This is a genomic window from Streptomyces sp. TSRI0281 (assembly GCF_001905125.1).
GTDB lineage: Bacteria > Actinomycetota > Actinomycetes > Streptomycetales > Streptomycetaceae > Streptomyces.
In genome coordinates this window covers 67,041-124,711 of the sequence record NZ_LWLE01000015.1, presented here as the reverse complement: position 1 = coordinate 124,711, position 57,671 = coordinate 67,041, and the positions used below count along the sequence as shown (strand labels likewise).

Here is a 57,671-nt window from a genome sequence, read left to right as displayed (position 1 = left end):
GGTGCTGTGTGTGTCGCCGCGGATCTCCTCGGTCAGGGCCAGCACCTCATCGAGCCGGGCCCCTGCGGCTGCTGCCTCGGCCAACTCGGCGTCCGTGATCGGCTCGCCGTGCCACAGGAGTGTGACCCCGTGTTCGGGGCACCGGGCCATGTCATCGGTCTCGATGGGGAAGCCGTGGGCGCCGTCGGAGTGGTGGCACTTCACTCGGATCCCCTCCCCGTGCGGTCCGGGGTAGCGGCCTCGGTGTTCGGCCATTCCCGTTGGTCGCTGGGGGCACGCCAGTCATAGTGGGGACCGAGGTGGCCAGGGGGCTGGGTACACCGGGCGTATGTGCCGGGGCGCTCCGCCCAGCAGTACCCATACCCGATCGGCGCGCTCACCGGCGCACCTTCTTCCAGGTGCGCCCGAGCAGTATGACGGTCGCGCACGGCGCCCCCGCCCGGCAGGCATCGCACATCAGGGTGTGCCCGAGGTACGCCTGATACGCCCGCTCAGGGGGCTGGTGCGCGGTCCGCTGCCGCGTCGATGCCGTCACCGGGCCGCCCTCCGCCCCGAGCACGCCAGGGCGTCCACACACTCACGGGGGAACCACGCGTACGCGGCACCGGTGGCAGGGGTGACGCGCTGCTCGCCGAGGTCGACACCCAGGTCCGTGCCGAGCAGCGCCGCGCACCATACGCACGCCGCGCCGCGCTGCTGAGCATCGGAGAGAGGTTCAGGGCTGGGCAGCGGCATCTCTACGGGTGCAGGCACGAAAGCTCCCTGTGTTGCTAGAGGGGGGCTTCCAGCCATTTCGCTGCACAGCCCGCTGTCACACCTCGATGATGGGTGTGCACGCCAAGTAGGTAATAGGTCGTCGGATGGCCACGCGTGGCCACGTGGCGGCCATGGCTGGGAGCGCGAACGATGACACCCCACACTGGACTCATGGGCCGCAACGACGCGCTGCGCGCCGCCCGCCTCCGCCGCGGCTGGCGGACTGTCGAGGCCGCCGCAACCGCGGTCACCGAGCACGGGCAGCAGTTCCTGGACGACCGCCAGTTCACCGTGTCCGCGCGGACGTGGCGCCGGTGGGAAGGCGACCGCCCCGGGTGGCCGGCGGAAGAGACAGCGATCGTGCTGCACGACGCCCTTGGCCGCTGGCCCGAGGACCTGGGCTTCACTACCCCGCCGGGCTGGATCCGGCCCGAGCACCACGAAGAGGAACAGGTGAATCGCCGCACCTTTGCCTCCGTGACCGCCGCCGCACTCGTTGCCGGGCCGGTCGCACCGCAGCATGTCGACCCTGCTCTGGTCGACTACTTCCAGCAGCAACTGGAAGGGCACTACCGGGCCGACATGTTCCTCGGTCCCCATGACCTGATCGGTACGGTGTCCGCCCAGTACCAGCTGATCGACAAGCTGGTGCGGTCCGCGAAGGGAGAGACGCGCCGAAACCTGCTGCGCGCGGGTGCCGCCTATGCGGCGCTCGTCGGTTGGCTGTACCAAGACGCCGGCGATATGGATGGTGCGAGCTTCTGGCGCGGGATCACACAGGAGATCGCCATACGGTCCAGGGACCCGCACCTCATCGGATATTCGCTGGTGAACCAGGCGCAGGTCCGCACCGACCTGGGCGACGGACAAGCGGTCGTCGACCTGTGCGAGGCCGCCCTTGACGACGCCGACCGGCTGATGCCGAAGGTGCGGATCATGGCGATGCAGCAGCAGGCCCACGGGGCAAGCCTCGTCGGGGAGCGGCGGGCCGTCGACCAGCTGCTCGACCAGGCCGACCGGCTCCTGCCCCGCGTCGATGACGACCTGCCATGGGGCAACGCCTGCCGGCGGACTCCCGGATACCTGGAGGTGCAACGGGCCACCTGCTACGGGCGCCTCGGTCTCGGCGTGGAGGCCGGTTCACTTTGGGCGCAGGTGCTGGACGGGGTGCCGGAAACGGCCCGTCGGGACCGTGGGGTGTACTTGGCCCGGCAGGCGACAGCAGCGGCTGCCGCGCAGGAGCCGGACCAGGCGGTGGAGATCGCCCGGACGGCGGTGACGATCGCCGTTGAGACGCGATCGGCGCGGATGCGCAGGGAGTTGGTCACCCTGGAGCGGGCGATGCGGCCGTGGCAGGATGCACCGGTCGGCCGGGACCTGACGGAGGTTTTGGCACCCGTGACTGATAGGAGCTGATCGTGGCCAAGGACCCGCTCACGGATGAGGAAATCGCCGCGCGGCTGGCCGGACTGCCAGGGTGGGTGCGCGACGGGGACGAGATCACGCGCCGGTTCGGAATCCGCTACCACGGCGGCATCGCGATGATCGTGCATGTTGCCGACGTTGAGCGCCTGATCGGCCACCACGCGGACATCGATCTGCGGTGGGATCATGTCCGGTTCGGTATCACGACGCATGACGCCGGGCACCGTCTCACCGAGGCCGACTTCGACCTGGCGGCCCGGATCGATCAGATCGCCGCCGCACACGAGGCGCAGCCAATCAACGCCTGATCAGCGGCGTACGATCCGGCCCGTGGCGCATATCGAACTGAACGACGAACGATCGAGCTGGAGCGCGGCCTGGGCCGAGCAGCAGGAAGGCCACCTCACCGTGGCCACCGCGGCAGCCGTACGGCAGGCCATCACCTACCACGCACAAGCCACCGGGCAGGACAGATACAAGGTCGAGCAGGCGCTGAAGCGCGTGGTCCGGCATCCGGAGCCCCCAGCCGACGCCTGACCCCAGACGCACGAAACAGCCCCCTCCGCCCGAAGGGCGGGTTCTACTGATCCCCGCAACGCGGGGACGAGTTCTTCCCGCGCAGGCGGGGGTGGTCCGGTGGAGGGTCTCCCCCGCCCGCGGCACGTCGCGTTCTTCCCGCGCAGGCGGGGGTAGTCCGCCGGCAGGCAGCGGAGCTCCGGCGCGGGCCAGTTGATCAATCAACTCTGCGACCTGCGGTCGGGCTTGAGGATCGACGGCCAGACAGAGGCCAACAATGGTCCGAAGCGACGCCGGCACGGCCGAGACCCCGTCATCGGCGGCATTCGGACCAGATGACTCCCGCCCCGACGCCGCGAACACCAGTGCCGCACCGAGGGAGGAAACGTCGTCGGCCGGGGTTCCCTGCTGGGAATCACCCAGGCAGTCATGCACGGCCTCTCCTGCGCCAAAAGCACGTTGTCCGGCCGGAGGGCGCCGTGCGCCAGACCCACAGCGTGAACGGCAGCCAGTGCTTCCGCGATCCCCGCAGCCAGCACCCGTAGGGTCTCCTCAGGCAAGAGGCCGTGCGACGCCGCGGCCTGGCTGCGTGTCAGTCCAGCGGGTAGCGAGGTGGCCGCCCATGGCGCGGACCCCTCCGGGTCAGCGTCCACCACTTGGGCGACATGACTCCCTGCCACCATGCGCGCGCGGCCATTACCGCGGCCCGAACCGAGCCCGGAAGCCGGGATCACCGGCCAGGTCCGCGTGCACCACCTCGACCGCGACGGTCGCCCCCGCCGGCGACCGCCCTACGTACACCGAACCCGCCCCCCGTCCCTCCCGAGGCTGCCAAGCAACACATATGACCCGACCCGCTCCGGACCCCCGCGCCCGGACGTTCCAACGCTCTGCCCCCCGATCGGTCACACAAGGCAGCGAGTTTTGCCATTCACCTCCCGCTCCGTCGACGGCCATTCAAGCCACACATGACCCAACTCGATACTCTGGTAGACGGGTTCAGCCGGTGAGGGCAGCCGTAAAAGGTCAAGATCGTGAGACAGAGTGGGCCGATCCAGGACGTCGCGCGCGCAGTCGGCGAGGGCGAGCCGGCCCGAATGGACCCGATGATCGTGGTGACCGTCTCCCCTATGGCGGCGGCGCGGTGGGCGTAGGCGCTGATGTGGTCGAGCAGTTCGCCGCGGTGGCGGTACTGGGTGAACGTGGGCGAGCTGATGACGATCCGGCGGATTGTGTGGGTTTCGAGACGGTCGATGTAGTCCGTGAGCATGTCGAGGGGCGCGTGCCGACGGTCCGGCAGCAGGGGCTCTGCCCCCTCCGCAAGCAGGTGCTGATCGCCGAAGCCGAATAGGAACCGGACAGCCCACGCAAGTGGATCGACTGATTCACGGCCTCGAAGAAGATGCTCCACAAGCATCACTCCACCTACCGGGCAAAACTGTGGTGGGGACGAACGGAACAATCGTGGATGTGGCGGATCGGTGCCGTGGGTGCGGCGCCGCGGTGCGGGGCGGGGCCCACGCGCAACCGCGACGGGCCGTCCCGCCCCAAGCTGTCCCGGCGCGTGACCCGGCCGGGTCACCGGGCGTGCGGGCGGGCCGTGGGTGTGGGTAAGTGGCAGCGAGCCCCGCAGTCCCCACGTACCGCAGACGCCCTCACCCACCCTGACGTACCGCCGACGCCCTCACCCACCCTGGAGTGCGCGCATGCCCGACGCCGTCCCGGACCCGGTCGCGGTCCAGCCCGTAGTCGCCCCGCTCACGAGCGCCGCGCTGATTCTGGTCGGCACGATCGAACCGGGGGGCGAGGCCGCCGTACGCGGGGTGCTGCCGGACGTCGCGGCGGTCTCCCGCTCGATCGGCTTCCGCTACCCGCAGGCGGAGCTGGCCTGTGTGACGGCTTTCGGCTCCGCGGCCTGGGACCGGCTGTTCGCGGGGCCGCGTCCGGCGCGGCTGCACCCGTTCCAGGAACTGCGGGGCCCGCGCCACCACGCCCCGGCGACCCCGGGCGATGTGCTCTTCCACGTCCGGGCCGAGCGGATGGACATCTGCTACGAGTGGGCGCGACAGCTGCTCGAACGGCTCGACGGAGCGGTGCGGATCGTCGACGAGACCCAGGGCTTCCGCTATCTCGACCACCGGGACCTGCTCGGCTTCGTGGACGGCACCGAGAACCCGGTGGGTGACGACGCGCGGTCGGCCGCCCTGGTCGGCGACGACGATCCCGGTTTCGCGGGCGGCAGTTACGTCATCGTGCAGAAGTATCTGCACGACCTGACGGCCTGGAACGCGCTGCCCGTCCAGGAGCAGGAACGGGTCATCGGCCGCACCAAGTTCGACGACGTCGAACTGTCCGACGACGTGAAGCCCGCCGACTCCCATGTCGCCCTCAACACGATCACCGACCCGGACGGCACGGAGCGCGACATCCTGCGCGCGAACATGCCCTTCGGCAGCTTCGGGCAGGGCCAGTTCGGCACGTACTTCATCGGTTACGCGGCCGACCCCGACGTGACCGAGCGCATGCTCCGCAATATGTTCCTCGGCGATCCGCCCGGTACCCACGACCGCATTCTCGACTTCTCCACCGCGGTCACCGGCACGCTCTTCTACGCCCCCGGCGCCGATTTCCTCGACGCCCCGCCGCCCTCGCCCGCGCTTGCCGGGACCGCGGCCCAGCCGGAGCCGGCGACCGCGCCGGTACGGCGGGCCCCGGCCCCGGCGGTCCCGGACAACGGTTCGCTGCGCATCGGCAGCCTGCAAGAAAGCGCCCAGTGATGAACAACCTCCACCGCGAACTCGCGCCCGTCACGGAAGCCGCCTGGGACCAGATCGAAGAGGAGGCCCGGCGCACCTTCAGCCGTCATCTCGCGGGCCGCCGGGTGGTCGATGTCACCGACCCGGACGGGCCCGCGCTGGCCGCGATCGGCGACGGCCACCTCCGTGACATCGACCCGCCCACCCCCGACGTACTGGCACGGGCCCGCACCTCGATGCCGGTCATCGAGTGGAAGGTGCCGTTCACGGTGACCCGGGCGGCGGTGGACGATGTCGAGCGGGGCTCCGACGACAGTGACTGGCAGCCTGTCAAGGACGCGGCCCGCACCTGTGCGTTCGCCGAGGACATGGCCATCATCGACGGCTACCCGGCGGCCGGGATCACCGGCCTGCGGGACGGCTCCTCGCACGCCCCGCTGGCGCTGCCCGCCGATGCGCGGGACTACCCGGCGGCGGTCAGCCAGGCGCTGACGCGGCTGCGGCTCGCGGGGGTCGACGGACCGTACCGGCTGCTGCTCGGCGCCGACGCGTTCACCGAGGCCACCGAGACCTCCGACCACGGCTATCCGGTCGCCACCCATCTGGGACGCCTGCTGGACGACCAGATCCTGTGGGCGCCCGCCGTCACGGGCGGGGTACTGCTCTCCACGCGTGGTGGCGACTTCGAACTGCGGCTGGGCCAGGACCTGTCGATCGGTTACCAGGACCACGACACCACCAGCATCCGGCTCTACTTCCATCAGGCGTTCACCTTCCGGATGCTGACGCCGGAGGCCGCGGTCCCGCTCATCGCCTGAGCGGTCCGCGGCCCACGGGCCGGATCAGCGGCGGGGGCCGGTGGCCTTGACCGTCCAGCCGATCTCGTCGCCGCTCAGGGCCCGTACGGCGGGGTCGCGGATCGCGTCCGTACGGTCCACGAAGGTGACGGTCACCGTGTGGCGGCGGCCGTCGTGGCGTACGCCGAGCGCGAGGGGGGTGACGGTCGTACGTCCCCGGGCGGAGACCTTCTCCTTGCCGTCGACGTACCAGCGCAGGTCGGGCACGGCCAGGGCCTTGCCCGCCCCGGGCCGGCCGTGCCGGTCCGTGCCGCCGAGGCCCGCGGTGCTCACCGTGATCCGGTGGCCCGGCGCGAGGGTGCTGCCCGCCGCGCGGGTGCTGCTCAGCGCGCTGCCCGCGCGGTAGAAGCCCGCGATCATCGCCTCGCGGCCGGGCAGGTTGAACTCGGTGTTGCTCAGCTCGCGCATCAGGGAGCCGGCGGTGGGCCGGTAGATGCCCAGCGGATAGTACGAACTGCCCTCGAAGGTGCCGACCGTGCCGCCCGCCGGGTCGGTCTGTCCCAGCCAGCGGTACCACTTGGCGCGCTTCTCGGTGAGCTGCGCGGGGGTGTAGGTGGTGGAGTTGAGGTCGGCGGGCTCACCACCGGTCCAGGTGCCGTAGGAGTCGTAGGTGTACTCGTCGGCCAGGAGTCCGACGGAGTGGCCAATCTCGTGGGCGGCGATGAGGCTGGAGGAGGCGTTGTCGGAGGAGAGGGTGGAGACCCCGTTGAACGGGTAGCCCTCGGCGGTGAGTCCGGAGTAGCCGGCGCCGCCGTACTTGGTGGCGTTGGAGAGGACGACCACGAGGTCGGCGGCGGGGGCCTTGGCCGCGTACGACGCCACCTTGTCGATGTCGGCGCAGATCAGCCGCTCGATGCCGTCGCACCAGAAGCCGCTGCCGAGGGCCGTGTCCCGGACCACGTCCGCGGTCGGGTCGCCGCTGATGCCGGACTCCTTGGAGACGGCGTCGACGGTCCAGACGTTGAACAGGCCCTGATAGCTCTTGTACGGCTCGATGGCCGTGATGTCGGCCCACTTGGCGGTGGCGTCCGCGTGGAAGTCGCCCTGCTGGCCGGCCGTGTAGCCGTCGCCGACGATGACGACGTCGAGGCGGTCCTCGCTGGGCCCGGTCACCGCCTGCCGTCCGAGCGTGCCGTCCGCGCGCGCCTCGGCGGCGGTGAACGGCGTCGCGCCGCGGCGGGCCTTCGCGCTCCGGGCGGGCCCGTCGGACGGAACCTGCGTGGTGTGTCCGCTGCCGCCGGCCTGGGGGAAGTACTCGACCGTGAGGCCGCCCGGTCCGCCTCCGGAGTCCGGAGCGGCCACGGACGAATCCCCGGAGGAGATGGTGGCGGAGGCCGGGGACACGGCGGCGGCCAGCAGACCGGCGAGTGCCAGACCGGCCACGGCGCCCGCGGTGCGACGCCTGGCGAGGCGTATGTGCATGGACAACTCCTTCGAATCCGTGCGGCCTTCGGGCAGGCGCGCAGGGCGAGTGGGCACACCCGTGACATAACTCGGATGTTAAGTAGAATTAATGTTCGGTTTAACCTAAGGGCGGAAGCGCCGCGCAACAAGGTCCCCGGGCCTGCGGGTTGATACTCATGACCGGGCCGATGACCGTGTCCGGGGCGCAGGACGACGCGAAGAGGGTGACGCAGTGGCCGAACAGCACACGCCGGGGCGGGGGTCCGGGCGCGGTCCGTCCGACGATCCCGGAGCCGTCGGCCGACGCGTCCAGCGCCTGCGCGCGGAGCGCGGTCTCACCCAGCGGCAGCTGGCCGAGCCGTCCTACACCCCCGCGTACATCTCCACCCTGGAGGCGGGCCGGGTCCGGCCCTCGGAGGCGGCCGTACGCCATCTCGCCGAGCGGCTCGGAGTCAGTTACGAGGAGCTGGCCACGGGACGCCCCGCCGCCCTGGCCACCGGACTGCGCGAGCGGCTCGTCGAGGCCCAGCGCACCCTGGCCACCGGCGCGGCCGAGGACGCCGCCGCGTCCTACCGGGCGCTGCTCGCCGAGGCCGGGCGGCTGGGTCTCGACGGCGAACGCGCCACCGCGCTGCTGGGCCTGGGCCAGTGCGCCCTGGAGACCGGGGATCTGCCCGCCGCCCTGCGGCACTTCGAGGCGGCCGAGAAGCTGCTCGCCGACGCACCGCTCCCCCAGCGCGCCCCGGCCGTCCGCGGCCGAGCGGTCGCCCATCTGCTGGCGGGCGAACTGCGCTACGCCTGCTACCTGCTGGAGAGCGCCGTCGACGAGCTCAACGCCTCCGGGCTCCAGGACCCGAACGCCCTCCTTCTCCTCTACACGGCGTCGATCGCGCCCTACATGGACATGGGCGCGCACGCCCGAGCCGCGCAGGCCGGTGAACTGGCCCTGGCCCTGGCCCCTCGCGTCTCCGACCCGGAGCTGGTCGCCGGGCTGCACCGTCAGGTCGCCCGCACCCTGATCGCCGCGGGCCGTACGGCGGAGGCCGACGCCTCGCTCGCCAAGGCCGCCGAGATCTATCAGCAGCTCCAGATCCGCACCGAGATGGCGCACTGCCACTGGATGCGCGGCTATGTGCGTGCCCAGGACGGCGACCTGTCCGGCGCCGAGAGCGAACTGCGCGCCGCCCGCGACATGCTGGCGTCCAAACGGGCCGCCCTGTACACCGCGCAGGTCGAGGTGGAGCTGGCCGATGTGCTGCGCAGGCAGGGCAGATCACGCGAGGCCGAGGAGCTGCTGCGCCGGCTGCTCGGCGAACTGCACCCGGACCGGGGCTCGGTCCACGCGGGCGGCGCGCACCGGCTGCTCGGGCTGATCCGCGAGGCGAACGGGGAGCGGGAAGCGGCCGAGGAGCACTACGTCACCGCGCTCGCCCTGCTGGAGCGGGCGGGCGCGGCGGGAGACCTGGCGGACATCTGCCGTCTGCTGGGCGATCTGCTGCGCGGGGCGGGCCGTACGGAGGCGGCGATGGACGCGTACCGCACGGGGCTGGGCCACCGGGCGTCCCCCGGCAGCACCACGCTCGGCCCGGCGCCGGTGGTGCCGCGGCCTGCCCCGGGCGGGGCGGCACCGGAGACCGGCTGACGGCACGTCCGGCCGGCCCGCCGGCCGGGGCGGTGTCCCGGTCGCCGAGCACCACCTTCGCGGCCACGTCCGGCCGACGCCGACGGCCCCGCCGACTCCTGTCCGCCCCGCCCGCCCCGCTCGTATGCTCGGTGCCATGAACAGCGGACCGCCCCACGGCGTCCCGGCGTCCGGCGGCACGCTCCGGGAGATCCTGGCGTTCGACGACAGCGGGACGCTGCGGCTGCTGCTGGCACCCTCCGGGCAGGACATCGAGGTCCGGGGCGTCGCGTTCGGCGACGAGGAGGCGGACCGGTCCGCCGAGGCGCACATCGTCCTGGCGGTCGGGGCATCGGCGGCCCTGGCCGAGGCGGCGGAGCCGGTGCGCCGGGCGGCCCGGCAGGGCGCCTGTGCCGTGGTGCTGCGCGAGGCGGAGGGTGCGGCCACGGCACCGGAAGTGCTCGCCGCGGCCGAGGAGTCGGGGATCGCGCTGCTGGCCCGCGCGGTGTGGACGGACTGGACCGACACGGCGACGCTGCTGCGCTCCGCGCTCGCGTACGGCCGGGCCGGCCGGAACGACGGCGCGGTGGCTGACGACGGTCCGGCGGGCGGGCTGAGCGCGCTCGCCGCCTCCATCGCCGAGTCCACCGGCGGCTCGATCACCATCGAGGACACCCGGTTCCGGGTGCTGGCCCACTCCGCCACCCGGCCCGAGGCCGACGGCGTACGCCGGTCCACGATCCTGGGCGGCCGGGTTCCCGAGTGGCGCGTGGCCGAGCTGCGCCGCAGCGGGATTCTGCGGAACCTGTGGACCTCGCGGGACGTCATCCACCGCCCGGCCGACGGCGACAGCCCGGAGCGCCTGATCATCGCCGTGCGCAACGGCACCGAAGTGCTCGGTTCGATCTGGGCGGCCGCGGACGGCCGCCCGCTGTCCCCCCGGGCCGGGGAGGCGCTGCGCCGCGCCGCCGGGGCCGCCGCGCCCCACCTGGTACGGCACCGGCTGCGCGAGAGCGGTGCCCTACGCCGCCGGGACCACGCCCTGCGCGGACTTCTGTACGGCCGGGGGGACCGCCGTACCCATGCCTGGTCGCTGGGCCTGGCACCGGACGAGCCGTGTGCGGTGCTGGCCGTGGTGCCCGACCCCGGCGCCGGTTCACCGTCGCGGGCCGACCGCGCCCTGGACGTACTGGCCCTCCAGGCCGCCTCGTACCGTCGCACGGTGCTGGTCCTGCGCGAACGGGCCCGGCTGCTGGTCCTGCTGCCCGCCGACCGCGGGCAGGACCGGGAAGCGCTCGCGCTGGCCCGGGAGCTGGACCGGGTCGCGACGTCGTTGCCCGGCGGGGTTCCCGTCCGGGTCGGGGCCGGGTCCGTGGCCGCGTCCGCCACGGGCGCCGCCGGCTCGTGCGAGGAGGCCGTGCTCGTCGTACGGGTGCTGCGCGAACGGGAGCGGCGCGGCGCCGACGCGGTTCCGCTCCGGTACGCCGGAGCGTCGGGGGTGGGCACGGCCCTCGATGTCCTGCGCATGCTGGACGCCGTACGGCCCCTGTGGGACGCGGGCGGCGGGCCGGTGCACGATCTCGTGCGCGCCGATCTCGCGACCGGCGGCGAACTGGTCCGCTCGATCGCCGCCCACCTCGACGCCTCGGGCGATGTGACGAGGGCGGCGCACCGGCTCATGGTGCATCCCAACACCCTGCGGTACCGGCTGCGGCGCGTACGGGAGCGCTTCGGTGTCGATGTGGACGACCCGGACACCCGGCTGCTCCTCTCGCTGGCCGTGCGCCTGACGGGTGACGTTTGAGCGGTTCGGTACGTTTCCGTACGGCGGTTGCCCGTGCGGCCAGGGATTGCCGCCAGTCTTGTCCTTCTCGACAAAGACCTGTGGGGCCGTCATCACCGACTCTCGCCGTATGACACAGACTTCCTTCCAGGACACCGGTACGCGCCCGGCCGCCAGGTTCGACGACGCCGTCCGCGCGGCCGTCGAGCAGGGGCTGCTGGGCGAGCGCGGCGCCGTCGTGGGCTTCATCGACATCGATGGCGTACGCGAGAGTGTCGCCGCGCTGCGGGACGCGTTCGCCGCGACGCCCGATGTGCTCCACACGTTCGCGGCGAAGGCCGCCTCCCTGATTCCGGTACTGCGACTGCTGGCCGACTGCGGGATGGGGTGCGAGGTGGCCGGCCCCGGTGAGCTGCGGCTCGCCCTGGACGCCGGGTTCGCGCCCTCGGTCATCGTCCTGGACTCCCCCGCCAAGACGCGTGAGGAGCTCCGGCTGGCGCTCGCGCTGGGCGTGGCCGTCAACGCCGACAGCCTCCAGGAGCTGCGGCGGATCGACGAACTGCGCTCCCGTGACACCGTGTCCGTCCTCGGACTGCGGGTCAATCCACAGGTGGGCGGTGGTTCCATCGGGGCGATGAGCACGGCGACGGCCACGTCCAAGTTCGGGGTGGCGCTGCGTGACGCGGGGGCCCGCGAGGCCGTCGTCCAGGCGTTCGCGGACCGGCCGTGGCTGACCCGGCTGCATGCCCATGTCGGCTCCCAGGGCTGCCCGTTGGAACTCATCGCGGCCGGGATCGCCGAGACGTACCGGCTGGCCGAGGAGATCAACGAGCGGCTGGGAACCCGGCGGATCACCAGCCTCGACATCGGCGGCGGGCTCCCGGTCAACTTCGACGACGACACGGTCCGCCCCACCTGCGCCGACTACGTGGCCGCCCTCACGGACGCGGTGCCCGGCCTCTTCGACGGCCGCTACGCGCTCGTCACCGAGTTCGGCCGGTCCCTGCTCGCGAAGAACGGCTTCATCGGCGCTCTGGTGGAGTACACGAAGGACGCGGGCGGCCGCCGTATCGCGCTCACCCATGCGGGTGCGCAGACCGCCACCCGTACCGTCCTCATGCCCGACGCCTGGCCGTTGCGGGTCGGAGCGTTCGGCGCGGACGGGCGCCCGAAGGAAGGGCCGGCGCTGGCTCAGGACATCGCGGGCCCGTGCTGCTTCGCCGGGGACGTGGTGGCGCACGGCCGGGAGCTGCCGGAGCTGCGCGAGGGCGACTTCGTCGTGCTGTACGACACGGGGGCCTACTACTTCTCCACCCCCTGGGCGTACAACAGCCTGCCGCGGCCCGCCGTGTACGGCTTCCGGGCCGCGGCGGCCGACGGTTGCGCCGATGTGCTGTTCGCCCCGGTGCGGGACGCCCAGTCGCTGGACTCGATCGCGGCGGAGAGCGGTCTCGCCCACGCGAACGCGCTGATCGAGCCCGGTGGCGCGACCTCCCTGCCCTCGTGACGGACCGGACAACAGCCCTCGTGACGGCTCAGGGGCTCAAGGCCTCACCCGGCCGGCTGGGGCGAGGGCTCCGGCTCCGGTACGGGATCGGGGTCGGGCTGCGGCGGCTGCGGAATCGGGTCCGGCGACGGCCCCGGAGGCATGGGGCCGGGGCCCGGCGGTACGGGCGGCGGACCGGGCAGGGGCGCGGGCGGACCGGGCACGGGTGCGGGGGTCGGCGACGGCGGTACGGGATCGGGGTACGGGTGGGTCATCTCGGACCTCCAGAGCATCGGGCAACGTACGGGTGGAGCTCATCTCCACCGTCTCCCGGTGCGGCTGCCCGCGCCCGTCGAGTCCACACGTGTGCGCCGCAGATCCCTCCGCCCGCGCCTGTCCGGCCGCCCGCGTGGGGCGTCCTCACAGGTCAGAACAGCTCGGGGTGGGATGTGAGCTGCCGCTCCGCCTCCTGGACCAGTTCGGCGGGGGCAACGGGTGCCTGCTCGGGGTGGCGCTGCGCCCATTTCGCCGCGTACGGGCAGAGCGGAACGACGGGGACTCCCTCACGGGCCGCCATGACGTAGAACTCCTGGACGAGGGCGCCCGCGATGCCCTTGCCCTCGTGGCCCGGTTCGACGACGGTGTGCACGGCGACGAGGGCGCCGGGCGCCGGGTCCATCACGAAGTACGCGATGACTCCGGCCGCCTTGCCGTCCTCGTAGGCCACGAGATTGCCGTGGGCCCGGTCGTCCCGGATCTCTACTGCGGAGTTCTCTGCCATGGCGGGGCTCCCTGCTGTGTGCGGGCGTGGATGGGGCGGGTCAGCCGGCCGCGGGCACCGCGTGCGGGCTGCGTTCCGTGCGGGTCCCCGGAACCGGCGCGGAGGTGTCGTCGCCGAGCGCGACGATCCGGTTGTCCGCGTCGACGTGGACCACTGTCGGGGTCAGGGCGCGGGCCTCGGCGTCGTCGACCTGCGCGTAGCTGATCAGGATGACCAGGTCGCCGGGGTGCACGAGGTGGGCGGCCGCCCCGTTGATGCCGATGACACCCGAACCGCGCTCACCCTCGATGACGTACGTCTCCAGGCGTGCGCCGTTGTCGATGTCGACGATGTGCACGAGTTCACCGGGCAGCAGATCGGCGGCTTCCATCAGCTCGCCGTCGATGGTCACGGATCCGACATAGTGCAGGTCGGCCTGGGTCACGGTGGCCCGGTGAATCTTGGACTTGAACATCGTACGCATCATCGAGAAACTCCCAGGGTCATGCTCCCTGCCTGCGTTTTTGCAGGTCAAGGGCGTTTTCCACCCTACAACGAGTCGCATGTCGGGGCAGCGTTCCCCGTGCAAGCCTACGTAACGCCCCTCGCCGACTCTTCATGACGACCGTCACTGCGACAGCTCGCGATGCTCCGTGGCGGGCACTCCCTGATAACTGAATTCCCGGCCCGAGGGAGCTCGATCGCTCACTGCCGCGTGCACGTCAGAACGGGTGAAGTCGCCGGCGACGCAGATCAGCAGCCCGGTGCCGTGCTCGCTCGCAAGGAACCGGACATCCAAGCGAGCTCGTTGGCATCTCGCGCACAAGGTCTGACGCCGCTCCACCGTCGATTCAGGCGATTTGGCCGATGCTCCATGGTCAAAGGGCCACTAGCCACGTCGGTAGCCGCGGAACTTGCCGACGTCGTGCTCCATGCGGCGAGCATCGCCGAGATGGCCGGACTCGATCTGCCGGACGAGGTCGAGGGGAAGGTCGCCAGGAACGCTGCGTGTCCCGACTGAGATATGGGTGCTGAGGAGCAACAGGCATGAGCGAGAGTGGAACGCAGGCATTGTCTTTCGGTGAGATCGCCGATCGTTACGACCGCTTTCGGCCCGGCGTGCCGACAGCAGTCCTGGACTGGCTCCTCCCGAACGGCTGCGAGACGGTGGTTGACCTCGCTGCCGGCACCGGCAAGCTGACCCGGTCCCTGATGGACCGCGTGCCGAACGTCGTCGCCGTCGAACCAGACCTGCGCATGGGCGGGGCTCTGGCCCGCAACTGTCCGCGGGCGCTTCTGGTGACCGGGACCGGCGAGCGGATGCCCCTGCCCGACGGCGGGGCCGACGCGCTGCTGGTCTCCATGGCCTGGCACTGGATGGACCCGCAGCGCGCCATGCCGGAGATCGCGCGGGTACTCAGGGACGGCGGCACCCTCGACCACATCGGCCGGGTCGACCAGCAGGTGAAGCTCCGGGGTTTCCGTATCGAACTCGGCGAAGGGGAGAACACTCTGGCCGCTCACGAGAGTGCTGCGCAGGCCGCCGTGGTGATCCGCGAGGACCGCCCAGGGGACAAGCAGCTGGTCGGCTACGTGGTTCCCACCGTCCCGGACGGACCGGCCGCGCACCTCTCGACACGGTGGACCTGCGGGCTTTCGCGGGAGAGGCGCTCCCCGGCTCTATGGTGCCCGGATCGATCGTTGTGCTGGATGCGCTTCCGCTGACCCCCAACGGCAAACTGCACCGCGGGGCGTTGCCCGCCCCGGAGCTACCGGATGGGGCTTCCCGGCGGTCTCCCGCTTCCGGGGCCAAGGACTCCTGTGCCGGCTGTTCGCGCAGGAGCTCGGCCTTACCGACGTCGGCGCCGACGTCGCGTTCTTCGACCTCGGCGGAAACAGCCTCGCTGCGATCCGGCTGGTCAACGCCGCTCGCAAGGCCGGGCTGCCGCTGAAGGTGCGAGAAGTTTTCGCGCACCGGACCGTCGAGCGCCTCGCCCGTGCCGTCGACGGACGCTCCGGGGAACAGGAACCCGTGCAGGGGGCCGAATCCGGCCCTCGATGAGGCCGGCGTCGTAGAAGATGATCGGTAAGTCGTGTGCGGGAAAGGTGCACGCACGGATGGAAAGGGGACGGAGGGAACGGGCCCGCAAGGAGTACCGCGCCTCCAACGATCAATGACTGAGACCGAGACCGAGATCACCGCGGGTCTTGTCCGCCACCTGCTGCGGGACCAGCATCCGGACCTGGCCGAGTTGCCTCTCCGCGAGGTGGAGGGCGGCTGGGGCAACCAGATGTGGCGCCTCGGGGACGAGCTGGCCGTGCGGATCCAGCGTATGGACACCGAGCCCGATCACCAGCTCAAGGAGCGCCGGTGGCTGCCGCTGCTCGCCCCACGCCTGCCGTTGCCCATCCCCGTCCCGGTGCGGAGTGGTGCGCCATCCGAGCGGTTCCCCAAGATCTGGACGGTCATGACGTGGGTGCCGGGCCTGCCGTTGGACCACGGGACGATCACCCGCGGCGAGCACGCGGCCGAAACCCTGGCGGCGTTCCTCCGGGCGCTGCATGTGGCTGCGCCCGCCGACGCGGCGGTTGATGCCGGCCGTGGGGTGCACCCCACGGAATACAAGGACAGCTTCGACCAGTTCTTCGACTCCGTCGACGCCGGCACGATCGGCTCCGACGCCGCCGATGTCCGGGCCGTCTGGGACGACGCCCTCGCGGCCCCCGCGTGGGAGGGTCCGCCGGTGTGGGTGCACGGCGACCTGCATCCCGCGAACGTCGTCGTCGCGGACGGGACGCTGGCGGGCGTTGTCGACTTCGGCGACCTGTCCGCCGGTGACCCGGCATCGGACCTGGCGGCTGCCTGGGTGCTGCTGCCGGCCGGTGCGGCAGAACGCTTCTTCGCCGCGTACGCGGAGGCTGACGAGGCGACGGTCCGGCGTGCCCGCGGACTGGCCGCGCTGAAGAGCCTCTTCCTGATGCTGATGGGCCAGAACGGGGACCGCGGCCTGCCCGGCGGCAAGCCGGCGTGGGGTCCGGCGGGGCGGGCGGCGCTCGACCGGGTCCTGAGAGGGCGTTGATCCGGCCGAACTGCTTTCGGCGGCCCCCGCAGAGGCTGCTGGGCACGGGATATGGCGGTGTGTCAGTTCTCGTTGGAAGAAAGGACGAGAAGGCACCCCGTCGCAGAAATATCGCTCATATGATCGACCTCGGCTCCCGCAGGTGGGACGGGAGCGGCGACAGGAGGAGGGGACCATGTCGAGCATGTCCAGGCGGTCACTGCTGGGGTATTCGGGATCGGCGGTGGCGGGCGCCGCGTTCGCGTCCGCCGGGACGGCCACGGCCGCCGGTGCGGAGGAATCGGGGCCGGCCTCGGTGGAGTTCGATCCGGGGACGGAGTTCACGGCCCAGGCCAATGCCTCCGGCTCCGACCTGCTGATGGATTTGACGTTCAGCGTACGAGTGGACCGGCCCAACGGCGTTCCGTCGGCGCAGGAGATCACGCCGATGGAGATCGCCGAGGCGCTGTCCGCGCTCGCCGAGGCGAAGGGCTGGCCGCCGATCACCTTCTACGGCACGCCGCCTCCCGTACCGCTGAACTGACCTGTCACCGGGGCGGGTCGAGGGAGCACGTCCGTCGTGGACGGCCCCGGCGGCTCGGGGCCCGGCCGCCGCGCCCCACAGCGGCGGTGACGAACGGGACCTGAAAGCACTCGGGTTGGGCATATTTACGCGCCCATCCCCCGCCGGTATACGGCTGCCGCCCCACCGGCGCCCGTGTCCGGCGGCAGAACGAGCCTGGGCAGGACGATCAGGCTGTCGGCGTATCGACCGGTGCGGCGGCCCGTGAACCGGTCCCGGACGCCCGCTCGGACGCGGACGCGTCGTGCGCGGCGGGCCCGGCGGTTCCCGTCGCGTCGTCGGGCCTTCCACTGCCGGTGCCGGATGCGGTTGGCCTGCATGGTGACCGCGTCGGCGGACTCGCCCGGGTGCGTCGCTCTCACGACCTCGGCGATACCGGAAGCCGCGGTGCGGATGACCAGCACCAGGGCCACGGTCAGGAGGAGCGGGTACACGAGCCACAGCGGTACCCCCAGGGCGAGAAGTTCCTGGATCAAGCCGTTCATGGTGCCGTCCTCGGGCGTCGGGAGTGGGCTTGAGGGTTCGGCGGCCGCCTGACCGGGCCGCGATATCTGTCTGCGGACGTGAGAAGGGCTCCCGGCCTCCGGGAGCCCTTCTCCATCGGCGTGAGTTCTTATCTCTCCTCACGCCGCGGGTCACTCACGGCCCGTCCATGACGCCGGTGACCACCCGTTCGACGAGCTGACCGCTCCCCCATATGCGGTCAGCTCGTCGTGCGGGGTGTGCCGGTCACAGCCGTGCCACCTGGCCCGGAAGGTCGATGCGCACGGGTGCGCCCGCCGGAGGCGCGACGACAGCACGCGGCAGAGTCAGAGCCGATTCGGGCGTGATGAGCCTGATGAACCAGGTGACGACTCCATTCCAGATGGCAGCCAGTGGTGCCACCAACGCGGTGAGAGGTGCGAACACAAGAACTCCTTCGTCGACCGGTGAGAGGTGATAGACCTCCCCGCCGTCCGCGCGGACCGGGTCCTCCGGGCCGCCCGGCAGCGGGGCGCTCCAGCCTCGGGCCTCTAGTCGCGCGCCGTGTCCCGCGTGCGCTCACGCGTCGGCCCGTACCCGAGATCGGCGAACTTGCCCTCGTGATACGCGCGGTTGACCTTCTTGACGGCCCTGCGGCGGATCCGGGCCACGGCCCGGGACGTCGTCGGCGGGTCGAGCCACTGCCCGATCGTGTCGAGATCCTGGCCCACCACCTGGGACAGGACGAAGACGTCCGCCTCGGCGGGCTTGAGGACGCCCGAGGCACGGATGTTCCTGACGAGTTCGATCAGCTCGTGGTTGAGTTCGAGCGCTTCCCCGAAGTCGGGGTCGCCCTTGAGAAGTGCCAGGCTCTCGTCGCCGACCAGGATCTCGACCGTGGCACGCAGCTTCCTGAGCTGGTTGCTGACGCAGCTGCTCAGATACGGGTCAAGGTGCTCGACGGGGCCGTGGTTGCCCAGCCGTACGTGCAGGCTCACCATGATGTTCGCCCACATGTCGTCGGCGAGGTCCCGGCCGGCCTTCTTCGCCATGCGACCGCGGTGGAGCTCCTTCTGCTCCATCGCGCGGACCAGCTGTTCCCGGGCCCGGGGCGAGAGCTCGCCCCCGGTTCCGCGCGACGGCTTCCCCTCGCGTGTGCTGAGCTGCCCTTCAGCGGACGGTGGATTCGGGGATGCTGAACGGCCACCGCCGTGCATCTCTTCGGGCATCGGTTCTCTCCCGCTGGTGTGTGATCAACCGGTCAACGGTAATCAGTCGCGGGAAGCGCCGGATGTCACCGAATCCACGGAGCATCTTCTGTTCGCTTCGACGACCGGTGATCGCTGTACCGGCGCACGAGGGCTCCGGCGGGCCCGGTTCCGTTCACCGCTCCGTCCAGGCGCCGCGTCGTGACTCCGTGCGACCCCAGCCATCCCAGAACTCCGTCCAGAAACGGTAGTTGCTCGATGTGATGGCCCCCGGCGGGCAGCGAACCCGTCATCAGTTCGCGGGCGGCGAAGGCCGCGACCAGATCGGTGACGCGGCTCTGTGCGCGGCCCGTGAGGCCGTACGCGGCGTGCCGGTCACCATGCCGGGCGTCGGCGCGTACGGCGAAGGCGTCACCGCCGGTGTGGACGCGGCGGAAGACTCCGGTCAGCAGCCGTTGAGCGGCCGGCCGGCGCGCGACGCGCAGCAGTCCGGCGCGCCGCAGCGCGAACAGCGTCCCGGTCAGCGGCCGTGAATCGAGGCAGAGCCGGGTGGTCACGTCCGGCACCCCGAGGGTGCGCCGAAGGGTGTGCTGGTCGGAGCAGGGGAACGGATGGGCGGTCCGGGCTCCGAAGCCCGGTAGAACGGTCCGCTCCGGGCCCGCGGTGGCGGGCTCGGCCAGCCCCTGGACGGTCCAGCGCAACGCGTCGGCTCCATGCCGTTTCCGGAGCCGAGCAGCACCGTCAGGCGAAGGCTCTCCGCGCCGCCGACGGCTTCGTGGGCGCGTCGGGCGAGCAGGTTCGTCAGCCCGGGGGCGACGCCGACGCCGAGCAGCGCGGTGGCGCCCGCGCGGACCCCCGGATCGTGCAGCTCCGCCATCGCGTCGAGCTGTCGGCGGGTGGCCCCGATGGCGACCAGATGGATGCCGCGCTCCAGACATGTCCGGGCGACGCCCGCGTCCGGGGGTTCGACGCACAGCACGCGCGGCTGGGCCGGCGCGACCGTGGAGGACATCGCCCGCGCCGCCGAAGTCGGCACGCAGACCGTCTACTTCACCTTCCGCAACAAACGCGTCCTGCTCAAGGAAGTCCTGGACAACACGATCGCCGGCGACTCGGACCAGGTGGCGACCCTGGACCGCCCCTGGGCCCGCAGGGTCATCGGCGAACCGGACCCGGCCCTCCAGCTCACCCTCCAGGCCACCGGAGCCCGCCTGATCCTGGAACGCGCCGCACCGGTCCTGGACGTCGTACGCGGCGCGGCGGCCTCGGATCCGGAGCTGGCCGAGCTGTGGCGGATCAACCAGGAGCAGCGGCACACCGTCCAGCTCCGCTTCGCCCGGGCACTGACGGAGAAGACCGGCGGATCGCTGCGGGACGGTCACGACGCCGCGTCGGCCGCCGACATCGCGCTCATGGTTCTCGGCCCGGAGACCTACGGCCTGCTGGTCACCGGCCGCGGCTGGCTTCCGTCGCGCTGGGAGAAGTGGGCCGCGGACGCACTCGTACGACAGTTGCTCCCACGAGGCCCGGCCCGGTCGCCGGATATGTCAACTCGCTCGGGCGCGGGGAGGGTTGCGGCGGGCGCGGTCACCTCCGGGCGCCCCGCGGAAACATAGATCGCAATTGATTAGGTTAGGCTAAGCTAATCATCGTTTGAGGGCTCGGTCCACGGGCCCGGTCATCCGGGAGGGGCCAGCCATGGGCTTGCCGGTCATCGCGTCCTACTCCATGCCCAACCGCTCGGCCCTCCCCCGCTCGTACGCCCCCTGGGCCATCGACAGCGGACGCGCCGCGCTGCTGGTCCACGACATGCAGAACCACTTCGTACGCGCCTTCCCCGCGCGACGGTCGCCGGTCGTGGAACTCGTCGAGAACATCGCCGCGCTACGGGAACTCGCCGGGCGGCTCGGCATTCCGGTCGTCTTCGGCACCGAGCCGGCCGCCCAGTCCCCCGGCCGGCGCGGGCTCGTCGCCGATGTGTGGGGGCCGGGCATCGGCGACGAGCCCGAGGACTCCGCGATCATCGAGCCCCTCACACCCCGCCCCGGCGAGTACGTACTGCCCCACGTCCGCCCCAACGCCTTCCTCCACAGCCACCTCGGCCGACTGCTGCGGTCGAAGGGCCGCGACCAGCTGATCCTCTGCGGCGTGTACGCGCAGCTCGGTGTCCTGCTGACCGCGTCGGACGCCTTCATGAACGACATCCAGCCCTTCGTCGTCGCCGACGCCGTGGCCGATCTCTCCGCCGAGGAGCACTCCACGGCCCTTCGCTGGGCCGCACGCAGCGGCGTCGTCTGCACGACGGACGGCCTGCTGCGTGATCTGCGGCCCGGCGCGGACCCGCGTACCGGCTGACGGCTTCCCCGCACCACGGAAAAGAGACGGACGAACATGAGCGGGGTGGCGGCAGAGATGAGCAGCACCGTCGGACAGCGAGTCATGGCAGCGGAACTTCCGTCCGGGCATCCTGCCGCGGAGGCACTACGGGACCGGACGGTGGTCATCAAGTTCGGTGGCAACGCCATGGTGGACGACACCCTCCAGCAGACGTTCGCGCGGGATGTCGTGGAGCTGCGGCGCGCCGGCGTGCTCCCGGTCGTGGTGCACGGCGGCGGACCGCAGATCAGCTCGATGCTCGACCGGCTCGGGCTGGAGGTCCGTTTCGAGGCCGGTCTGCGGGTGACCACCCCGGAGACCATGGACGTGGTCCGGATGGTGCTCACGGGGCGGGTCCAGCGCGATATCGTCGGCGCGATCAACGCGCATGGGCCCTTCGGCGTGGGCATGTCGGGCGAGGACGCGCACACCATGATCGCCGTGCGCCGCACCGCGCGGGTGGACGGACGCCCGGTGGACATCGGTCTCGTCGGCGACATCGTGACCGTGAACCCGCAGACCGTACGGGCACTGCTCGACCAGGGCCGCATCCCGGTCGTCTCCCCCGTCGCACGCGGCACGGACGGACAGATCTACAACGTCAACGCCGATCTCGCGGCGTCGGCGCTGGCCGTCGCCCTCGGCGCCGACCGGCTCGTGATGCTCACCGACGTCGAGGGGCTGTACGCGGACTGGCCGCACAGCACCGAGGTCATCGACCGGCTGACGGCCGCGGAGTTGGGCGAACTGCTTCCACGGCTCGCCAGCGGGATGCTCCCGAAGATGGAGGGCTGCCTGCGGGCGGTCCGGTCCGGGGTCGGCCGTGCGCAGGTCCTCGACGGCCGGGTGCCGCACGCGGTGCTGGACGGCGTCCTGTTGGAGCGGAGCCCCGGCACCACGGTCGTCCCGGACCGGGCACCCGACCGCTCCGGCGCGCCCGCCTAAGGGCCGTCAGAGCGCGCGGGCGAGTATCCGTGCGCCTCGCCCGGAGTCGAGGGTTCGCGCCCAGGACGCGGGGGCGGCGCTCGCGGGGGCCGGAGCGAAGCCGTACCGGAGGAAGAGGCGGCCGCTGCCGGTCGTCGCCGTGAACAACGCCACGAGCGACCGGGCCCGCGCGCCGGTCAGCGCGGCGCCCAGCAGCCGTGCGCCCAGACCGCTTCCCTGCCGGTGCCGGGCGACACAGAAGTTGTAGAGGACGCCGGAGGCGCTGCCCTCGCGCACCGCGTCGGCGTGCACGCCCAACGCCAGGCAGCCCTCAAGGGTTCCGTCGGACGCCTCGGCGACGAAGAAGTCGGCGGCACGGGCGGCGTACACCGCCGAAGGGCGCTCGCGCAGCGCGCCCGAGCGGACGAACGGCTCGGAGAGCGCGGAGAGCGCGGCGGCGTCCCCGGGCTCCGCGGTGCGCACCAGGAGCGGGAGCGGACCGGGCGGGCGCGGCAGCGGCATGACGGGGCGGGGCGTAGCCGTGGTCAAGGCGTTCCTTCCTCGGTTCCACCGTGCGCGAAGGGCAGTTGGAGCGCTTCGGGGCTCCGACGCGACAGCGGAACTAAGGTTAGCCTCACCTAATCTAATCGACCAAGTCCGGATGTGCGCCGCCCGGTCGAGGCGCGCCCGGCCGCCGCCCGCGGCCCGGCCGGGCGAACCCCGCCGCATTCAGCCGCGGTTCGTACGGGAGTCCGCCGTACGGATCGCACAGGCGGCCGCGTAGCCCGGCCGGGCGGGCACATCGGTGAGCGTCCAGCCGGGGACGGCCGCCGGTGCGGGCCCCGCCCCCACGTGTGTGACGGAGAGGTCCTCGCCCAGGCCGATGCCGACGCCCTTGAGATAGGCCTCCTTGCGGGCCCAGCAGCGAACCACCGCGGCCGGCCGGGCCGCGTACGGCAGTGCCGCCAGCTCCGCGCGCTCGGCCGGGTGGAACAGCGCTCCCATCTCCGCCGCCGTCACGGCATCGGGCGTCGCCTCGACGTCGACGCCGACCGGAGTGTCGGCGAAGGCCATCAGGACGGCGTCGCGTGAGTGGGAGAGGGAGAAGTGCGGTGCGCCTGCGGCCACCGCCGGGCGGCCGTGCGGTTCACCGCAGCCGGGACAGGGCTCGCGCGTCAGCCGTACGTCCGCCGGATCCCGGTCGAGGTAGGCGCCGAGCAGTTGTCGCAGCGCCACATGCGCGACCCGGTAGCGGTCGCGGTCGCTGTCGCGCAGGAAGGCCCGGCAGCGCGCCAGCTCCGTACCGTCCAGCACCGCTTGCCGTGCGACGGCCCGGTCCCGGTACTCGCCCACGCGCAGGGACCACAGCCTCGGGCCCGCGCCGGGCACCCAGGGCTCCGGCAGCGGGTCCCTGCCCATGACCGCCGGGGGCGTCATCAGGCGCACGGGCGTCCCGGGTAGTCGTCGCTCTCCGGCACCCCGGCGCGGCGCATCCGGTGCAGGACCTCGGGCAGGAACTCGTCCTCCACGGGGGCCGGAACGTTGAGCTCCCGGTCGAAGGCCATGGTGTCCCCGTCCGCGTTCCAGATGACCCACCGGGGCGGGGACGTCCGCGGCTGCCACAGGGACGCCCAGGATTCGAGGCCGTCCGCCCGCGCGCTCACGACCGCGTCACCCGCCTCGTGTCGCGGCCGTCCACGAAGGTCGACAGGACCTCGATGTCACCGATCCGGGAGGTGTCGACATGTGTCGGATCATCGCCCAGCACCACGAGGTCGGCCCGCTTCCCCGGCGTGAGACTGCCGGCGCTGCCGTCCCAGCGGCAGGCGTACGCACCGGCGACCGTGTAGGCGCGCAGGGCCTCGTCGACGGTGACGCTCTCGTCCGGGCCGATCAGCCGGCCCGAGACGGAGGCGCGCTCGACCATGAACTGGACCGCGCGCAGCGGCGATCCGTCCGTGACGGGCCGGTCGGAGCTGCCCACGACCGTGACACCGTGGTCGAGGAACCCACGGCCCCGGTACATCCACGGGGCCCGCCGCTCCCCCATGACCGTCGCGTAGTCGTCGCCGAAGTAGCGCAGGAAGTTCGGCTGGATCACCGCGCTGACGCCGAGCCGCGCGAAACGTGGGAGCTGGTCGGGGCGGATCAGCCCGGCGTGCTCGATGCGGTGCCGCGCGTCCGGGCGCGGCCGTAGCCTCTGCGCCCGCTCCAGGGCGTCCAGCGCGAGGTCTGCGGCGCGGTCGCCGATGGCGTGGACGGCGAGCTGCCACCCGGCGAGGTGCCCGTCCACGATGAGGTCCGCGAGGCGGGCGGGGTCGTCCTGGAGCTGCCCGGCCAGGGTCGTGCCCTCGTACGGGGAGGTGAGCGCCGCCGTACGCGCCATCATGCCGCCGTCGGTGTAGATCTTGAGCGCGCCCAGCGAGAGCCAGTCGTCGCCGAAGCCGGTGCGCATTCCGAGGTCCAGGGCGCGCGGGATGCCGTCGTCCGGGTGCGTGGTGAGCGGCCGCAGGGTGTCACCGGCCGCCATGAGCTGGACCCGGAGAGGCAACCGGCCCTGGTCCCTGAGCAGTTGGTAGGCGCCGAGCTCGACCGGGCTGTGGCCCAGCAGTCCGCCGCCGATGCCCGCCTCGGCGCAGGCGGTCACCCCTTCGGCGAGGCAGGCGCGGCCCGCGTGCTCGATCGCGTCGGCGAGTTCGGCCTGGGAGTACGCCGGACGCAGCCGCCGGGCGGCCGTCATGGCGCCCTCCACCAGGAACCCGTCCTGGCGCGGTACGTCGGCCGGCAACTGGCCGAGCACAGCACTGCTGACCACGCAGGCGTGTCCGGAGTCGTGCATCAGGAACACCCGGCGGCCGTCACTGACCCGGTCCAGCTCGGCGGCGGTCAGATGCCGCCCCAGGGCCCTTTGGTCGTAACCCGCCAGGTCCACCCAGGCGCCGGGAGCCTTCCGGGAGACGGCGTCCGCCACCGCCGCGAGCACGTCCTCGATCCGCTCGCAGGGGGCGACGCTCGGGGTGCGCGCCTTCAGACCGGTCCACGCGAGGTGGACATGGCTGTCGATGAACCCGGGGAGCACGGTGGCACCTTGGAGGTCGATGACCTCACGCGTGGGAAGCGCGGTCACCTCCTCGTCCAGGCCGACGATCCGGCCCCGCCACATGCCCAGGTCGTGGGCGACGGGGCGGTCGGGGTCCATGGTGAGGATGTTGGCGTTCGTCAGCCGTGTGCAGAGCATCGTGCGCGGTTCTCCGTCCTAGCTGGTCTCGGCCATCACGGTGTCGGTGATGGAGGTCCCGCCCGTAGGGTCCTCGGGCGCGCCGTGCTCGGTCGCACTGTCCTGGGGCACGTACCGTCGCGGCGCCGCGGGCACCATCAGCGGGGAGCCGGTCTCGGGATCGTCGATGATCCGGCACGGCAGCCCGAAGACGTCCTCGACCAGCTCGGCGGTCATGACGGTGGCCGGGTCGCCCTCGGCCGCCACCGTGCCGCCGGGGCGCATCACGATGAGGTGAGTGGCGTAGCGGCACGCCTGGTTGAGGTCGTGGAGGACCGCGACGACGGTGTGCCCCTTACGGGCGTGCAGGTCGGCGCAGAGGTCGAGCACCTCGACCTGGTGGGCGATGTCGAGGAACGTGGTGGGTTCGTCCAGGAGCAGGATGGAGGTCTGCTGTGCGAGCACCATCGAGAGCCAGACGCGCTGGCGTTGCCCACCGGAGAGATCGTCGACGGAGCGGTCGGCCAGGTCCAGCACGCCGGTCTGCTCCATCGCCCCGACGACGGCTGCCTCGTCCTCCGCGGACCACTGCTTCAGCATCCCCTGGTGCGGATAGCGGCCCCGGGCCACGAGGTCACCGACCGTGATGCCGCCGGGCGCTGTCGAGGACTGCGGCAGCAGCCCCAGTCGGCGGGCGACCTCGCGCGACCGGTAGGAGCCGATGGGCGCTCCGTCCAGCTGGACCTGCCCGGCCCGGGGTTTGAGCATCCGGGCGAGCGCCTTGAGAAGGGTGGACTTCCCGCAGGCGTTCGGCCCGATGATCACGGTGAAGGAGTTGTCGGGAATGTCCACACCGAGGTGGGTGGCCACGGTCCGCTGGTCGTAGGACAGTGTCAGGTCCTCGGCGCGCAGGCGGGGACCGGGTTGTTTCGTCCCGGACCTGTCGGTCGTCGTGGCCGCTGCGACGGACGTGCCCGATGCGGACTTCGTGGCCGCAGCGGCCGGCGTGGCCGATGCGGTCGAGACGTGTGATGCGGTCGTTGCGTGTGATGCGGTCGTTGCGTGTGATGCGGTCTTCTCGGTCATGCGCGGCTCTTTCGCGACTCGTTGATCAGCAGCCAGATGAGGTACAGCCCGCCGAGGGTCCCGGTCGCCGTGCCCACCGGAAGGAGCGCGGGGGCGAAGACACGCTGGGCCACCAGGTCGCTCGCGGCCAGCAGCAGCGCTCCCATGAGCGCGGCGGACATCAGCCCCGGACCTGAGGACCGGGTGAGCCGGCGGGCCAGTTGGGGCGCCGCCAGCGCCACGAACCAGATGGGGCCGGTCACGGCCGTGGCGAACGCGGCGAGCGCGACACTGATGAGGAGCAGCACCGCGCGCGTGCGCGCCACGTTGACCCCGAGCGCCATCGCGGTGACATCCCCCATCTCCACCATGGAGAGCCGGCGGGAGAAGAAGAGGGCGAGCGGGAGCAGTACGGCGACGGCGGCCAGGATGGCGTTCGCGTGCGGCCAGCCCCGGTTGCTCAGGCTTCCGATCAGCCACGCCTGCGCCTCCAGCGCCTCCTGCCAGGTGGCCCGGGTGATCAGGTACGAGTTGACGGAGAGCAGCAGGGCGCTCACGCCGATGCCCACGACAACCAGCCGGAAGCCCTGCAACCCCCTGCCCAGCATGAGGAGATAGATGGCGGCGGCGGTGGCGAGGCCGCCGATCAGCGCGCCCACCGCGATCTGCGTCATGCTGCCGTGCAGCACGATGATGACGACGAGCGCCCCGACCGCCGAGCCGTTGGTGAAGCCGATGATGTCGGGGCTGCCGAGGGAGTTGCCGGTCAGGCTCTGCAGGATGGCGCCGCTGACCGCGAGGGCGGCGCCCACGCACAGCGCGGTGAGCAGGCGGGGCATACGCAGGGTGTTGACGATGAAGTCGGCGCCGCCCGATCCGTTGCCCACCACGGCCCGGAGGACTTCGCCGACGGACAGTTCGAAGTCGCCGGTGGTGAGCGTGACGAGCATGACCACGAGGAGCGCGACGAGCACCACACCCGTCACGGCCAGGGTGCGCCCCTGGAGCCGTACGGACATTCCCCCGGACCGGGAGCGCAGGACCATCCCGCTGACGACCCGCGGCCGTTCGGTGAGTCTCCCGGCCCGGTCCGGGGACTTCCCGGCGGCGGAGATCTTCTCCCGTACAGCGCTCACAGCATGACCAGCTTTCGACGGCGGCACAGCGCGATGAACAGCGGCGCACCGAGAAACGCGGTGATGATGCCGACCTGGACCTCGCCCGGCGAGCCCAGCACCCGCCCGAGGACATCCGCTCCGATGAGCAGGATCGGCGCGAGCAGCATCGAGTACGCCAGCACCCACCGTTGGTCGGGTCCGACGACGAACCGGGCGACATGCGGAACGGCGAGCCCGACGAAGCCGATCGGCCCCGCCGCGGCGGTGGCGGCGCCGCACAGCAGCATGACCGCGACCGCGCCCAGCGCCCGGGTCCGGCCGACGTTCAGACCCAGGGCACGGCTCACCTCGTCGCCGAGCCCCAGGGCGTTGAGCGACGGGGCGAGGCCGAGGGCGATCAGGACGCCGACGGCGACGAACGGCAGGATGACCTGGATGACGTCGTAGTACCGGCCCGCGAGGGAGCCCACCGTCCAGAACCGGAACTGGTCGAATGCGCGCGGGTTGAGCAGGAGCACGGCCGAGTTGAAGGCGTAGAGCACCGCGGTCAACGCCGCTCCGGCGACGACCAGCCGGTCGGGCGTGGCCACCTTGCGGCCCGAGGCACCCAGCAGATACACCACCACCGACGCGACGGCCGCTCCGATGAAGGCGAACCACACATAGCCGAGGACCGAGCCCATGCCGAGGAAGGCGATGGCCACGACCACTCCGGCGGAGGCGCCCAGACTGATGCCGAGCAGTCCCGGGTCGGCGAGCGGGTTGCGGGTCAGGGCCTGCATCAGCGCCCCGGACAGACCGAGTGCCATTCCGACCAGAAGGCCGAGAAGGGTTCTGGGGATGCGGTAGTCATGGATGATGATCGAGGTCTCGGAGTCGTCGGGATTCCACAGCACGTTCCAGGTGGAGGTGAACGGGATGCCCCGCGTCCCCACCCACACGCTGAGAAGTCCGACCAGGACCAGGGCGCCGAGCGCCGCGAGCAGGCCCACGCCCCGCAGCGCCGTCACTCCCCGGCCGGGCCGGGCAGCGGCCGGAGCGGCGGCCTGGTTCCCGGGCACCGCGCGGGCTACGACCGGCAACGACAACTCCCCCTGACGGCAGTCAGTTCCACCGCAAGCAACGTCATGCAGGGACACAGATCAAGACTTAGGTGAGGCTAACCGAACACACGTGGGCGGTCAACGCGCTGTCCCTGACTGCGAGTAGAGGAACGCGGCCGCGACCGGCAACAGAGGCGCGGAGTCGCGAACGGGGCGTCGCGACGGAGCTACCCCCCCCTACCATCAGGAGGCACCTTCCTGCCATGAAATTAGAGTAGCCTTACCTAACTGTCTGACATCTTCGCGGAGGGCCGCATGCCAGTGGGAGGACCGACCGGGGGCCATGTCCTCCGCGAAGCGATCAGAGGCCAACGCCGCCGCGTGGTCTCGGCATCGCTGCTCGGCATGACGCACCAGGGCTGTGAGGCTCTGGTGCCGGTGGTCATCGGGGCAGCCATCGACACGGCGGTGGCGACCGGTTCCTCCGAGGCGCTGCTGCGGTGGCTGCTGGTGCTCGCGGCCCTCTTCCTCGTGCTGTCCACGTGTTACCGGACCAGCGCCCGGATCGCCGAGGGCGCGGGCGAACACGCCGCGCACCGGCTCCGGCTGGAACTCGGCGCCCGGGTGCTCGACCCGCGCGGCGGCGCCGACACGAACCGGCTGCCGGGCGCGCTGACCAGCATCGCCACCAACGACGCCCGACGGGTGGGCTCGGTCGCGACCGTCCTGGCGTACGGCCTGGCGGCGGTGGCCGCCCTGACGGTCAGCGCGGTGGCGCTGCTGCGGATCTCCGTGCCGCTCGGGCTGCTCGTCCTGCTCGGCATCCCCCCGCTGCTCTGGCTCGGGCACCGCATCAGCCGACCCCTCGAACGCCGCAGCGAGACCGAGCAGGAGCGTGCCGCACACGCCTCCGGAGTCGCCGCCGACCTGGTCGCCGGGCTGCGGGTCCTCAAGGGCATGGGCGCCGAGTCGGCCGCCGTGTCCCGCTACCGCACGACCAGCCAGGACTCGCTCGCCGCGGCACTGCGGGCGGCCCGCAGCCGGGCCGGACACGAGGGCGCCGTCCTCGCCCTGACCGGCGTCTTCATCGCGGTCATCGGCATCGTGGGCGCCTACCTCGCGATGCGCGGCACCATCAGCGTCGGTGAGCTGGTGGCGGCGGTGGGTCTCGCGCAGTTCCTCCTCGGCCCGTTCCAGCTGCTCACCTACGTCAACGCGGAGTTCGCCCAGGGACGCGCCTCCGCACGCCGGATCGCCGAGGTCCTGGCCTCGCCCGCGGCCGTGGAGGGCGGACACGCGGAACCGTCCGGCCGGACCGCCGTCCACGTCCGGCTGCGCGGGGTGTCCCTGGGCGCGCTGCGGGGAGTCGACCTCGACATCGGGGCCGGCAGCCTGACCGGTGTCGTCACCAGGGACCCGGCCGCCGCGAACGACCTCCTGCGCTGCCTCGCCAGGGAGGCGGACCCGGCCGAGGGCGTGATCGAACTCGACGGCGTACCGCTGACCGAGCTCGACCCCGATGGGCTGCGCCGCTCCGTCCTGGTGGCCCACCACGACGCCGACCTGTTCGAGAGCAGCCTGCTGGACAATGTGAAGGCCGGGGCCGGTTCGTCCGCGGTGGTCGGCACCTCCGCCGCCACGGACGGCACCTCCCGCTCCACGGACGGCACCTCCCCCGCCGTGGACAGGGCCCCCACCGCCGTGGACGACGCCCTCGCCGCCTCCACCGCGGACGAGGTGGCACGGCTGCTTCCCGACGGGGCGGACACGCTGCTCGCCGAACGCGGCCGGTCCCTGTCCGGCGGACAGCGCCAGCGCGTCGCGCTCGCCCGCGCACTCGCCGCCGACCGGCCCGTGCTGGTCCTGCACGACCCGACGACCGCCGTGGACACCGTCACCGAGTCCCGGATCGCCGCGCGGCTGCGCACGGTCCGCCGGGGCCGTACCACCGTCCTGGTCACGACCAGTCCGGCTCTCCTCGCCGTGACCGACCGGGTGGTCGTCCTCGAAGAGGGCACCGTGACCACCACGGGCCACCACGCCGAACTCGTCGCCGACGAGACCTACCGAGCGACGGTGCTGGCATGACGTCCACGTACGAAGAGCACGCCGGAGCGGCCACCACCCCCGAGTCGGAAGAGGCGGCAGAGTCCATGAGCGGCACCCCTGCGGACCGGCCGGACCGCGCTCTCCTGCCGACCGCCACCGGCGCCGAGTGCCTCGCGGCGCTCCGCACGATGCTGCGCGGCCACCGGCCCCTGACCGTGGGCGCGTTCACCGTGCTGGTCATCGGAACGGCGATCGGGCTGCTGACCGCTCCCCTGCTCGGGCACATCGTCGACCTGGTGGTGGAACAGCGGGGCTCCCACGCCCTGACGCTGCCGCTGGTCCTGCTCATCGTGGTGGCACTGGCACGCGGCGCCGCCGCGGCGATCGGCAGCTCCCTGGTGGCCCGGCTCGGCGAGACCGTACTCGCGGCCGTGCGCGAGCAGTTCATCGAGCGGGCGCTGCGGCTGCCGCTCGAACGCGTCGAGGCGGCCGGCTCGGGAGACCTGGTCTCCCGGGTCACCAGCGATGTCTCCATGATCGCGAAATCGGTGCGCCAGGCGCTGCCGGAGTTCATCCGCTCCGCCCTCACCATCGTGCTGACCCTGGTCGGACTGACCGTGCTCGACTGGCGGTTCCTGCTGGCGGCGCTTCTGGCCATGCCCGTTCAGGTGCTGTCCGTACGCTGGTACCTGCGCCGGGCCGCGCCCGTGTACGCCGAACACCGGGTCGCCACCGGCGCGCTCCAGCACCAGCTCCTCGACAGTGTCGGCGGCGTACGCACCGTGCGCGCCTTCCGTCTGGGCGACACGCACGCCGCGCTGCTGGAGGGCCGCTCCGCGTCCGCCCGTGATCTGGCGCTGCGTGGCCTCCACATCGTCACCGGCTTCTTCTCGCGGCTGAACCTCGGCGAGTTCATCGGTCTGGCCGCGATGCTCGGCACCGGCTTCCTGCTGGTCGACAACGGCTCGGTGACCATCGGTACGGCCACCGCCGCAGCGCTCTACTTCCACAGCCTGTTCAACCCGATCAACGCCACGCTGTTCCTCATCGACGACGCCCAGTCCGCGGGCGCGAGCTTCGCCCGCCTGATCGGGGTGTCGAAGCTGCCGGCCGAGCGCACCGCACCGGGGCGCGGCGCTCCGGTGGACGGCTCGGTCAAGGTGACCGCCCTCCACCACGCGTACGCCGCCGGGCGTCCCGTGCTGTGCGATGTCGCTCTGGAGGTGCACAGCGGGGAACGGGTGGCGCTGGTGGGGGCGAGCGGCGCCGGGAAGACCACGCTGGCCAAGGTCATCGCGGGTGTCCATGAGCCGCTGAGCGGGTCGATCGCCCTGGGTGGGGTCGATGTCCGTGAGCTGGGCCCGGCGGGCGTACGGAGCGCGGTGACGCTGATCAGCCAGGAAGTGCATGTGTTCGCCGGTCCGCTGGCGGAGGATCTGCGGCTCGCCCGCCCCGAGGCCACGGACGACGAACTGCGCGCTGCCCTGGACCACGTCGGTGCCCTGCGGTGGGCCGAGGCCCTGCCCGACGGTCTGGCCACCGTCGTGGGCGAGGGCGGGCACCGGCTGACGGTGACCCAGGCCCAGCATCTCGCCCTGGCCCGCCTGGTTCTCGCCGATCCGCCGATCGCCATTCTCGACGAGGCGACCGCCGACGCCGGAAGCGCGGGAGCCAGGGTCCTGGAGGAGGCCGCGCTCAAGGCTCTGGAGGGGCGGACGGGCCTGATGGTCGCCCACCGGCTCCCGCAGGCCGCCACCGCCGACCGCATCGTCGTCCTCGACGAGGGGCGGGTCGTGGAGACCGGCACACACGACGAACTCGTCGCCGCGGGCGGCCCGTACGCCGCGCTCTGGGCCGCGTGGTCCGACAGCCGCCGGGGGCCGCTGGACGACGCACCGCTCGGGGACACCGACGCGCGTTCCGTCGCACCGGCGGGCTGAGCGCACCGGCGGGCCGACCGCGTCGGCGCGCGGGCCGCGTCGGCGCGCGGGCCGCGTCGGCGCGCGGGCCGCGTCGGCGCGCGGGCCGCGTCGCGCGCCGACCTGCTCCGCGCACGGTCCGGGCAGGAGAACGCCGCCGCCCCGGAGTGAGGTGATTCCTCGCTCCGGGGCGGCGGCGTTCTGCGCCCTCAGCCCTGCAGGGCCACCAGGCTCGCGGGACGCATGTCGGTCCAGTGGGACTCCACATGGGCGAGGCACGCCTCGCGGGTGTCCGGGCCGAAGACGGTCCGCCACCCGGCCGGCACCTCGGCGAAGGACGGCCACAGGGAGTGCTGGTTCTCGTCGTTGGCCAGGACCTGGAAGGTGCCCTGCGGGTCCTCGAACGGGTTGGTCGTCATGCGTTGTCGCTCCTTTTGGACGTTGCGGTGAACAGCTCGGAGAGCGGCTGTTCCGGGTGGGCCACCACGATGCGCAGCAGCTTCTGCAGTTCGTCGGCCAGACGCCGCGCCTTCGCGGTGCCCAGCAGGTCGGTCGCGTGGATGAGGGCGCAGTGCACGGGGCCCTCACCGCGTGGTTCGTGGAAGCTCAGGGTCAGCTCCGCGCGGGACGAGCCGGTGGGCAGGGCCTCCAGCGAGCCCAGGCCGCCTTCCAGCCGCTCCAGATCGGCCTGTTCATGGTGGATCACCATGACCTGCGGTCCCTCCGCGGGCAGTCCGGTCGCCCCGACGACTTCGTCGAACGGGACGTCCTGACGGTCCAGGGCGCTCAGTGTGGTCTCCCGCACCCGGGTGAGCAGCTCCGTGAAGGCCGGGTCGCCCGCCGTGTCGGTGCGCAGCACGACCGTGTTGAGGAAGCAGCCGACCAGTTCGGCGAGCCGGTCCTCGCTCCGGCCCGCGACCATCGTGCCGATGGGCAGATCGGTGCCCGCTCCGTGTGCGGTGAGGAGGGTCGCCAGGGCCGCGTGCAGCACCATGAACATGCTGGTGCCGGTGGCGCGGGCGAGCCGGTCCACGGCCTCGTGGAGATCGGCGTCGAGGACGAACCCGACCTGGTCCGCGGGCCGTCCGGACGCGTCCGGCGCGGCCTCGCGCGGCCCGTCCGCCGGAAGCGCCAGCCGCCCCGGGACCTCCCTGAGCGTCCGCCGCCAGTAGGCGAGTTGCTGTCCGCCCCGGCTGTCCGGGTCGGTGAGGTCGCCCAGGACCTCGTGCGCCCACCGCGTGTAGTCGCCGTACGTGACCGGCAGCGGCTCCCAGGAGGGTGCCAGGCCCTGTGTGCGGGCCGCGTAGGCGGTGGTGAGGTCACGGAACAGGGGGACCACCGACCACTCGTCCACCGCGAGGTAGTGCGCGGTGACCAGCAGCGCCTGCCCGCCGTCCGGGCCGGTCAGCAGCCGCACGTTCACGGGTGCCTCCGCCTCCGGGTCCGGTGACCGCGTGGCGAGTTCGGCGAGCCGGGCCTCCAGGTCCGCGCTCGACTCCACGGCCAGCACCGGAGCCCCGGCCGGCCGCTGGTACAGCACGCCGTCCCGCTCGGTGAACGCCGTGCGCAGCGGCTCGTGGCGCGCCACCACATCGGCGAGCGCGGCGGTGAGCGCCTGTGCGTCGAGCCCACCCGTGGAGCGCAGGACGAGAGCGTGGTCGAAGCCGGGACTGCGGCGCGACGACTCCCACTGCACGCGCTGGACCGGTGCGAGCACCCGCGGTTCGTCGCGGTGCCCGGCGACCAGCGCGGGACGGGTGGCCGCCGCGCCCTCCAGTTTGGCGGCGAGAGCGGCGACCGACAGCGCGTCGAAGACGTCCCGGATGCTCAGCTCCACCCCGAACTCGGCGCGGATGCGGCCCAGGAGCCGCATCGACGCCATGGAGTGTCCGCCGAGTGCGAAGAAGTTGTCGTGCACGCCGACGCTGTCCAGCTTCAGGATCTCGCAGAACAGATCGGCGAGCCGGGCCTGCGTCCCGGTGGCCGGCCGGTCGTCGCCGGTCATCGCGGACCAGTCCGGTACGGGCAGCGCCTTGCGGTCCAGCTTGCCGTTGGGCGTGAGCGGGAGCGGCCCGTCCAGCGGGACGACGAGCGCGGGGACCATGTACTCGGGCAGCAGCCCGGCCGCGTGGGACAGCAGCTCCCGCGGGTCGAGTGTCCCCGATTCGGGCACCGCGTAGCCGACCAGGCGCACGATGTCGCCGTCGCGGTCGGGCACCACGGCCGCCTGGGCGACCGACGGATGCGCGGTGAGGGCCGCCTCGACCTCGCCCAGCTCGATGCGGAAGCCCCGCACCTTCACCTGGCTGTCGACCCGGCCGAGGAAATCGAGGTTGCCGTCCGGGCGCCAGCGGGCACGGTCGCCGGTGCGGTACATCCGGCTGCCGGGCCCACCGTACGGATCGGCGACGAACCGCTCCGACGTCAGCCCCGGACGGCCCAGATAGCCGCGGGCCAGGCCGCGCCCGGCGACGTACAGCTCGCCGATCACGCCCGGCGGGACGGGTCGCAGGGTCTCGTCGAGGACGTAGCAGCGGGTGTTGGGGTCGGGCCGGCCGATCGGCACCCGGCCGGAGGGGCTGCAGCCGTGCTCACGGGCGTGCCACAGCGTGGAGTTGACCGTCGCCTCGGTGAGCCCGTAGGCGCAGATCAGGTCGGCCGTGGCGCCGAACCGCTCGAACAGGTCCGGCGGTACGGTCTCGGTGCCGACCAGGACGGTCGAGCCCTCGGGGAGCTCGCAGCCCGGCGGCAGCGCGGACACCAGCGACGGCGGCAGGATCATGTGGGTGATCCGCTGGTCCGCGAGGAAGTCGGTGAGCGCCGGTCCCGCTACCCGTGCCTCGTCGCTGATGAGGACGAGCCGGCCGCCGTGACACAGGGCCATCGACAGCTCGAAGGCGAAGACGTCGAAGCCGATCGACGCGAACTGGAGCACCCGGCTGTCGGGTCGCAGGCCCATGCGGTCGACCGCGGTCGCGACCAGGCTGGAGATGCCCTCGTGGGGCACCACCACGCCCTTGGGGCGACCGGTCGATCCGGAGGTGTAGATGACGTACGCGGCCTGGTCCGGGCCGACCGGTCCGCCGCCCACGGGCGCCTCGGACAGTGCGTCCAGCTCCCCGGCCGTCCCGGGCGCGTCGAGCAGCACCACGGGTACGCCGGTGACATCGGGGATCTTCCCCGCGACGGGTTCGGTGCCGACCACGAGGGCGGCCCCCGAGTCCTCGATCAGATACGTGAGACGGTCCCCGGGGTGGACCAGGTCCAGCGGCAGGAACGCGGCGCCCAGCTTCAGTACGGCGACCACGGTGGCGACCATGTCCACCGAGCGGGGGACGGCCACGCCGACGACGCTCTCGGTGCCCACGCCGTGGGCCGCGAGGAGCCGCGCGATGCGGTTGGCGCGGGCGTCGAGCTGCGCGTACGTCACCGGGCGGGAGCGTTCCACGACGGCGACCGCGTCGGGCCGTTCGGCGAGCCGCCGGGCGAACAGCGCGGGCAGGGATGCCTCCTCGACCTCGCGCGGGGCGCCGTTGAACTCCTCCAGGACCAGCCGCCGCTCGTCGGCGGTGAGGATCCCGGCCTGTGACAGGGGCTGCCCGGGTGCCGCGACGAGTGCGGCGACCAGCCGGCCGAGCCGCTCGCCGAGGCGCTCGGCGGTCTCCCGGTCGAACAGCTCGGTGGCGAACTCCAGGCGGCAGTTCAGCGCGCCGGTGCCGCCGTCGGCGGCGAGCCGCTCGGAGAAGCTGAACACGAGGTCGAACTTGGCGGAGCTGATCGCGAACGGCACGTACTCCAGCCGGAGTCCGGGCAGTTCCAGCTCGTCGCCGGTGCGGGCGTGGTAGCCGACCATCACCTGGAAGAGCGGGTTGCGGGAGAGGGAACGCGTCGGGTTGAGGGCCTCGACGACGGACTCGAAGGGCACATCGGCGTGCGAGAACGCCGCCAGGTCGCTCTCGCGGACCCGTGCCAGCAGCTCGGTGAAGCTGGGGTCGCCGCTCACATCGGTGCGCAGGACCAGCGTGTTGACGAAGAAGCCGACCAGATCGTCCAGCGCCTCGTCGCTCCGCCCGGCGATGGGTGCGCCGAGGGGGATGTCCGTCCCCGCGCCCATGCGGTGGAGCAGGGCGGCCACGGCCGCGTGCACCACCATGAACATGCTGGCGCCGGTCTCCCGGGCGAGCCGCTTCAGACCCTCGTGGACCTGGGCGTCGAACGGGACGTCGAGTTCGGCTCCGGAGAACGCCGGGCGGGCGGGCCTGGGGCGGTCGGAGGGCAGTTCCAGTTCCTCGGGGGCCCCGGCCAGCGTGGTGCGCCAGTAATCCAGCTGACGGGCGGCCAGGCCACTCCCGTCGGCGGGGTCGCCGAGCAGCCGCTGCTGCCACAGCGCGTAGTCGGCGTACTGGACGGGCAGCGGCTCCCAGCCGGGGGCCGTGCCGTCGAGGCGGGCCGTGTAGGCGGTGGCCAGGTCGCGGAGGAAGGGCCGGTCCGACCATTCGTCGGTGGTGATGTGGTGCAGCAGCAGGACGACGGCGTGGTCGTCGGGCGCCAGCTCCACGACCGTGGCCCGCAGCGGCAGTTCGGCGGCGAGGTCGAAGGGGCGGTTGACGGCCGCGTCGATGATGCCGGGCAGCGCGTCCTCGGTGGCCCGGAGGCACTCCACCACGGGGTGCGCCTGTTCGGCGGGCAGGACGCGCTGGGAGGTCCGGCCGTCGGGCGCCGTGCGGAAGACCGTCCGCAGCGCCTCGTGCCGGTCCGTCACATCGGCGAGGGCGGTGCGCCACACGTCGGTGTCGAGGGGGCCGCGCACCCGCATGACCAGCGGGAAGTTGTACGCGGCCGAGGTGCACTCGATCTGCTGGATGACCCACAGCCGTTGCTGGGCGTGGGACAGCGGCAGTTCGGTGCGCCCGTGCCGCTCACCGGCCGTCAGTGCCGGACGGGCGGCGCCGCCGGCCCGTGCGACGCGTTCCACCAGTTCGGCCACGGTGGGTGCCTCGAACAGGTCCCGGATCGCCAGCTCCGTGTCCAGCGCGGTACGGGCCCTGCTGACGAGCCGGGTGGCCAGCAGGGAATGGCCCCCCAGCTCGAAGAAGTCGCTGTCGATGCCGACGCTGCCCGCGGGCAGCCCGAGCACCTCGGCGTAGAGCGCGCACAGCGTCTCCTCCCCCGGGGTGCGGGGCGGGCGGCTCGTGCCGGTACCGGCGAAGTCCGGTGCGGGCAGGGCGCGGACGTCCAGCTTGCCGTTGACGGTCAGGGGCAGTGCCCCGACGGTGACGAGTACGGAGGGGACCATGTAGTCCGGCAGCGCGGCCTTCACATGGTCGCGCAGCCGCCGCGTCAGTGCCTCTCCCTGTCCGGCGCCCTCCTCCGGTACGACATAGCCGACCAGGCGCTTGGTGCCCGCGTTCTCCGCCACGACGACCGCCGCGTGGGCGACCTCCGGGTGCGTGGACAGCGCGGTCGAGATCTCGCCCAGTTCGACGCGGTAGCCGCGGATCTTGACCTGGTCGTCGGTGCGGCCGAGGAAGTCGAGGAGACCGTCGGCGCGTTGCCGTACGAGATCGCCGGTGCGGTACATGCGCTCACCGGGCTCGCCGAACGGGTCGGCGACGAACCGCTCGGCCGTCAGACCGGGCCGGTCGTGATAGCCGCGCGCCAGACCCGTGCCGGCGATGTACAGCTCACCGGGGCAGCCCGGCGGGACGGGCCGCAGCATCGTGTCCAGCACATGGGCGCGGGTGTTGCGGATGGGCACGCCGACCGTGGAGGTCGCGCTGTCGGCGGTGGAGCCGCCGAGCGTGTTGATGGTGTACTCGGTCGGTCCGTACAGGTTGTAGCCGTAGGTGCCCTCGGTGTTCCGCAGCCGCGTCCACACCGTGTCGGAGACGGACTCCCCACCGAGCAGGACCAGCGCGGGCCGGTGCTTCCCGGTCTCCTCGTCCTGGTCGAGCAGCCCTTCCTCGATGAGCAACTGGGCATACGTGGGGGTGACGTTGACCACGTCGACGCGGTGCCGGTCGCAGTAGGCCACCAGGGCCTCGGCGTCGCGGCGCAGCTCCTCGTCGCAGACGTGCACCTCATGGCCCTCGACGAGCCAGAGCAGTTCCTCCCAGGACATGTCGAAGGCGAAGGACACGGTGTGCGCGATGCGCAGCCGCCGTCCGCCCGCCGAGGCGATGGCCGGGTCGAAGATCTCCTTCTGGTGGTTGAGCTGCATGTTCGTCAGCCCGCGGTACGGGGTGACGACGCCCTTGGGCCGGCCGGTGGAACCGGAGGTGTAGATGACGTACGCGGGGTACTCCAGGCGGTCCGGCACGTCGTGCGCGAACGCGGGGCGCTCGGCGTCGGCGATCTCACCGCCCGGGAGCGCGGCCAGCTCGGCGGCCACGGCCTCGTCGTCCAGGAGGAGTTCGGGCGCGACGGGTCCTTCCTCCCCGCGCAGCGTCGGGGCGACCGCGGCGGTGGACACCAGGCACAGGGGGCCGGTGTCGCGCACCATCAGGCGGAGCCGGTCGGCGGGGTGGTCGAGGTCGAGCGGCAGATAGGCGGCGCCGGTCCGCAGTACGGCGAACAGCGCGGCCACCATGTCGATGGAGCGCGGCAGCGCGAGGGCGACGGCCTTCTCCGGCCCGGCGCCCCGGGCGAGCAGCAGCCGGGCGAGCCGGTTGATGTGGGCGTCCAGTTCGGCGTACGTGAGGGCGCGCTCGCCGAAGACCAGCGCCACCGCGTCCGGGGTGCGGGCGACCTGGGCCGCGAGCATGTCGGCGACGGTCTCGTCCGGCACCGGCCCGCGGCTGCTCTCCCGGCCGGCGAGCAGTGCGGTGCGCTCGGCCGGCAGCAGCGGGTCGACACCGGCGGTCCGGGCGGATGCCCCGTCGCCGTGCTCCAGGGCTGCGGCCAGCCGGTCCAGGACGGCCGTGAACCGGGCGAGGATCGTGGTCGCGTCCTCGGGGTCGAAGAGGTCGGGCCTGGCCGCGAGGGTGACCCGCAGCCGGTTGCCGGGGGTGACGATCAGGGTGAGCGGGAAGTGCGTGCCGTCCACGTTGGACACGTCGGTGATGCCGTGCCGCCGCCGCAGCTCGGCGGCCCGGTCCTCGCCGTCGGCCGAGCGGAGGACGAACAGGGTGTCGAAGAGGCGGCGGTGGCCCGTCTCCTGCTGGATGGTGCCGAGGCCGACGTACTCGTACGGCATGACGGCGGCCCGCTCGGACTGGATCCGTCGCAGCAGGCGGAGCACCGGCTCGTCCGGGGTGAAGGCGACGCGCGCCGGAATGGTGTTGAGGAACATGCCGATGATGCCGGCCGCGTGGGGTACGTCGGCGGGCCGCCCGGCGACCGCGATGCCGAAGGTCACGTCGTCGCGGCCCGTCATCGCCGAGAGCACCATGCCCCACGCCGCGTTCAGCACGGTGTTCAGGGTGAGCCCGTGCCGTCGGACGAGGGTGCGCAGCCGCTCGCTGCTCTCCGGCGTCAGTACGGTGTCGAAGTCCACCGGGATCACGGGTCCCGCGTCGCGCCCGGAGGGGGCGAGCAGGGTCGGCTCGTCGAAGCCGGAGAGCGCCCGGCGCCAGGCGTCGACGGCGGCCCCGGTGTCCTGCTCGTCCAGCCAGGCCAGGTAGTCGCGGTACGAGCCGGGGGCCGGCAGACCGGTGGCGTCGCCGCCCCGCTCATACAGCGTGAACAGCTCCTCCAGGAACAGCCACGCGGACCAGCCGTCCCACAGGATCAGGTGGTGGGTGACGACGAGGCGGTCCCGGCCGTCGCCGAGCCGGATCAGCAGCAGCCTGCACAGCGGGGCGGAGGTGAGATCGAAGCGCCGGCGCCGGTCGGCAGCCAGCAACTCCTCGGTGCGGGTGCGCCGTTCGTCGCGGGAGAGACCGGAGAGGTCCGCCTCGACGAGCGGGATCTCGGCCCCGTCCACGATGAACTGGACGGGGCGGGACAGACCGCCGTCGGCGAATCCGGCCCGCAGGCTGCTGTTGCGTTCCAGCAGCGCCCGGCAGGCGGCCCGCAGCCGGTCGGCGTCGACCCGGTGCCCGAAGTCGATGCTCTCCTGGGACAGGTAGACGTCGAGCGCCTCGCCCGCGTCGAAGGTGGCGTGGAAGTACATGCCCTCCTGGAGCGGGGAGAGCGGCCAGATGTCCGCGACGGGCAGCCCGGCGACGGTCTCGACGCGCGCGGTCTCCTCGGGCGTGAGCGCGTAGCCGCCGAGCGGGGCGGGGGCCGGGGGCTCCTGGGGGGTGGCCGAGGCGGAGGTGAGCTGGTCGAGCAGTGCCCGCAGTGCGGGATCGACGGCCGCACCGGACCCGGCCTGCTGGGCCAGCACGGCCCGGAGGGCTGCCGCCGCCTGCCCGGCGTCGGCGGCGGAGACGGTCACCGCTTCGGCGGGCGCGGGCGTCGCGGGAGCGGGAGTGCCCGCCTCCGGAGCCGGGGCCGCGGCAGCCGCCCCGGCGGCGAGTGCGGCGGGGGTGCGGTGTTCGAACACGTCACGGGGGCTCAACGCCATCCCTCTCTCACGGGCGCGGGTGACGACGGTGATCGAGGACAGGCTGTCGCCGCCGAGGACGAAGAAGTCGTCCTCCACGCCGATCCCCGGTACACCGAGAACGTCGGTGAAGATCTCGCACAGAGCGCGTTCGCGCGTGTCGCGGGGCGGCCGTCCGCCCGCGCGGGGCGTGACCCCGGGGGCCGGAAGCGCGTTCTGGTCGAGCTTTCCGCTGGGTGTCAGCGGCAGTTCGTCCAGGGCCACGAGGGCGCCGGGCACCATGGTCGCGGGCAGCGCTTCGGCGAGCGCGGCACGCAGCCGTTCGGTGTCCGGGCGGGGGGCGCCCGGAGCGGGGGCCACGTAGCCGACGAGGACGTCGTCGCGGACGGTCACGGCGGCGAGGGCGACGCCCGGCAGGTCCGCGAGTGCGGCCTCGATCTCGCCCGGCTCCACACGGTTTCCGCGGATCTTGACCTGGCGGTCGGTGCGGCCGAGGTACTCGACGGCGCCGTCCGCGCGGCGGCGCACAAGGTCGCCGGTGCGGTACATGCGCTCACCGGGCTCGCCGAAGGGATCGGCGACGAACCGTTCGGCGGTCAGCCCCGGGCGGTCGTGGTAGGCCCGCGCCAGTTGTACGCCCGCGAGGTACAGCTCGCCGGGGACCCCGTCGGGCACCGGTCGCAGGAAGGCGTCGAGGACGTACAGGCGGGTGTTCCAGACGGGCCGGCCGATGGGGACGGCGAGTTCGCCGCCACCCTCGTACGCGAAGGAGGTCACGTCCACGGCAGCCTCGGTGGGCCCGTAGAGGTTGTGCAGGGGAACGGGTCCGCGGCCGGAGCGGGACGTCAGCTCCCACCAGCGCCGGGCCCCGGCACCGGTGAGCGCCTCACCGCTGCAGAACACCCGGCGCAGGCTCGCCGCCCAGTCCGGGAGGCCCGTTGCGGTCTCCATGACCTGGGTGAACGCGGCGAGCATCGACGGGACGAAGTGGGTGGTCGTGATCCGCCGGGTGTGGATCAGCTCGGCCAGGTAGGCCGGGTCGCGGTGGCCGTCGGGGCGGGCGAGGACGACGGTCGCGCCCTCCACCAGGGGCCAGAAGAACTCCCACACGGACACGTCGAAACTGGCGGGCGTCTTCTGCAACACCCGGTCGTCGGGGGTCAGCCCGTACGCGCCCTGCATCCAGGCGAGCCGGTTGACGATGGCCCGGTGGGTGACGGCGACGCCCTTGGGGCGCCCGGTGGAGCCGGAGGTGTAGATGAGGTAGGCGGGGTGGTCGGGGCCGGCCGGGCGGGCGGGAGTGCCAGGTGTGCCGGATGTGCCGGGTGTGCTGGATGCGCCGGGGACGTCCTCGGCCCGGTCGTCCCGGCCGACGAGGAGGTGGTCGAGGCCGGGCACGACGGGCAGCCGCCCGGCCGCTTCGGCGGTGGTCACCACGGTGCGCGCGCCGGAGTCGCCGAGCATGAACGCGACCCGGTCGGCGGGGTAGTCGAGGTCGACGGGCAGATAGGCGGCGCCCGCCTTGAGGACGGCGAGGAGCGCGATCATCAGCTCGGCGGAGCGGGGTACCGCGACCGCGACATACGTCTCCGGGCCGGCGCCGCGTGACCGCAGCCGCCGGGCCAGCGCCTCGGCACGCCGGTCCAGCTCCGCGTACGTCAGGGTCGTGTCCTCGAAGACGACGGCGGTGGCGTCGGGTGTACGGGCCACAGTCGCCGCGAACAGCGAGGCGAGAGTGGCCTCGGGAACGGGCCGCCCGGTGGCGTTCAGCGCGGCGAGGTGCTCGTGCTCCCGGTCGGAGAGCACGCCGGTCCGGGCGACGGTGCGGCCGGGGTCGGACACGAACGCGCGCAGCAGCGCCGTGAACCTGTTGGCGAGCACCGCCACGGTCACCTGGTCGAGGCGGGCCGCGTCGTGCTTGAACCGCAGCAGGAGTCCGTGCTCGCCCGGCTCGACGACGAGCGCGAGGGGGTAGTGCACGGAGTCGAACACCTCGGCGCCGGTGATGCGAAGCTCGCCGGGCGCCTGCGCGGCGGAGAGGTCGCCGGCCGGGTGGTTCTCGAACACCACGAGTGTGTCGAAGAGTTCCCCGCCGCCCGCGATCCGCTGGATGTCGGCGAGAGCCAGGTGCTGGTGGTCCAGGAGCGCCGCGTGCTCGTCCTGGACCCGTCGCAGCAGCTCGGCGAGCGATTCGTCGGCGCGCGGCGCGACCCGCGCGGGGACGGTGTTGATGAACAGGCCCACGGCGGTGTCCAGGTCCGTGACCTCGGTCGTCCGGCCGGACACGGTCGTGCCGAAGACGACGTCCTGACTGCCGGTGAGCGAGGTGAGGAGCAGGCCCCAGACGCCGTGGACGACGGTGCTCAGGGTGAGGCCGTGGGTCCGTGCGCGGGCGATGAGGTCGGCGGTGAACCGTTCGGGCAGCCGTGTGTCGACGTGCTCGGTCCTGGGCGCCGTCCGCCCGTGATCCGTCCCGGCGGCGAGTGCGGGCAGCCGGGTCGGCCCTTCGAGCCCGGACAGCGCCTGCCGCCACGCGTCGCGGGCGGCGTCCCGGTCCCGGCCCGCCAGCCACGACAGGTACGGGCGCGGGGCCACCGGCTCCGCAAGCTCCTCGCCCCGGTGGGCGGCGGTCAGTTCGCGCAGCAGGACCGCGACCGACCAGCCGTCGGCGACGATGTGGTGCAGGGTGAGCAGGAGCCGGTGGCGGTGGCCGTCCCGGATGAGGGTGGCGCGCAGCAGCGGAGGCCGGGCCAGGTCGAAACGCTCGGCCCGGTCGGCACTCAGCAGGTCGTCGAGGCCGGTCTCGGCGGTGTCGGCCTCCCGCCACGGAAGGATGACCTGCGCGGCGAGGCGCTGGACCACCTCGCCGCCGGGAAGCTGGCGGAACGCGGCACGCAGCAAGGGGTGCCGGTCCAGGAGCAGTTGCAGGGTGCGTCGCAGCCGGGCCGGGTCGACGGGGCCGTCCAGGTCGAGGAGTTCCTGGACCAGGTAGAGGTCCGCTTCCCGAGCGTCGAACGCGGCGTGGAAGAAGAAGCCCTCCTGGAGCGGGGAGACGGGCAACGCGTCCTCGTCCAGCGCGGCCGGGACGGTCGGGGCGGGGCGGGCCGCGATCCCGTCAGCCGTCCCGGACCCGGAACCGGTCTCGGTCCCCGTCCCGGCCTCGGCCGCGGACCGGGCGAGGGCCGCCACCGTCCGGAGCCGGAACACCTCGCGCGGCCTGATCGTGAGCCCGGCCTCACGGGCCCTGTTCACCAGCTGGATGGCGACGATGCTGTCCCCGCCCAGCTCGAAGAAGCTGTCGTGGACGCCGACCGACGGCTGCCCGAGGACGTCCGCGAAGAGGGCGGCGAGCACGGTCTCGGCCGGGGTGGTGGGGGCGTCGGCGCCGCTCATGGCCGTCCAGCGGGGCTCGGGCAGTGCGCGCCGGTCGAGCTTGCCGTTGGGCGTCAGCGGGAGCGAGCCGTCGAGGACGACGACGGCGGACGGCACCATATGGTCCGGCAGGGTGCCGGCGATCCGGGCCCGTGCGGCGGTCACGGCGGCGCCGGAGTCCGTGGCGGTGTCGGCGGCCAGGTAGGCGACGAGGCGCTTGACGCCCCGGTGGTCCTCACGGACGAGGACGGCGGCCTGGGCGATTCCCGGGCAGCCCATGAACGCGCTCTCGATCTCACCCGGCTCGATGCGATGACCACGGATCTTGACCTGGCCGTCCGCCCGGCCCAGGAACTCCAGGTTGCCGTCGGCACCCCAGCGGACCCGGTCGCCGGTGCGGTACATCCGGGTGCCCGGCCCGCCGTACGGATCGGCGACGAACCGCTCCGACGTCAGCCCCGGACGGCCCAGATAGCCGCGGGCCAGGCCGCGCCCGGCGACGTACAGCTCGCCCTCGACGCCCACCGGCACGGGGCGGAGCGCGGTGTCGAGGACGTAGGTGCGGGTGTTCGGGTCGGGGCGGCCGATGGGCGTGGGGCCCGGCCGGTCCGGACGGGCGGTCCAGAGGGTGGAGTTGACGCTCGCCTCGGTGAGACCGTAGGCGACGACGACCTGGAGCCGCCCGGACCAGCGGGCGATGAGCTCGCCCGGCACGGCTTCGGTGCCGACGACGAGGACGGCGCCTTCGGGCAGTTCGCACTCCGGCGGCAGCGCCGAGACGATCGACGGCGGCAGGATCATGTGCGTGGCGTCGTGCCGCGCTATGTACTCGGTCAGGGCGGGTCCCGCGACGCGGCGCTCGGTGGGGACGAGGATGATCCGGCCTCCGACGCACAGGGCCATGACCAGGTCCCAGACCGTCACGTCGAAACCGACGGAGGCGAACTGCACGACGCGGCTGTCGGCGTCCACGCCGATCCGTTCGGTGGCGGTGGCGATGAGACTGCCGATGCCGTCGTGGGGAACGACGACGCCCTTGGGGCGGCCCGTGGAGCCGGAGGTGTAGATGACGTACGCGGCCTGGTCCAGTGCGACCGGCAGAGCGGGGTCGGAGCCGTCGAGGGCGGCGCGGGTGTCCGCGGTGGCCGGGTCGTCCAGCAGTACGTGCGCCACGCCGTCCTGTGCCGGGGGGAGTTCGTCCGCGAGTCCCCGCACGGTGATCACGGTGCGGGCCCCGGCGTCGGACAGCATGTAGGCGATGCGGTCCTGGGGGTGGTCGGCGTCCAGCGGCAGATAGGCGGCACCGGTCTTCATCACCGCGAGCAGGGACACGACGAGGTCCGGGGTGCGCGGCAGGGCCACGGCGACGACGTCCTCGGCGCCCACGCCGCGGGCCAGGAGGAGGCGGGCGAGCCGGTTGGCCGCGGTGTTGAGAGCGGCGTACGTCAGCTCGTCGTCCTCGCACACGAGCGCGACGGCGTCGGGCGTGCGGCGCACCTGCGCTTCGAAGGCCGCGGGCCAGGACTGTTCGGACACCGGGTGCGGTGCCGCCCCGAACTCGCCGAGGAGGCGGTCGCGTTCGTCGGCGGAGGTGAGTTCGATGTGGCCGACGGGGCGGTCCAGGTCCTCGGTGAGGGCCTTCAGCAGGGTGCGGAAGCGGCGCTCATGGTCGCGGAGCGTCTCCTCGTCGCAGATGTCCGCGTCCGCGTCGAGGTGGACGCGCAGCCCGGAGCCGTCCCGGGTCCCGGCGAACGCGAAGGCGAGGTCGCTGACCGGGCCGAGCCACTCCGGGAGGAGTTCGGCCGTGCCGTCCGGGAAGCCCAGTTTCCCGGGCCGGGGAAGGATGTTGACGGTGGGTCCGACGAGCGCCGGTACGCCGTCGACGAGGCCGAAGTCCCTGGCCAGGTCCTCGGCGCGGTAGCGCCCGTGCGCCACCGCTCCGGCGACCGCGTCGCGCACCTCGGCCACCAGGTCCGTCCCGGTCGTCCCGGGGCTGACCCGCACGCGCAGCGGGACGACGTTGGAGACCATGCCGGGGGTGTCGGCCGACACACGGTCCTGCCGGGCCGCGATCGGCAGGCCGAGGACGAGGTCCCGCTCGCCGCCGGCCCGGTGGAGGTAGGCGGCCACGGCGGCGACCAGGACACGGGACGGCCGGACACCGGAGCGCTCGGCGGCCGCGTACAGCCGCTCCGTCTCCTGTGCGGAGAGTTCGGCGGTGCGCCGCAGGCGCCGCGCCATGAGGGACGGGCCGCGCTCGACCAGACGTGCGGGCTCGGCGCGGCCGGACATCCGCTCGTGCCACCAGGCGCGGTCGGCCCCGTACTGCTCGGATGACCGGTAGGTCAGATCGGCGTCCACGAGCCGGGCGAGCGGCCGGTCCTTGCGGGCCGGGGCCTTCTCGCCCAGGGTGTAGAGCTCGCCGGCCCGGCGGGTGATGAGTGCGACGCCCATGCCGTCGAGAACGATGTGGTGGTAGCGCTGGGACCATCGGACCCGGTCGTCCGCGAGCCGTAGCAGGACCTGGGAGAAGAGCGGGCCGTGGGTGAGGTCGACGGGCCGGTCCCGGTCGGTGGCCGTCCAGGTGGCGGCGGCCTCCTCGGGGTCCGGTGCGCCGCGCAGGTCGACGACGGGCACGTCGAAGGAGACGGCGCGCGGAGTCTGGCGCGCTTCCCCCCTTCCGGGAACCACGTTCACGTGCAGGCACTCGGCCTCCTCGACCGTCTGCCGGACCGCGCCCGCGAGGTGGTCGAGGTCGATGTCGCCGAGCAGGTCCAGGGTGAAGACGATGTTGTAGGCGGAGCTGTCCGGCTCGATCTGCTGGGCAAGCCAGACGCCGGCCTGCCCGCCGGTCAGCGGGAGCCCGGAAGCGGTTGTCCGGTCCGACTCGACGTCAAACATCGTACGAAGTGGCCTTTCCCTGGTCATGTCAGTGAGGGGTGTGCCGTCCCGGTGGAACGGGGCGAGCCGCCGCTGATCGACGGCTTCGGGGGGTCCCCCCGTTCTCGTCCGTCATCGACGGCGTGCCGAGCCGGCACGCCGTCGAACCGTCCGCTTCCCGGTCCCGCGTCAGTGGTGGGGCGTTACTTGATGGCCGCCAGCAGCGGCTCGATCTCGTCGATCGCGTAGGGGATGGAGAGGGCCGTGTTGAAGGAGAACGCGGCACCGACGTCCGGGTCCTGGTAGGGCACGAACAGGTCGCGCTTGTCCTGATGGACCTTCAGGTTCTTGTAGAGCGGTTCCGCCTTGATCCGGTTGTCGGCGTCGGTGCTGGAGGTCACCCAGACCAGCCGGTCGACATCCAGCACATTCAGCTTCTCGGCGCTGAGCTCGGCGGCGTTCCAGCCCGGCTTGGCCAGTGTGTCGATCTGGGGCTTCAGCTGGAAGCCCAGTTCGGAGAAGAAGATCGACTTGGGGTCGGTCTTGGTGAACGCCGAGTACTTGCCCGCCTCGAAGCTGTCGGCGACGGCGAGCGTCTTCGTGGCGAACTCGGGGTGCTTGTCGCGTACGGCCTTGAAGCGGGCGTCGATGCCCGCGATCAGCTTCTCGGTCTCCGCGTCCTTGCCGAGCGACTTGCCGATCTGCCGGGTCATGACCTGCCAGGAGGCGCCGTAGTCGGGAAGGCCCTTGGGCTGGGCGACGACCTTGGTGAACTTGGAGAGCGTGTCGTACTGCTCCTTCTTCATCCCCGAGTACTGGGCGATGACCAGGTCCGGCTTCAGCGAGGCGATCTTCTCCATGTTGTACTCGTCGCGCTCACCCACGATCTCCGGCTTCGTGGAGCCCCACTTGTCCTTGGTCCACGGCCACTTGCCGTACGGCTGCTCCTTGAACCAGTCCACCGATCCGACGGGCTTGATACCGAGCGCCAGCACCGCGTCCTGGTCCGAGAGGCCCAGGGTGACGACCCTCTTCGGCTCCGCGTCGACCGTCGTGCTGCCGTACTTGTGCTCGACCGTCACCGGGAAGGCGCCGGACTTCGCCCCGGCCGAGGGCTTGGAATCGGCCTTGTCGGCGCCGCCCCCGCAGGCGGACAGAGCGAACGCGGCGACGGCCACGACGGCGACACGGGGAAGGTCCCTGACGAGCCGCGTCAGCGCGGGGCGTGTACCAATGGACACGGATGTTCCTTTCAAGGGGTTTCACTGTGCACACCAGGTCCGTCCACGACGGCGCCGTCAACCGGCCGCGCGCGTGGGGGGACTTGGCTGAAGATGTGTGGGTCGGGGCGAGAGACCTAGCGGACCGATCCGATGCCGTCGGCGACCGGCCGCGGCCCACCGGGGGCGGTCTCCGCTCCCCGGTCGAGAATCGAGTCCAGGATCTCGCCGACCCTGATCGCGGTGTTGGAGAGCAGGGACGACGTGATGCCGTGGGTGTGCTCGGTGCCGCCCTGGAGGTAGATGCCGCAGCGCAGTCCGTCGTCCGTCGCGATCCGGTAGTCCCGCTCGACCTGGACGCGGCCCTGGTCGTCGCGGTGGCAGCGTTCCGCCACGTCACCGAGGAGGGCGAGCGGCTCGGCCGGGGTGTAGCCGGTGGCGAGGACCACCACATCGGCCTCCAGCGTGCTCTCCTCGCCGTTGACGAGGGACTTGACGGTGGCGCGCACCGTGTCCGGGGTCTCCTTGACGCCGGTCAGCCGGGAGATGTTGAGGAAGCGCAGCCGCTCGGTGCCGAGCACCTTCTCCTGGTAAGCCTGGCGGTACAGGTCGTCGATCAGGTCGATGTCCACCACGGAGTAGTTGGTGTTGCCGTGGTAGTCCATCAGCTTGCGCTTGATGTCGTCGGGGGCGGCGTAGTACTCGTCGACCGCCTGCGGGTCGAAGATGCGGTTGGCGAAGCTGCTGTCGTCGGCGGGGCTGTAGCCGTAGCGGGAGAAGACGGCGCAGACCTCCGCCCGGGGGAAACGGCGGTGCAGGTACGCGACGTTCTCGGCGGCGCTCTGACCGGCGCCGACGACGATGAAGCGGGTGGGGTCGGTGCCCGCCAGGCCGTCCACCTTGGCCAGCAGGTCGGAGTTGTGCCAGACGCGGTCCGTCCGCTCCACACCCTCGGGCATGAGGGGCCGCAGCCCCGTGCCGATGACGAGGTTGCGGGCGCGGTGGACCACCGTCTCGGAACCCGAACGGGCCGTCACATCGAGGTACTCCACCACTCCGTCGCGTACGACGGGCTCGACGGAGATGACCTCGTGGCCGTACGAGACCATGTCGTCGACCTTCGCCGCGGCCCACTCGAAGTAGTCGTGGAACTCCACGCGCAGCGGGAAGAGGTTCTTGTGGTTGACGAAGTCGATCAGACGGCCCTTGCTCTGCAGGTAGCGCAGGAAGGTGTACTCGCTGGACGGGTTACGAAGCGTCACCAGGTCCTTGAGGAAGGACACCTGCATCGTCGCGTCGTCGATCAGCATGCCACGGTGCCAGCCGAAGTTCGGCTGCCGCTCGAAGAAGTGAGCGGTGACCGCCTCCTCCCTGCCGACACGCGCGTTGTGCTCGCTCAGCGCGATCGCCATGGCCACATTGGACGGCCCGAAGCCGATACCTATGAGGTCATGGATCAAAGGTGTGTCGCCAGGAAGAACCTGTGACATGTCACTCCCATCGTGCGGGTCGCCTGCCAGGCGCGGATGAAAAGTACGAGAGGCCGAGCCCGCCGTTGCCACCGACCAGTCGAACTTAGGTAAAGCTAACCTGAGCTGAATCAACCTGTCGACAGGGCAAATCGGACGTGCGGCAGAAGTGGGGCGACGAACAGGCCCAAAATCCGGGCGCGTTGCGCTATTAGGTAAGGCTTGCTTTACTTGCCACCGGTCAGTCGCTCTTCCGAGGAGGAACTCCATGCGGGTCGTCATGTTCGGTTACCAGACCTGGGGGCACCGCACCCTTCAAGCACTCCTGGAATCCGAGCACGACGTCGTCCTGGTCGTGACGCACCCCAAGAGCGAGCACGCCTACGAGAAGATCTGGAGCGACTCGGTCGCCGACCTGGCCGAGGAGCACGGCGTTCCGGTGGTCATCCGCAACCGGCCCGACGACGAGGAACTGCTCCAGCGGCTCAAGGAAGCCGACCCGGACATCATCGTGGCCAACAACTGGCGGACCTGGATCCCGCCGCGCGTCTACACGCTGCCCCGTCACGGCACCCTGAACATCCACGACTCGCTGCTGCCGAAGTACGCCGGTTTCTCGCCGCTCATCTGGGCCCTGATCAACGGTGAACGCGAAGTCGGCGTCACGGCCCACATGATGGACGAGGTTCTCGACGCCGGTGACATCGTGGACCAGCGCGCGGTGACGGTGGGCCCCGCCGATACGGTCACCGACCTCTTCCACAAGACCGTCGACCTCATCGGCCCGGTCACGATCGGCGCACTGAAGCTGATCGCCTCGGGGCAGACCGAGTTCACCCAGCAGGACCATTCGCAGGCCAGCTTCTTCCACAAGCGGTCCGAGGAAGACATCCGGATCAACTGGGACTGGCCCGCCGATGTTCTGGAGCGTCTGGTCCGCGCCCAGTCCGCCCCGTACCCCAGCGCCTTCACCTTCCACAAGGGCAGGCGCCTGGAGGTCCTGGCCGCGGTCGTGTCCGAGGGCCGCTACGGCGGTACGCCGGGGCGCGTCTTCTACCGCGAGGGCGACGGAGTGGTGATCGTCGCGGGCGCCGACGCGCGGACCGGCCGCAACCACGGCCTCGCCATCACCCGCGTGCGTACCGAGGACGGCCGCGAGCTGCCGGCGGCCGACTACTTCACGTCCATGGGGGGCTACCTCACCAACCGCGCCTGACCGCCGGGCCCATCGGGCCGACGCACCGGGTGCCATTCCCCCGGTCCGGCCCGGTCCGGCCGCCCTGGGGCAGATCCGCACCACCCGCCCCGCCCCCTCGAAGCCCGGTCCCCGGAACGAGGAGGCGGGGCGCACCCGTACCCGCACGGTGACGGTCTCAACTGCCGTGCGAGCGGGCCCTGTCGGGACGACGCACCGCGCCGCGGCCGCAGTACGGGGTGCGGGCCTGTCGGGACGACGCACCGCGCCGCTGCCTCGGTGCCGCCGCGCCGCAGCCGAAGCGCCGCGTGCCGCGTGCCGCCGTGCCGCGTCAGTGATGCCGGGCCGGCCGCATGGGCTCGGGAGGCGTACGCCCGGAGACCGGTCCGGCTACGCCTCGTCGCGCGTCCGCGCCTGCCCCTTGGCACGCTTGCCGACGACCGCCGCGGCGGCCACCGCGCTGCCCACGAAGGCGAGGGCGACCACCCAGGGCTGATCGAAGACATGCCGCGTCGCGTGGTCCACGGAGTACCGGCCGGGGCCGATCAGGCCGATGGCCGCGGCGGTGAAGCCGAGGAACGCCGGGTACTCGTAGCCGCCGCCCTGCGCGAAGAAGCCCGCGGGGGCGTGGACGGACACGGCTCCCGCCATCGCTCCGGCGGCGGCCGCCCCCGCGGCCGGAGTCGCGAGGCCGAGCGCCAGCAGGACACCACCACCGGCTTCGCCGAGCCCGGCGGCGACGGCGCTGTGCCTGGGCGGATGGAAGCCCATGGCCTCCATCGCGGCGGTGGTGCCTTCGATTCCGCCGCCGCCGAACCAGCCTGCGAGCTTCTGGCTGCCGTGGGCGGTGAGGACCGCGCCGGTTCCGACGCGCAGGAGGAGAAGGCCGAGATCACGCCGGTTGACGCAGACCATGAGGACTCCCGGGGTGGGGGCGGAATGGAGGGCGGTACGGATTCCACTGTGGTCGGCCCGCGGCGTACCGGCACGGTCGGGATGGGCCGGACGGGGCCGAAGCCGGGCCCGGCACGGGTTCACGGTGCGACACACTCATTGTGCAACTTGTTGCATAATAATGTTCCGGTGGTCTACAACTGGCTCGACGACACCTGTGCGAGGAGACGCCGGATGAGCCCTTACCCCACGCTGATGAGCCCGCTCGACCTGGGATTCACCACCCTCCCCAACCGGGTCCTCATGGGATCGATGCACATCGGTCTGGAGGAGGCCGAGCACGGCTTCACGCGTATGGCGGCCTTCTACGCCGAGCGGGCCCGCGGCGGGGTCGGCCTGATGGTCACCGGCGGCATCGCGCCCAGTGAGCGCGCGTGCTCCTTCCCCGGCGGCGCCAGGATGACCACCGAGGCCGAGGCCACGCAGCACGCGGAGATCACGACGGCCGTCCATGCGGCGGGCGGGCGGATCGCGATGCAGATCCTGCACTTCGGGCGCTACGCGCACCACGCGGATCTGGTGGCCCCGAGCGCGCTCAAGGCACCGATCAGCGGCTTCACCCCGCACGCCCTGACCGACGACGAGGTCGAGGAGACCATCGAGGAGTTCGTCCGGGCCGCGGAGCTGGCGCGCTCGGCGGGCTACGACGGGGTCGAGATCATGGGCTCCGAGGGCTATCTGATCAACGAGTTCATCGTTGCCGCGACCAACCACCGCACCGACCGCTGGGGCGGCTCGTACGAGAACCGCATCCGCTTCCCCGTCGAGATCGTGCGCCGGGTCCGTGAGCGGGTCGGCAGCGACTTCATCCTGATCTACCGGCTCTCCATGCTGGACCTGGTCCCCGGCGGCTCCACGCTGGAGGAGGTCGTGCGGCTCGCCCGGGAGATCGAGGCGGCCGGAGCCACCATCATCAACACCGGCATCGGCTGGCACGAGGCCCGCATCCCCACCATCGCCACCTCCGTGCCGCGCGGCGCCTTCACCTGGGTGACGGAGAAGGTGCGCGGGGCGGTGTCCGTACCCCTGGTGACCAGCAACCGCATCAACACCCCGGAAGTGGCCGAGGAGATCCTGGCCTCCGGCCGTGCGGACATGGTCTCGATGGCCCGGCCGTTCCTGGCGGACCCGGACTTCGTCGCCAAGGCGGCCGAGGGCCGCGCGGACGCGATCAACACCTGCATCGGCTGCAACCAGGCGTGCCTGGACCACATCTTCAGCCTGAAGATCACCTCGTGCCTGGTCAATCCGCGCGCCTGCCACGAGACGGAGCTGGTGCTCTCGCCCACCCGGACGCGTAAGCGGGTCGCCGTCGTGGGCGCCGGTCCGGCCGGGCTGGCGTGCGCGGTGACGGCGTCCGAGCGCGGTCATGCGGTGACCCTCTTCGACCTGGCCGATGAGATCGGCGGCCAGCTCAATGTGGCGCGACGCGTCCCCGGCAAGGAGGAGTTCAACGAGACGCTGCGCTACTTCCGTACCCGGCTCGCCGAACTGGACGTCGAGCTCCGGCTCGGCACACGGGCCACGGCCGGAACGCTGGACGGCTTCGACGACATCGTCGTCGCCACCGGCGTCGAGCCCCGCACCCCCGCGATCCCCGGGGCGGGACACCCCAGCGTGGTCAGCTATCTGGACGTGCTGCGCGACGGGGCACCGGTCGGTGACCGGGTCGCGATCGTCGGGGCGGGCGGCATCGGCTTCGATGTGGCCGAGTTCCTGACGGACGACGGCGACGGCGCGAGCCTCGACCCGGAGACGTTCTTCCGGCAGTGGGGCGTGGACACCGACTACGCGGACCGGGGCGGGCTGCGCGCCCCGGAGCGCCCGAAGGTGCCGCGCACGGTTCATCTGGTCCAGCGCAGGGCGACCAAGGTCGGGGCGGGACTCGGAAAGACCACGGGCTGGATCCACCGCACCGAGCTGCGCCACCGCGGCGTCGACATGATCGCGGGCGCCGGTTACGACCGTATCGACGACGAGGGTCTGCATCTCACCGTCGACGGCGAGCGACGCCTGCTCGCCGTCGACACGGTGGTGCTGTGCGCGGGTCAGGAGCCGCGCCGCGAGCTGTACGAGGAACTGCTCGCCGCGGGCCGTCCGGTGCATCTGATCGGCGGCGCCGACGTGGCGGCGGAGCTGGACGCCAAGCGGGCGATCCGCCAGGGCACGGAGCTCGCCGCGACGCTGTGAGGTCCCGTTCCGCCCGTCCTTAGGATGCACTGCATGTCACTGCCGCACGCGATCCTCACCGCCCTGCTGGAGAAGCCGTCGTCGGGGCTGGAGCTGACCCGCAGGTTCGACCGTTCGATCGGCTACTTCTGGTCGTCCACGCACCAGCAGATCTATCGCGAACTCGGGAAACTGGAGCAGGCCGGGCGGATCAGGGAGCTGCCCTCGGCGCAGCCGGCGCGTGGGCAGAAGAAGGAGTACGAGGTGCTGCCCGCGGGCCGCAAGGAACTGGCCGCCTGGGTGGCCCTGCCCGAGGACCCGCGCCCGGTCCGCGATCCGCTGCTCCTGCGGATGCGGGCGGCAGCGGTGGTCGGGGCGCCGGGGCTGGGGGCGGAGCTCGGGCGCCATCTCGGGCTTCATCAGCGGCAGCTGGCCGAGTATCAGGAGATCGAGGAGCGCGACTTCACGCCCGCGCGGACGGCGGACGAGGACCGGCTGCGGCATCTGGTGCTGCGGGGCGGCATCGATCTGGAGAGCTTCTGGATCGGCTGGCTGACGCGGGCCATCGACGATCTGGGAGAACCGGACCGGTCGCCGGACACGGCCGCGGAGACAGCCGGAGACCCTGCTGCGCAGACCCCCTGAGGACGGCGCAGCCGGCCGAGCAGCCCCCTCCTGAGGCTGCTCAGATCCTGAGGCTGCTCAGAATCTGCTCAGGACCCGAACCCCGCTCAGGACGCGCTCGGCCTGACCGCGAGCGGTTCGAGTGCGCGCGGTTCGAGTGCGAGCGGTTCACGTGCGCGCGGTTCGAGTGCGCGCGGTTCGGTGGCGAGGGCCTGGCGGTCCTGTTTCCGCGGGCTGCCGATGACGACCCGCGCCGACGCACCGCTCACGGGCGCACCGCCCGCCGCCGTCTCGGCCTCTTCTGCGGCCATGGCCATGGGCTGGGCCTGAGCGCGGCTGAGCAGGATCACCCCGCGTACCGCGGCCGCCGTGCCGAGGAGCGCCGGGACCAGACCGGCCGCTCCGCCCTGAAGGCGCTCGCCGAGGAGGGCGAGGCCGATCGCGGCGGCGGCGACCGGATTGGCCAGGGTGACCACGGCGAGCGGGGCGCCGAGGCCGCCGCGGTAGGCGGTCTGGGAGAGCAGCAGGCCACCCATGGCGAAGGCGGAGACGAGCAGCGCCACGGTCAGCAGCCGCCAGCTGAACAGCGGTCCCGTGGTGTGGTCGGTCACGGCGACCGTCAGGGTCTGGGTGAGCGCGGAAGCGACGCCGGAGGTGACGCCGGAGGCCGCCGCGTGCCGCAGTCCCGGCCGGGTGCCGGGGCGGCTGAGACCGGCGACGACCGCCATGGTGGCCGCGCCGACGCCGAGCGCCTCGACGAGGCTCAAGGTCTCGTGCGGGGCGGTGCCGCCCGAGGTGAGCAGCAGGGCTCCGAGGCCGAGGAGGGTGAGGACCGTGCCGCGCCATTCGGTCCGGCTGACCCGGCGCCCGGCGGCGCGCGCCCCGAGCGGGACGGCGGCGACGAGGGTGAGGGCGCCCAGCGGCTGGACGAGGGTGAGCGGGCCGTACTTCAGCGCGGCGACATGGAGGAGGGCGCCGCCCGCGTTCAGACCGACCGCCGACCACCAGGCGCCGCGGCCCAGCAGGCGCAGGATGCCGGTGGAGGGTTCGGTGCGTCCGGCGAGCCGGGACTGCGCCACGGCGGCCGCCGCGTAGGCGGCGGCGGAGACGAGGGACAGTGCGACGGCGATGAGCGTGGCGTTCACCGCCGGGCTCCGGACCGGGCGAGCGTCCGTGCTCCGGTGGCACCGGCGGTGGGTCCGGTGTACGGCCGGGGCTCGGCGACGGCCGCCGGTACATGGGCGACGGCGAACGCGGCACCGGTGGCGGGCACCCCGCCGGACGGCCACGGCAGCTGCTCCCGGACCGGAGCGGGGCGCGACAGCCGCAGGGCGGCGAAGGCGACGGCGAGCAACGCCGAGACGACGATCGCGTCGAGCCAGTAGTGGTTGGCGGTGCCCACGATGACGAGCAGCGTCACGAGCGGGTGCAGCAGCCACAGCCAGCGCCAACGGGAGCGGGTGGCGACGATCAGCCCGACGGCGACCATCACCGCCCAGCCGAAGTGCAGGGAGGGCATCGCCGCGAACTGGTTCGCCATCGAGTCGGTCGAGGGGGTGTTCCCGTACACCGTCGGGCCGTACACCTGGCCGGTGTCCACGAGGGCCGCGGCGTCCAGCATCCGGGGCGGGGCGAGCGGGAACAGCAGATGGAGCGCGAGCGCGGCGCCGGTGAGTACGGCGAGTATGCGGCGCGACCAGACGTAGTGGCGGGGCCTGCGCCAGTAGAGCCAGACCAGGAACAGCACCGTGGCCGGGAAGTGCACGGTCGCGTAGTAGGTGTTCGCCACATGGATCAGCGTCTCGCTGTGCAGCAGCACGCTCTGCACGGCGCCCTCGCCGGGGAGATGGACGGCGCGTTCGAAGTCCCATACGTGTCCGGCGTTGCGGAAAGCTTCCTCGACATGTCCGTTGGCGGCCTGCCGGCCGAGCTTGTACACGAGGAAGAGTCCCGCGACCAGGAGGAACTCACGGACGAGGGGCGGTCGGGCAGAAGTGTCCGGCTCCCGGTCTGCAGGCTTGCTGCGGGCGTGTATCACCCGATGCCCCTTTGCTGACGAAGCGCTGTTACGGCGGCATGGTCCACTCCATGCCGTATCGATACGCCAGTGTACCGATACGCGAACGTATCGGTACACGCGCGTATCGGTACACTGGCGTATCGAGGGACCTCACCGCAGAGCCGCAGGAGGGAAGCGCATGACGTCGCACGATTCCGCACAGGAGCCGGCACTCGCGTCACGCCGGTCGAAGATCACACCGGAGCGGGCGCAGGAGCTGTACACGGCCGTGCTGGACCTGTTGCGGGAGAGCGGGTACGAGTCACTGACCATGGAGGGAGTGGCCTCGCGCACCCGCTGCGGGAAGTCGACGCTCTACCGGCAGTGGGGTTCCAAGCCCGAACTGGTCGTCGCCGCGCTGCACGGCACCCGCCGCATGCTGCTCTCGCACATCGACACGGGCACCCTGGCCGGGGACCTGCGCGAGGCGGCGCGGGCCATCGGCGAGGGCTCCGGCCGCGACACCCCCCTGATGCACGCGCTCAGCCACGCCGCGCTCCAGAGCCCCGAGCTGCTGTGCGCGTTGCGGGAGGCGCTGATCCTGCCGGAGATCGCGGCGATCGACGCCATGGTCCGGCGGGGCATGGACCGCGGCGAGATCGCGGCCGGTCATCCCGCGGCGGAGTACGTCGCCGCGCAGCTGCTCGGCGTGATGCGCGCGCGGCCCCTGCTGGAGGGGCGGTACGCGGACGAGGCGTATCTCACACGGTTCGTGGTGACCACGATCCTCCCCGGACTGGGACTTGAGGCACCGCCTCCGGAGTCCTGAACAAGACGTGGACCGTCCGCCCCGGCGGAAAGGCGGTCCACCCGCGCCGCACCGTGGGGACGGGGGCGGCGCACCCGCCCGGCCG

The 57,671-nt window shown here is 72.3% G+C and carries 47 protein-coding genes (1 of these 47 only partly in view); 22 read left to right on the top strand and 25 right to left on the bottom strand.

Features of this window, described 5'->3' with window-relative positions; translation table 11 throughout:
- The 3 genes from A6A29_RS22380 to A6A29_RS22370 all read right to left on the bottom strand — a co-directional run.
- Positions 1–204 carry the 5' portion of a hypothetical protein gene (locus tag A6A29_RS22380; RefSeq protein WP_073722290.1) on the bottom strand. Its footprint begins 90 nt before the window's first position, so 204 of the gene's 294 nt are visible here — the first part of the coding sequence; the start codon lies at positions 202–204; the stop codon falls past the left edge of the window.
- A gap of 172 nt (positions 205–376) precedes the next feature.
- On the bottom strand, positions 377–535 hold the full coding sequence (locus A6A29_RS45325; RefSeq protein WP_158074437.1) for a hypothetical protein: 159 nt from the start codon (positions 533–535) through the stop codon (positions 377–379).
- Positions 532–753, bottom strand: coding sequence for a hypothetical protein (locus A6A29_RS22370; RefSeq protein WP_385731693.1), 222 nt, complete (start codon positions 751–753; stop codon positions 532–534). Before A6A29_RS22370 ends, A6A29_RS45325 begins: the two co-directional genes overlap by 4 nt.
- A gap of 174 nt (positions 754–927) precedes the next feature.
- On the opposite strand from A6A29_RS22370, the gene A6A29_RS22365 reads away from it, so the two are divergent.
- The 6 genes from A6A29_RS22365 (at position 928) to A6A29_RS22340 (ending at position 6,271) form a co-directional block, all read left to right on the top strand.
- Positions 928–2,172, top strand: a complete 1,245-nt coding sequence (locus tag A6A29_RS22365; RefSeq protein ID WP_073722284.1) for a Twin-arginine translocation pathway signal — start codon at positions 928–930, stop codon at positions 2,170–2,172.
- Between the two features lie 2 nt (positions 2,173–2,174).
- Positions 2,175–2,489 carry a 4a-hydroxytetrahydrobiopterin dehydratase gene (locus A6A29_RS22360; RefSeq protein ID WP_073722282.1) on the top strand — a complete coding sequence of 105 codons (315 nt, stop codon included), beginning with the start codon at positions 2,175–2,177 and terminating at the stop codon, positions 2,487–2,489.
- 22 nt (positions 2,490–2,511) lie between these two features.
- Positions 2,512–2,718: a hypothetical protein gene (locus A6A29_RS22355; protein WP_241838606.1), complete on the top strand. Its 207-nt coding sequence runs from the start codon at positions 2,512–2,514 to the stop codon at positions 2,716–2,718.
- A 1,141-nt stretch (positions 2,719–3,859) separates the two neighbouring features.
- The gene (locus A6A29_RS45880; protein ID WP_198953137.1) at positions 3,860–4,048 is read left to right on the top strand and encodes a hypothetical protein; all 189 of its coding nucleotides are present in this window, start codon (positions 3,860–3,862) and stop codon (positions 4,046–4,048) included.
- Between the two features lie 355 nt (positions 4,049–4,403).
- Positions 4,404–5,474 carry a Dyp-type peroxidase gene (locus A6A29_RS22345; RefSeq protein WP_073722280.1) on the top strand — a complete coding sequence of 357 codons (1,071 nt, stop codon included), beginning with the start codon at positions 4,404–4,406 and terminating at the stop codon, positions 5,472–5,474.
- Positions 5,474–6,271, top strand: a complete 798-nt coding sequence (locus tag A6A29_RS22340; RefSeq protein ID WP_073722278.1) for a family 1 encapsulin nanocompartment shell protein — start codon at positions 5,474–5,476, stop codon at positions 6,269–6,271. Before A6A29_RS22345 ends, A6A29_RS22340 begins: the two co-directional genes overlap by 1 nt.
- A 24-nt stretch (positions 6,272–6,295) precedes the next feature.
- Here A6A29_RS22340 and A6A29_RS22335 read toward each other — a convergent pair whose 3' ends face one another.
- Positions 6,296–7,732 (bottom strand): M64 family metallopeptidase, encoded by a 1,437-nt coding sequence (locus tag A6A29_RS22335; protein WP_073722276.1) that lies wholly within the window; start codon positions 7,730–7,732, stop codon positions 6,296–6,298.
- Between the two features lie 214 nt (positions 7,733–7,946).
- Between A6A29_RS22335 and A6A29_RS22330 the strand changes: the two genes are divergently transcribed.
- From A6A29_RS22330 to A6A29_RS22320, 3 genes are all read left to right on the top strand, one after another.
- Complete coding sequence (locus A6A29_RS22330; RefSeq protein ID WP_073722274.1) at positions 7,947–9,356, top strand: helix-turn-helix domain-containing protein; 1,410 nt, start codon at positions 7,947–7,949, stop codon at positions 9,354–9,356.
- Positions 9,357–9,492: 136 nt separating this feature from the next.
- Positions 9,493–11,139, top strand: coding sequence for a helix-turn-helix domain-containing protein (locus tag A6A29_RS22325; RefSeq protein WP_073722325.1), 1,647 nt, complete (start codon positions 9,493–9,495; stop codon positions 11,137–11,139).
- A gap of 109 nt (positions 11,140–11,248) precedes the next feature.
- Positions 11,249–12,625 (top strand): diaminopimelate decarboxylase, encoded by a 1,377-nt coding sequence (locus A6A29_RS22320; RefSeq protein WP_073722272.1) that lies wholly within the window; start codon positions 11,249–11,251, stop codon positions 12,623–12,625.
- A 406-nt stretch (positions 12,626–13,031) separates the two neighbouring features.
- On the opposite strand, the gene A6A29_RS22310 is transcribed toward A6A29_RS22320, so the two are convergent.
- Positions 13,032–13,385 (bottom strand): GNAT family N-acetyltransferase, encoded by a 354-nt coding sequence (locus A6A29_RS22310; RefSeq protein ID WP_073722270.1) that lies wholly within the window; start codon positions 13,383–13,385, stop codon positions 13,032–13,034.
- A 40-nt stretch (positions 13,386–13,425) separates the two neighbouring features.
- Complete coding sequence (panD, locus tag A6A29_RS22305; RefSeq protein ID WP_073722268.1) at positions 13,426–13,851, bottom strand: aspartate 1-decarboxylase; 426 nt, start codon at positions 13,849–13,851, stop codon at positions 13,426–13,428.
- Positions 13,852–14,411: 560 nt separating this feature from the next.
- Here panD and A6A29_RS22300 point away from each other — a divergent pair.
- The 4 genes from A6A29_RS22300 (at position 14,412) to A6A29_RS22285 (ending at position 16,967) form a co-directional block, all read left to right on the top strand.
- On the top strand, positions 14,412–15,089 hold the full coding sequence (locus A6A29_RS22300; RefSeq protein WP_198953136.1) for a class I SAM-dependent methyltransferase: 678 nt from the start codon (positions 14,412–14,414) through the stop codon (positions 15,087–15,089).
- The gene (locus A6A29_RS48125) at positions 15,058–15,426 is read left to right on the top strand and encodes an acyl carrier protein (RefSeq protein WP_079182946.1); all 369 of its coding nucleotides are present in this window, start codon (positions 15,058–15,060) and stop codon (positions 15,424–15,426) included. Before A6A29_RS22300 ends, A6A29_RS48125 begins: the two co-directional genes overlap by 32 nt.
- A gap of 112 nt (positions 15,427–15,538) precedes the next feature.
- Positions 15,539–16,444: a phosphotransferase gene (locus tag A6A29_RS22290; RefSeq protein WP_073722264.1), complete on the top strand. Its 906-nt coding sequence runs from the start codon at positions 15,539–15,541 to the stop codon at positions 16,442–16,444.
- Positions 16,445–16,619: 175 nt separating this feature from the next.
- Entirely contained in the window at positions 16,620–16,967 is a 348-nt protein-coding gene (locus tag A6A29_RS22285; RefSeq protein ID WP_073722262.1) for a hypothetical protein, read from the top strand.
- Between the two features lie 125 nt (positions 16,968–17,092).
- Here A6A29_RS22285 and A6A29_RS22280 read toward each other — a convergent pair whose 3' ends face one another.
- From A6A29_RS22280 to A6A29_RS46775, 5 genes are all read right to left on the bottom strand, one after another.
- Positions 17,093–17,491, bottom strand: a complete 399-nt coding sequence (locus tag A6A29_RS22280) for a hypothetical protein (RefSeq protein WP_073722260.1) — start codon at positions 17,489–17,491, stop codon at positions 17,093–17,095.
- Positions 17,492–17,735: 244 nt separating this feature from the next.
- On the bottom strand, positions 17,736–17,915 hold the full coding sequence (locus A6A29_RS22275; protein WP_073722258.1) for a hypothetical protein: 180 nt from the start codon (positions 17,913–17,915) through the stop codon (positions 17,736–17,738).
- A 104-nt stretch (positions 17,916–18,019) separates the two neighbouring features.
- Positions 18,020–18,550 (bottom strand): hypothetical protein, encoded by a 531-nt coding sequence (locus A6A29_RS22270; protein ID WP_073722256.1) that lies wholly within the window; start codon positions 18,548–18,550, stop codon positions 18,020–18,022.
- A 212-nt stretch (positions 18,551–18,762) separates the two neighbouring features.
- Positions 18,763–19,233: a hypothetical protein gene (locus A6A29_RS46780; RefSeq protein ID WP_241838605.1), complete on the bottom strand. Its 471-nt coding sequence runs from the start codon at positions 19,231–19,233 to the stop codon at positions 18,763–18,765.
- Positions 19,230–19,688 carry a hypothetical protein gene (locus A6A29_RS46775; protein WP_241838604.1) on the bottom strand — a complete coding sequence of 153 codons (459 nt, stop codon included), beginning with the start codon at positions 19,686–19,688 and terminating at the stop codon, positions 19,230–19,232. The genes A6A29_RS46780 and A6A29_RS46775 overlap by 4 nt, the downstream gene beginning before the upstream one ends.
- Between A6A29_RS46775 and A6A29_RS22260 the strand changes: the two genes are divergently transcribed.
- The 3 genes from A6A29_RS22260 (at position 19,678) to argB (ending at position 21,997) form a co-directional block, all read left to right on the top strand.
- Entirely contained in the window at positions 19,678–20,292 is a 615-nt protein-coding gene (locus tag A6A29_RS22260; protein WP_241838603.1) for a TetR/AcrR family transcriptional regulator, read from the top strand. The two genes, A6A29_RS46775 and A6A29_RS22260, sit on opposite strands and share 11 nt — an antisense overlap.
- Before the next feature lie 82 nt (positions 20,293–20,374).
- A complete protein-coding gene (locus A6A29_RS22255; RefSeq protein ID WP_073722254.1) occupies positions 20,375–21,031 on the top strand; it encodes an isochorismatase family protein in 657 nt (218 codons plus the stop codon).
- Positions 21,032–21,115: 84 nt separating this feature from the next.
- Entirely contained in the window at positions 21,116–21,997 is an 882-nt protein-coding gene (gene argB / locus A6A29_RS22250) for an acetylglutamate kinase (RefSeq protein ID WP_073722323.1), read from the top strand.
- Positions 21,998–22,003: 6 nt separating this feature from the next.
- On the opposite strand, the gene A6A29_RS22245 is transcribed toward argB, so the two are convergent.
- From A6A29_RS22245 to A6A29_RS22215, 7 genes are all read right to left on the bottom strand, one after another.
- Positions 22,004–22,525, bottom strand: a complete 522-nt coding sequence (locus tag A6A29_RS22245) for a GNAT family N-acetyltransferase (RefSeq protein ID WP_073722253.1) — start codon at positions 22,523–22,525, stop codon at positions 22,004–22,006.
- Positions 22,526–22,705: 180 nt separating this feature from the next.
- On the bottom strand, positions 22,706–23,413 hold the full coding sequence (locus tag A6A29_RS22240; RefSeq protein ID WP_073722322.1) for a 4'-phosphopantetheinyl transferase family protein: 708 nt from the start codon (positions 23,411–23,413) through the stop codon (positions 22,706–22,708).
- Positions 23,413–23,640, bottom strand: coding sequence for a hypothetical protein (locus A6A29_RS22235; RefSeq protein WP_073722251.1), 228 nt, complete (start codon positions 23,638–23,640; stop codon positions 23,413–23,415). The genes A6A29_RS22240 and A6A29_RS22235 overlap by 1 nt, the downstream gene beginning before the upstream one ends.
- Positions 23,637–25,214 (bottom strand): amidohydrolase, encoded by a 1,578-nt coding sequence (locus A6A29_RS22230; RefSeq protein ID WP_073722249.1) that lies wholly within the window; start codon positions 25,212–25,214, stop codon positions 23,637–23,639. Before A6A29_RS22230 ends, A6A29_RS22235 begins: the two co-directional genes overlap by 4 nt.
- Positions 25,215–25,232: 18 nt before the next feature.
- Positions 25,233–26,105: an ABC transporter ATP-binding protein gene (locus tag A6A29_RS22225; protein WP_073722321.1), complete on the bottom strand. Its 873-nt coding sequence runs from the start codon at positions 26,103–26,105 to the stop codon at positions 25,233–25,235.
- Between the two features lie 170 nt (positions 26,106–26,275).
- Entirely contained in the window at positions 26,276–27,394 is a 1,119-nt protein-coding gene (locus A6A29_RS22220; RefSeq protein WP_198953135.1) for a FecCD family ABC transporter permease, read from the bottom strand.
- On the bottom strand, positions 27,391–28,458 hold the full coding sequence (locus tag A6A29_RS22215; protein ID WP_198953134.1) for a FecCD family ABC transporter permease: 1,068 nt from the start codon (positions 28,456–28,458) through the stop codon (positions 27,391–27,393). The genes A6A29_RS22220 and A6A29_RS22215 overlap by 4 nt, the downstream gene beginning before the upstream one ends.
- A 276-nt stretch (positions 28,459–28,734) precedes the next feature.
- On the opposite strand from A6A29_RS22215, the gene A6A29_RS22210 reads away from it, so the two are divergent.
- Both A6A29_RS22210 and A6A29_RS22205 read left to right on the top strand, forming a co-directional pair.
- Positions 28,735–30,507, top strand: coding sequence for an ABC transporter ATP-binding protein (locus A6A29_RS22210; protein WP_079182944.1), 1,773 nt, complete (start codon positions 28,735–28,737; stop codon positions 30,505–30,507).
- Entirely contained in the window at positions 30,504–32,408 is a 1,905-nt protein-coding gene (locus tag A6A29_RS22205; protein ID WP_107468282.1) for an ABC transporter ATP-binding protein, read from the top strand. Before A6A29_RS22210 ends, A6A29_RS22205 begins: the two co-directional genes overlap by 4 nt.
- Before the next feature lie 188 nt (positions 32,409–32,596).
- On the opposite strand, the gene A6A29_RS22200 is transcribed toward A6A29_RS22205, so the two are convergent.
- From A6A29_RS22200 to A6A29_RS22185, 4 genes are all read right to left on the bottom strand, one after another.
- Positions 32,597–32,806 (bottom strand): MbtH family protein, encoded by a 210-nt coding sequence (locus A6A29_RS22200; protein ID WP_073722245.1) that lies wholly within the window; start codon positions 32,804–32,806, stop codon positions 32,597–32,599.
- On the bottom strand, positions 32,803–47,148 hold the full coding sequence (locus A6A29_RS22195; RefSeq protein ID WP_073722243.1) for a non-ribosomal peptide synthetase: 14,346 nt from the start codon (positions 47,146–47,148) through the stop codon (positions 32,803–32,805). Before A6A29_RS22195 ends, A6A29_RS22200 begins: the two co-directional genes overlap by 4 nt.
- A gap of 182 nt (positions 47,149–47,330) precedes the next feature.
- A complete protein-coding gene (locus A6A29_RS22190) occupies positions 47,331–48,368 on the bottom strand; it encodes an iron-siderophore ABC transporter substrate-binding protein (RefSeq protein WP_073722241.1) in 1,038 nt (345 codons plus the stop codon).
- Between the two features lie 116 nt (positions 48,369–48,484).
- The gene (locus tag A6A29_RS22185; RefSeq protein WP_073722239.1) at positions 48,485–49,837 is read right to left on the bottom strand and encodes a lysine N(6)-hydroxylase/L-ornithine N(5)-oxygenase family protein; all 1,353 of its coding nucleotides are present in this window, start codon (positions 49,835–49,837) and stop codon (positions 48,485–48,487) included.
- A gap of 247 nt (positions 49,838–50,084) precedes the next feature.
- Between A6A29_RS22185 and A6A29_RS22180 the strand changes: the two genes are divergently transcribed.
- Positions 50,085–51,032, top strand: coding sequence for a methionyl-tRNA formyltransferase (locus A6A29_RS22180; RefSeq protein WP_073722237.1), 948 nt, complete (start codon positions 50,085–50,087; stop codon positions 51,030–51,032).
- Between the two features lie 369 nt (positions 51,033–51,401).
- Here the strand turns inward: A6A29_RS22180 and A6A29_RS22175 are convergent, their stop codons facing one another.
- Positions 51,402–51,926: a DoxX family protein gene (locus A6A29_RS22175; protein WP_073722236.1), complete on the bottom strand. Its 525-nt coding sequence runs from the start codon at positions 51,924–51,926 to the stop codon at positions 51,402–51,404.
- Positions 51,927–52,139: 213 nt separating this feature from the next.
- Here A6A29_RS22175 and A6A29_RS22170 point away from each other — a divergent pair, with 213 nt between their 5' ends.
- Both A6A29_RS22170 and A6A29_RS22165 read left to right on the top strand, forming a co-directional pair.
- Positions 52,140–54,155 (top strand): NADPH-dependent 2,4-dienoyl-CoA reductase, encoded by a 2,016-nt coding sequence (locus A6A29_RS22170; RefSeq protein WP_073722235.1) that lies wholly within the window; start codon positions 52,140–52,142, stop codon positions 54,153–54,155.
- Positions 54,156–54,188: 33 nt separating this feature from the next.
- Complete coding sequence (locus A6A29_RS22165; protein WP_073722234.1) at positions 54,189–54,779, top strand: PadR family transcriptional regulator; 591 nt, start codon at positions 54,189–54,191, stop codon at positions 54,777–54,779.
- A gap of 86 nt (positions 54,780–54,865) precedes the next feature.
- Here the strand turns inward: A6A29_RS22165 and A6A29_RS22160 are convergent, their stop codons facing one another.
- Both A6A29_RS22160 and A6A29_RS22155 read right to left on the bottom strand, forming a co-directional pair.
- Positions 54,866–55,903, bottom strand: coding sequence for a DMT family transporter (locus A6A29_RS22160; protein WP_073722233.1), 1,038 nt, complete (start codon positions 55,901–55,903; stop codon positions 54,866–54,868).
- Complete coding sequence (locus tag A6A29_RS22155; protein WP_073722232.1) at positions 55,900–56,796, bottom strand: phosphatase PAP2 family protein; 897 nt, start codon at positions 56,794–56,796, stop codon at positions 55,900–55,902. The genes A6A29_RS22160 and A6A29_RS22155 overlap by 4 nt, the downstream gene beginning before the upstream one ends.
- Before the next feature lie 160 nt (positions 56,797–56,956).
- Between A6A29_RS22155 and A6A29_RS22150 the strand changes: the two genes are divergently transcribed.
- Complete coding sequence (locus A6A29_RS22150) at positions 56,957–57,586, top strand: TetR/AcrR family transcriptional regulator (RefSeq protein ID WP_073722231.1); 630 nt, start codon at positions 56,957–56,959, stop codon at positions 57,584–57,586.
- Positions 57,587–57,671 lie beyond the last annotated feature (85 nt).

Coding starts and splice junctions, on each gene's coding strand:
- A6A29_RS22365 (WP_073722284.1), top strand. CDS start 928: ATGGGCCGCAACGACGCGCTGCGCGCCGCCCGCCTCCGCCGCGGCTGG.
- A6A29_RS22345 (WP_073722280.1), top strand. CDS start 4,404: ATGCCCGACGCCGTCCCGGACCCGGTCGCGGTCCAGCCCGTAGTCGCC.
- A6A29_RS22340 (WP_073722278.1), top strand. CDS start 5,474: ATGAACAACCTCCACCGCGAACTCGCGCCCGTCACGGAAGCCGCCTGG.
- A6A29_RS22335 (WP_073722276.1), bottom strand. CDS start 7,732: ATGCACATACGCCTCGCCAGGCGTCGCACCGCGGGCGCCGTGGCCGGT.
- A6A29_RS22325 (WP_073722325.1), top strand. CDS start 9,493: ATGAACAGCGGACCGCCCCACGGCGTCCCGGCGTCCGGCGGCACGCTC.
- A6A29_RS22320 (WP_073722272.1), top strand. CDS start 11,249: ATGACACAGACTTCCTTCCAGGACACCGGTACGCGCCCGGCCGCCAGG.
- A6A29_RS22310 (WP_073722270.1), bottom strand. CDS start 13,385: ATGGCAGAGAACTCCGCAGTAGAGATCCGGGACGACCGGGCCCACGGC.
- panD (WP_073722268.1), bottom strand. CDS start 13,851: ATGATGCGTACGATGTTCAAGTCCAAGATTCACCGGGCCACCGTGACC.
- A6A29_RS22300 (WP_198953136.1), top strand. CDS start 14,412: ATGAGCGAGAGTGGAACGCAGGCATTGTCTTTCGGTGAGATCGCCGAT.
- A6A29_RS22290 (WP_073722264.1), top strand. CDS start 15,539: ATGACTGAGACCGAGACCGAGATCACCGCGGGTCTTGTCCGCCACCTG.
- A6A29_RS22285 (WP_073722262.1), top strand. CDS start 16,620: ATGTCGAGCATGTCCAGGCGGTCACTGCTGGGGTATTCGGGATCGGCG.
- A6A29_RS22280 (WP_073722260.1), bottom strand. CDS start 17,491: ATGAACGGCTTGATCCAGGAACTTCTCGCCCTGGGGGTACCGCTGTGG.
- A6A29_RS22270 (WP_073722256.1), bottom strand. CDS start 18,550: ATGGAGCAGAAGGAGCTCCACCGCGGTCGCATGGCGAAGAAGGCCGGC.
- A6A29_RS46775 (WP_241838604.1), bottom strand. CDS start 19,688: ATGTCCTCCACGGTCGCGCCGGCCCAGCCGCGCGTGCTGTGCGTCGAA.
- A6A29_RS22255 (WP_073722254.1), top strand. CDS start 20,375: ATGGGCTTGCCGGTCATCGCGTCCTACTCCATGCCCAACCGCTCGGCC.
- argB (WP_073722323.1), top strand. CDS start 21,116: ATGGCAGCGGAACTTCCGTCCGGGCATCCTGCCGCGGAGGCACTACGG.
- A6A29_RS22240 (WP_073722322.1), bottom strand. CDS start 23,413: ATGACGCCCCCGGCGGTCATGGGCAGGGACCCGCTGCCGGAGCCCTGG.
- A6A29_RS22230 (WP_073722249.1), bottom strand. CDS start 25,214: ATGCTCTGCACACGGCTGACGAACGCCAACATCCTCACCATGGACCCC.
- A6A29_RS22210 (WP_079182944.1), top strand. CDS start 28,735: ATGCCAGTGGGAGGACCGACCGGGGGCCATGTCCTCCGCGAAGCGATC.
- A6A29_RS22205 (WP_107468282.1), top strand. CDS start 30,504: ATGACGTCCACGTACGAAGAGCACGCCGGAGCGGCCACCACCCCCGAG.
- A6A29_RS22200 (WP_073722245.1), bottom strand. CDS start 32,806: ATGACGACCAACCCGTTCGAGGACCCGCAGGGCACCTTCCAGGTCCTG.
- A6A29_RS22195 (WP_073722243.1), bottom strand. CDS start 47,148: ATGTTTGACGTCGAGTCGGACCGGACAACCGCTTCCGGGCTCCCGCTG.
- A6A29_RS22185 (WP_073722239.1), bottom strand. CDS start 49,837: ATGTCACAGGTTCTTCCTGGCGACACACCTTTGATCCATGACCTCATA.
- A6A29_RS22180 (WP_073722237.1), top strand. CDS start 50,085: ATGCGGGTCGTCATGTTCGGTTACCAGACCTGGGGGCACCGCACCCTT.
- A6A29_RS22175 (WP_073722236.1), bottom strand. CDS start 51,926: ATGGTCTGCGTCAACCGGCGTGATCTCGGCCTTCTCCTCCTGCGCGTC.
- A6A29_RS22170 (WP_073722235.1), top strand. CDS start 52,140: ATGAGCCCTTACCCCACGCTGATGAGCCCGCTCGACCTGGGATTCACC.
- A6A29_RS22165 (WP_073722234.1), top strand. CDS start 54,189: ATGTCACTGCCGCACGCGATCCTCACCGCCCTGCTGGAGAAGCCGTCG.
- A6A29_RS22150 (WP_073722231.1), top strand. CDS start 56,957: ATGACGTCGCACGATTCCGCACAGGAGCCGGCACTCGCGTCACGCCGG.